Origin of the sequence: Pseudomonas sp. M47T1, from assembly GCF_000263855.1 — a bacterium.
Classification (GTDB): domain Bacteria; phylum Pseudomonadota; class Gammaproteobacteria; order Pseudomonadales; family Pseudomonadaceae; genus Aquipseudomonas.
Map to the genome: position 1 here is coordinate 57209 of NZ_AJWX01000021.1, position 56485 is coordinate 113693.

Consider the following 56485-nt stretch of genomic DNA (forward strand, 5'->3'; position numbering starts at 1 on the left):
CGCTGAACGCAACCGGCTTGACGACAGCGATTCCAGCCTCGCCAAAATCGCCATCAAGCCCACCCTCCATATTGAACGCCAGAACCGCAGATGCCTTGAAGTTCTCGCTGCCCCATGGCACTGAACCATTGACGATGACGTACAGCCTTTTTAAGCGCGTGTCGTAGCCCCCTGCTACATTGCCCGCCTGATAGACAAACCTGCTATCGACTTCCGCTTTGCAGACCTTATGGCCGCCGTCAGCGAATGTTCGGTCGAGCGCGCCAGCCAACGTGAAACGAGCCATTGCGGGGTAGTAGTAGGCTTCGGTGATACTGAAGGAGTAATAAAGTTCACCTACCACCATCACGTAGCCATCCTGGACAATGATTCCAAAGACGGTTGAGCTCTGGGAATTGGGAGGTTCCTTATCGATGTAAAAGCTGTCATCGATGTAGCCATTTTCCCCGAAGGTGGGATCGAGCTGCCCATCGGCAGTCAGACGCGCCAGGCGATATCGCCCTGCGCAGTGATAGCCCACGTACAGCCCTCCCCCCGCAATCAAGGCGATGCACGTCGCATAGTCACTGCCACCTGCGCTAGGAAGCCGAGCGACCCCCTGGCTGCCAAATTCAGGGTCTAGATCACCGCTTGCCCGTTCGATGTTCATTTCAACCTCCAGTCATGGATGGTGCCGCGAGCGCCCATTAAGAGCGCGCTGAAGTACCTGCACAACTGTAAGAACTGACAGTGGCAACACTCAAAATCCGGGCCCGCGCGCCCTCTCACCCCCGACGGTTCATGGCTCACCAAGCCTGGCACACCCAAAAAAAACCCCGCACTAGGCGGGGCAAGAGAGCTTTAACGGATGAGGAAAAAGCGGTGTCACATCAACAGGATTACAGCAGGGGCAAGGTGTAGCTCAGGATCACGCGGTTTTCGTCCTGGTCACGCTGGCCAGCAATGTCGTTGCGCCACATGGCGTTTTTCCAAGTGAAGCCCAGGCCCTTGAAGGTGCCTTCCGGTACCACGTAGGCCAGGGTCAGGTCGCGCTCCCATTCCGACTGGTTGTCACCGCTGCTACGGCCGTTGCTGCCCACGGTGTCGATGTTGTCGCCACGCAGGTAGACCAGGCCGGCGGTGGCGCCTGGGAAGCCCAGCGCCGCGAAGTCGTAGGAGTAGCGAGCTTGCCAGGTACGTTCGCCAGCACGGCCGAATTTCTGGATTTGCATGTCGGTGATGGTGCCGTTGGAGGAGCCATCACCCTGGTTCAGCCACGGGAAGTCCGAGCTGCCGTTGCTGACCTGGTAACCACCACCAAAGGTGTGACCAGCCACGGTGTACAGGAACAGGCCGCTGTACAGGTTGTTGTCCACGGCGCCCTTGCCACTGGCCACACCGCTGTAGTTACCGGTGGTGTAGAAGGCCGAATCGTTGCCGTTGGCACCGTCGTCGGTGCTGTGAAACGCGCGCAGGTCAGACTTCAGCACGCCCGGGCCAATGGCCCAGTTGTGGGTCAGCCCCACGAAGTGTTGTTTGTAGAAATCGTTCAGTTCGCCATAGTAGTACTGCAGCAGCAGGTCCTTGGTGACCTTGTAGTCGACGCCGCCGTAGTAAAACTTGTTGCTGCGCTCGCCGATGTCGCTGTTGCCGCTGCCGTTGGCGCCGCTGATCGACAGGTTTTCGTAGTTGCTGGAGTTACGGCCCTTGGCCTGGTCAATCTGACCGGCGATCAAGGTCACGTCCTTGATGTCGTTGGAGGTGATCTGGCCACCTTCGAAGGTCTGCGGCAGCAGGCGACCGTCGTTGTACTGGATGACCGGCAGTTTCGGCATCAGGGTACCGATTTTCAGTTCGGTCTTGGAGATCTTGGCCTTGGCAGTCAGGCCTACGTTGCCGAAGCTGTCAGCCGGCTGGCCGTCATGAGTCGGGAACACGGTACCGCCGTCCAGCGAACCAGTCGGGTTACCCGACTTGGCCTGGGTGGAGTCCAGTTTCACGCCCAGCATGGCCAGGGCGTCGACGCCAAAGCCCACGGTGCCAGCGGTGTAGCCCGACTGGAAGTCCACGACGAAAGCCTGGCCCCATTCGGCCTGGTAGTTGTTGTTCTTTGGCGTAGCCGAGTCACGGTTATCGGTGTTGATGTAGTAGTTGCGCAGCTTGAGCGTCGCCTTGCTGTCGTCGATGAAGCCTTCGGCTGCAGCCTGCTGCGCCAAGACGCCCAGGGCCAGGGTCAAGGCCACGGTGGACTTGTTCATTGATTTACTCCTTTGAGTACTGCTTTTTTAAGTTTTTTCAGCGGCGCCGCCTGGTATGCAAACGCAAGTCCGGCAAGCTTTATGGGAGGGCATCTTGAACAGCAGATATTTCAGCGAGGTGGCTCGTTTATTAAGATTTGATGACAGCGGAACTTTTTGAAATGAAGATTAGTTAATCTTCCTGCGGCAAACAGGCCGCTCTGGCGCGCCGTTGCGGGGCCAAAGATGAAGATGGGTTCATGTGATTTCATCGCAAACAAAAACGCCACCCAGAGGTGGCGTTTTGATAGCTGTGTGTTTTACAGCTTGCGCAGGATGACACTGCCGATGGAGTAACCGGCGCCAAACGAGCTCAGCACCGCCAGCGAGCCCTTGCCCAGGTCGTCCTGGTAGGTGTGGAAGGCAATCACCGAACCTGCCGAGCTGGTGTTCGCGTAGGTGTCCAGGATAACTGGCGCTTCTTCCACCGACGCCTCGCGCCCCAGCAGTTTCTTGACGATCAGGTGGTTCATGCTCAGGTTGGCCTGGTGCAGCCAGAAGCGTTTGATGTCATTCACCTCGATACGGTTTTCACCCAGGTGCTGGCTGATCAGCTCGGCCACCATCGGGCACACCTCGCGGAACACCTTGCGGCCTTCCTGTACGAACAGCTTGTCGGGCGCGTCCACGCCCTCCTCCGCCGCACGGTTGAGAAAGCCAAAGTTATTGCGGATGTTATTGGAGAATTGGGTCAGCAGCTTGGTGCTGACAATCTCGAACTGATAGGGCGACGTTGCCAGGTCGGCACGCTCCACCACCACCGCAGTGGCCGCGTCACCAAAGATGAAGTGGCTGTCACGGTCACGGAAATTCAAGTGCCCGGTGCAGATCTCCGGGCTGACCACCAGCACGGCACGGGCCTGGCCCAGGGCAACACTGTTGTAGGCGGTCTGAATGCCGAACGTGGCGGACGAGCAGGCCACGTTCATGTCGAAGCCAAAGCCCTGGATGCCCAGTGCCTGCTGCACCTCGATAGCCACCGCCGGGTACGGCCGCTGCAGGTTGGAACAGGCGACGATCACGGCATCGATGTCGGCAGCAGTCTTGCCGGCACGCTGCAAAGCTTGCTCGGCAGCGGCCACGGCCATCTGGCAGAGGATTGACTGTTCGTCGTTGGTGCGTTCCGGCAGGCGTGGCTTCATGCGCTGCGGGTCGAGGATGCCGGCCTTGTCCATGACAAAGCGGCTCTTGATGCCCGAAGCCTTCTCGATGAAGGCCGCGCTGGACTCGGTCTGGGCCGCCACTTCGCCGCGTTCGATGGCCGCGGCGTTGTCGGCATTGAACTGCTGGGCCCAGGCATTGAAGGACTGCACCAGCTCTTCGTTGGAGATGCTGTCGGCCGGGGTGTACAGGCCGGTGCCGCTGATGACGACGTTATGCACGCTCGTTCCTCTATTATTGGTGGCCGTTGCCAGGCAGCGGCAGAGTGAGTCGCAGCAAGGTGGCACGACCGTACCAACTTGCAAAAAGCACTGTCACGCCCGCGAAGGGCCAGGCAACCAAGGCTTCGCGAGTGAATAGGTGGCCAATTGTGCCAGATTTGCTGGAAAAGTGCCCTTTTCACGATAAAGGGCACCTCGGGGCGCATGAACAACAAGGGTGTGGGAGCGGGCTTGCCCGCGAGTCTTTCGGGCCTCAAACGCTTCCTGGCAAGCCAGCCCCCACTGTTGCAGATTTCGCGCTGTCAGGCCTCCACCTGGCTCCATTGCTTGCTCAGGCGCTTGTCGGAGATCGGCACTTTGGTGCCCAGTTGCTGGGCGAACAGCGACACGCGGTATTCCTCGATCAGCCAGCGGTACAGCTCGAGCTCCGCATCGTGCTTGCCTTCCTGGGCGTGCTTGGCCTGACGCGCCTGGAATTGCGCCCAGACATTGCCCAGCTCGATGCTCCATACCCGGTCTTTCTGCACCTGGCTGCCCAGCTTCTCCAGGCGCATCTCGATAGCCTTGAAGTAGCGCGGCAGTTCCTTGAGCCAGACTGCGGGAGTCTGGCGCACGAAACCGGGGTACACCAGTTGGCTCATTTGCGCCTTGATGTCGTTGAGCGCCACCGCCTGGGCCAGGTCGATCTTGCCCTTGAAGCGCTTCTGCAGGCCGTGCCACAGCTTGAGGATGTCCAGCGTCTGGCGCGCCAGCCGATCGGCATGCTCGCCCCAGGCACCGCGCTTGCGCTCGGCCAAGGCCGCCAGGCCGACGCCATCGCGGGGCAGGCTGGCTTCACCGTCGAGGATGCAGGTGTCCAGGCTGGCCAGCAGAATGTCTTCCACCAGCGCCTCGACACGCCCCAGGTCGCGGTACAACAGACCCAACTCGGTCTGCCCAGGCAGCTTGCCGCGCAGGAACTTGGCCGGCTCTGCCAGCTGTTGCAACAACAGGCGCTGCAAGGCACGACGGTGCTGGAACTCGGCCTCGGCGGCAGTGGAGAAGCGGCCTTCCTTGACGGCGCCGTTTTCTTCCACCAGCGCCGGGTAGACCGTCATCGACAGCCCGGCGATCTTCTGCTGGGTGGTTTGCGCCACGGCGGCGAAGGCCTTGGCCTCCACCGGCTGCTGGCTCTTGGCCGACTGCGGGGCGGCCAGGGCCGCCTGGCTAGCCTGCACGAAGCGCGCGGTCAGCTCGGCCAGATCGCGGCCTTCACCGAGGAACTTGCCCTCGCCGTCCAACACTTCGATGTTCATGCGCAGGTGGCTGTCCACCTGCTGTTCGGACTCGGCCCAGGCCTCGTCGCTGACCCGTGCGCCGGTCATGCGCAACAACTCACGGCCCAGGGCCAGGGGCAACGAGCCGTCGGCAAAGGTGATGCGCGCAAGCGCCGCACGAACAAAATCCGGCACCGGCACGAAGTTCTTGCGCAGGGCCTTGGGCAGGTTGCGCACCAGGGCAATGCACTTGGCCTCCAGCAGCCCCGGCACCAGCCACTCCAGGCGCTCGTTGGGCAAGGCCGGCAGCAATGGCGCCGGCACGCTGACGGTGACGCCGTCACGGGGGTGGTTGGGCTCGAAATGGTAGCTCAGGGCCAGGGTCAGGTCGCCCAGGCGCAAGGTGTCCGGGTACTGGCCGGCGGTAACTTCACTGGCCTCGCGGGCCAGCACATCTTCTTCGCGCATGATCAGCAGCGCAGGGTTCTTCTGGCTTTGGGTCTTGTACCACTGGTCAAAGGTGGCGGTCTGGTGGATCTCGGCTGGCACCCGGGCATCGTAGAACGCGTATAGGGTTTCCTCGTCGGCCAGGATATCCCGGCGCCGCGCCTTGGCTTCCAGCGCGTCGAGTTGCTCCAACAGTTCGCGGTTGGCCACCAGGCACTTGGCCCGCGACTGGATCTCGCCCCGCACCAGGCCTTCGCGGATGAATAGTTCGCGTGATACCAACGGGTCCACCGGGCCGTAGTGCACGGGCCGGCGGCCGACTACGATCAGGCCGAACAAGGTGATCTGCTCATAAGCCACCACCTGGCCACGCTTCTTCTCCCAATGGGGTTCGAAATGGTTTTTCTTGATCAGGTGGCCAGCCAGCGGCTCGATCCAGTCGGCGTCGATCTTGGCCACCATGCGCGCGTACAACTTGGTGGTTTCCATCAGCTCGGCGGTCATCAGCCACTGCGGGCGCTTTTTGCCGATACCGGACGAGGGGTGAATCCAGAAGCGTCGCTGACGCGCGCCCAGGTAGTCGCCTTCCTCGGTTTTCTGGCCAACCTGGCTCAGCAGGCCGGAAAGAATGGCCTTGTGGAATTTCGGGAAGTCGGCCGGCTCTTTATTGACTGTCAACTGCAGGTCACGGCAGATCAGGCTCAACTGCCGGTGGGCATCACGCCACTCGCGCAGGCGCAGGTAGTTGAGGAAGTTCTTGCGGCACCAGTTGCGCAGCGGGCTGGCGGTGAGCGCCTGGCGCTGTTCCTCGAAGCCGCGCCACAGGTTGACCAGGGCGGCGAAGTCGGAGTCGGCGTCTTTCCACTGGGCGTGGGCCTGGTCGGCCGCTTGCTGGCGCTCGGGCGGGCGTTCGCGCACGTCCTGCACCGACAACGCACTGGCAACGATCAGCACTTCCTGCAGGCTGCCCTGCTTCGCCGCTTCCAGCAGCATGCGGCCCATGCGCGGGTCCACCGGCAGGCGCGCCAATTGGCGGCCGATGGGCGTGAGCTGGTTTTCGCGGTCGACCGCCGACAGCTCTTGCAACAGGTTGAAACCGTCGGTGATGGCCTTGCCATCCGGCGGTTCAATGAACGGAAACTGGTCTATCTCGCCCAGGCGCAGGTGCAGCATCTGCAGGATAACGGCGGCCAGGTTGGTGCGCAGGATCTCGGGGTCGGTAAATTCCGGCCGGCCCAGGAAATCCTCTTCACTGTACAAGCGAATGCAGATACCCGGCTCTACCCGCCCGCAGCGGCCCTTGCGCTGGTTGGCGCTGGCCTGGGACACCGCCTCGATGGGCAGGCGCTGCACCTTGGCACGGTAGCTGTAGCGGCTGATGCGCGCGGTGCCGCTGTCGATCACGTAGCGGATGCCTGGCACGGTCAGCGAGGTTTCGGCGACGTTGGTGGCCAGTACCACGCGACGGCCCGGGTGGCTCTGGAAAATCTTCTGCTGCTCGGCCGGCGACAGGCGCGCGTACAGCGGCAGAATCTCAGTGTGCCTGAGTTGGGCCTTACGCAGCATTTCTGCCGCGTCGCGGATCTCTCGCTCGCCGGGCAGGAACACCAGCACGTCGCCCGGGCGCTTGCCTTCGCTGCGCTCGAACGAGGCGATTTCATCCAGGGTGGCGATGATGGCCTGGTCGACGGTGAGGTCGTCCTCAACGCTGTTGCCCTCCTCGTCCTGCTCGCTGGTGAGCGGCCGGTACCAGGTGTCCACCGGGTAGGTACGGCCCGAGACTTCGATGATGGGCGCGTCGTCGAAGTGCTTGGAGAAGCGCTCCAGGTCGATGGTGGCCGAGGTGATGATCACCTTCAGGTCCGGGCGGCGCGGCAGCAGGGTCTTCAGGTAGCCCAGCAGGAAGTCGATGTTGAGACTGCGTTCGTGGGCCTCGTCGACGATGATGGTGTCGTAGCGCTCCAGGAAGCGATCGTGCTGGGTTTCGGCCAGCAGGATGCCGTCGGTCATCAGCTTGACCAGGGTGTTGGCCTCGCTCTGGTCTTCAAAGCGCACCTGGTAACCCACAAGGGCGCCCAATGGCGTGGCCAGTTCTTCGGCCACCCGCGTGGCGACGCTGCGCGCAGCGATGCGGCGCGGCTGGGTGTGGGCGATCAGGCCGTGCTGGCCGCGGCCCAGTTCCAGGCAGATCTTCGGCAACTGGGTGGTTTTACCCGAGCCGGTCTCACCGGCAATGATCAGCACCTGGTGCTCGGCGAGGATCTTCTTGATCTCGTCGCGCTTGGCGGCGATGGGCAGACTGTCGTCGTAGCGAATGGTGGGCACGCTGTTTTTGCGCGCCACGACTTGGGCCATGGACGCCTGCGCCCGCTCGACCCACTGCCCCAGCTTGGCCTCGTCGGGCTTCTTGCGCAGCTCGTGCAATTGCCGCCGCAGGCGATGGCGGTCGCTGATCATGGCCTGGTCGAGGTTCTTGAACAGTGTGTCGATAACGAGGTTGTGGTCAGTCATCAGGTACGCAAATGGCTACGCGGCAAAAAGAATGGTCGCGATTGTCGCAGATTTGGGCTGCCAAGGGATATTGCATGGATGTGGTAGCTGGCTTGCCAGCGAGCTTCTCGCCCTCCCCAAACACTGGCTGGCAAGCCAGCTCTCACAATCGATGAATGTTTAGCGTAGCGCTTACCAAAGGTACGACAATCCTGATTTAACCGCCCCACGGCGCCATGCAACTATCCATGGCCATGATCCCTGTGACGCAACGTCCCGCCAGCATCGAACCCCGAGCCCCACGCCGGGCCGTGTGCCAGCGTCCGGGGGAAAACCCGCTGTTCAACATCATCCTGGCCTTCTGGGCCCTGTGGCACTGCCGCCACGCGCGCCCGCCAGACACCGCCCTCGCTGCCTGACCCAACCTTGTTCGCCGTCGTGAAGACGGACCGACCCCGTGTGCGCAAGCGAGAGCCCCCATGCATTTTGCCCCCCTGCAACAGGCCCAGGCCTTCCTGGACCAACACCCTCACATCGACATGTTCGAGCTGTTCATCCTCGACGCCAATGGCGTACCGCGCGGCAAACTGCTGCACCGCGATGAGCTGCTGGCCGTGTACCAAAGCGGCCGGCCGCTGCCCAGCACCATCCTGGGCCTGACCCTGAATGGCGATGACGTGGAAAACTCCGGCCTGGTGTGGGACGTGGGCGACATTGATTGCCGCGCCTACCCCCTGGAAGGCAGCCTGGTGCCCCTGCCCTGGCGCAAGATTCCCACTGCGGCGGTGCAGGTCAGCATGCACCCCAGCGAAGGTCTGCCCGCTACCGTCGCCGACCCGCGCCATGTGCTGGCACAGGTGATCGACGGGCTCAAGGCCGACGGTTTTCACCCGGTGATGGCCTGCGAACTGGAGTTCTACCTGCTGGACGCCAGGCTTGATGCCAACGGCCACCCGCAACCGGCGCTGGACGCCGATGGCCGCCGCCCCCGCGCCACCCAGGTGTACGGTTTGCGCGAATTGGAGCAGATCGAGCCGTTTCTTGCCGACCTGTATGCCGCCTGCAAAGCACAACGCATCCCGGCGCGCACGGCGATTTCCGAATACGCCCCCGGCCAGGTGGAAATCACCCTGGAACACGGTGAGGCCCTGCTGGCCATGGACCAGGCGGTGCGCTACAAACGCATCGTCAAGGGTGTGGCGCACCAGCACGGCATGCAGGCCTGCTTCATGGCCAAGCCCTTCGACCACCTGGCCGGCACTGGCATGCACATGCACGTCAGCCTGGCCGATGACCAGGGCCGCAACCTCTATGCCAGCGAGGACAAGGCTGGCACCGCGCTGCTGCGCCACTCGGTGGGCGGCATGCTGGAGCACTTGCTGGACAGCCTGTTGCTGTTCTGCCCCAACGCCAACTCTTATCGACGCTTCCAGGCCAACAGTTATGCGCCACTGGCACCGACTTGGGGGGTCGACAACCGTACGGTCAGCCTGCGGGTACCGGGCGGCCCGGCCAATACCCGGCATATCGAGCATCGCATCTGTGGCGCCGACGCCAACCCTTACCTGGCGGCCGCGGCCATCCTTGCGGCAATTCATGACGGCATTCGCCAGCAGCGCGACCCGGGAGAGCCGGTGCAAGGCAACGGCTACGCCCAGGCCACAACCTTGCTGCCCACCGATTGGCTGACCTCGCTCACCGCGCTGGAGCGCTCCGACTGGGCCCGGGAAGCGCTGGGCCAGGGCTTCCTCAACGTGTACCTGGCCGTCAAGCGCGCCGAGTACCGGCAGTTCATGGCCCACGTGGGAGAGCAGGATTGGCGCTGGTACCTCACCAACGCCTGAATTCCACACACCGACCTGTAGGAGCGGGCTGCGCACGCGAAGGCAACACCGCGCTGGCCGGTTCGCGGACACAGTCGCGCCTACAAGGACACTGCAGCGCTCAAAGGTTTTATCCCATGAATCAACGCATCAATTCGTACTACACCGCCACCCTCAATCAGGACACTGACTTCCCGGTGCTGCAAGGCACCCACAGCGTCGACGTGGCCATCATCGGCGGCGGTTTCACCGGCGTCGCCACGGCCGTGGAACTGGCCGAGAAAGGCCTGAAAGTGGCGATACTGGATGCCCACAAGATCGGCTGGGGCGCCAGCGGGCGCAACGGCGGCCAGGTCACCGGCAGCCTGTCGGGCGATGCCGCCATGCGCAAGCAGATGCGCCGCACCCTGGGCGACGAGGTGGACGATTTCATCTGGCACCTGCGCTGGCGCGGCCACGACATCATCAAGCAGCGCGTGGAGAAATACGCCATCGACTGCGACCTCAAGCACGGCCACCTGCACGCGGCCATGAAGCCGGTGCACATGAACGAACTGCGCGCCTCGCTGGAGCAAGCCCAGGCCCGCGGCATGGGCGAACACGTGACCCTGCTGGACCGGGCCGGCGTGCACCAGCACCTGGACAGCCCGCTGTACCTCGGCGCCCTGAAAAACACCCGCAACCTGCACCTGCACCCGCTCAACCTGTGCCTGGGCGAAGCCCGCGCGGCGCAATCACTGGGGGCTTTGATGTTCGAGAACAGCGAGGTGCGGGAGATTATCCATGGCCCGCGTCCTGCCGTAATCACGGCTCAGGGGCGAATCGAGGCCAAGCAGGTGCTGCTGGCCGGCGACGTTTACCACACGCTGGAACCCGGCCAGCTCAAGGGCAAGATTTTCCCGGCCATGGGCGGCATCGTCACCACCCGGCCGCTGGGCGAACTGGCGCACCAACTCAACCCTCAAGACCTGGCCGTGTACGACTGCCGTTTCGTGCTGGACTACTACCGCATGACCGCCGACGGCCGCCTGCTGTTTGGCGGCGGCGCCAATTACTCCGGCAAGGATTCACGGGACATTGCCGCCGAGCTGCGGCCGTGCATCGAGCGCACCTTTCCGCGCCTGAAGGGCGTGGACATCGAGTTCCAGTGGAGCTGCGCCATGGGCATCGTGGTCAACCGCATTCCGCAACTGGGCAAGCTGTCGGACAACGTCTGGTACTGCCAGGGCTATTCGGGGCATGGCATCGCCACCAGCCACATCATGGGGGAAATCATGGCCAATGCCATGACCGGCAGCCTGGGGCACTACGATACCTTTGCCGGCTGCAGCCACATCAAGGTGCCCATGGGCGATGTGCTGGGCAACCCGCTGTTGGCAGTGGGGATGTGGTACTACGGGATGCTGGAGAAGCTGCGCTAGCTGCAAGCTGCAAGCTGCAAGCTGCAAGCTGCAAGCTGCAAGCTGCAAGCTGCAAGGGGAGTATGGCTCTTGCAGCTTATAGCTTGAAACTTGCAGCTGCCGTCAGGCGATCTTCTTGAGGCCGAGCTTTTTCAGTTCTTCGTCGCGCAGCTCGCGGCGCAGGATCTTGCCGACGTTGGTGGTCGGCAGGCCATCGCGGAACTCCACCGAGCGCGGCACCTTGTAGCCGGTGACGTTGGCGCGCATGTGTTCCATCACCTGGTCCTTGGTCAGGGTCACGCCTGGCCGGGCCACGATGAACACCTTGATGGCCTCACCGGATTTTTCATCCGGTACGCCGATGGCCGCGCATTGCAGCACGCCCGGCAAAGTCACCAACACGTCTTCCAGTTCGTTGGGGTACACGTTGAAACCCGACACCAGGATCATGTCCTTCTTGCGATCGACGATGCGCATGTAGCCGTCATCCTGGATCACGGCGATGTCACCGGTCTTCAGCCAGCCTTCGGCATCAAGTATCTCGTCGGTGGCTTCCTGGCGCTGCCAGTACCCCTTCATCACCTGCGGGCCCTTGACGCACAGCTCGCCCACTTCGCCCAGGCCCAGTTCGCGGCCTTCGTCATCGGTGACCTTGCAACGGGTGGACGGTACCGGAATACCAATGGTGCCCACCTGGATGTTCTGGATCGGGTTGACCGTGGCCACCGGGCTGGTCTCGGTCATGCCGTAACCTTCGCAGATGGCGCAACCGGTCACGCTCTTCCAGCGATCGGCAGCAGCCAATTGCAGCGCCATGCCGCCGGACAGCGTGACCTTGAGCGCCGAGAAGTCCAGGTTGCGGAAGTCGGCGCTGTTGCACAGGGCCACGAACAGGGTATTCAGACCCACGAAGGCACTGAACTTCCACTTCGACAGTTCCTTGACCATGGCCGGCAGGTCGCGCGGGTTGCTGATCAGGATGTTGTGGTTACCGATCAGCATCATCGCCATGCAATGAAAGGTGAAGGCGTAGATGTGGTACAGCGGCAACGGGGTGATGAGGATCTCGCAGCCTTCGTTGAGGTTGGAGCCCATCAGCGCCTTGCATTGCAGCATGTTGGCAATCAGGTTGCGGTGGGTGAGCATGGCGCCCTTGGCCACGCCGGTGGTACCGCCGGTGTATTGCAGCACGGCCACATCGTTGGCGTCGGGGTTGGCCTCGCGTACCGGCTGGCCATGGCCCTTGCTCAACACGTCGTTGAACTTCACCGCGCTGGGCAGGTGGTATGGCGGCACCATTTTCTTCACGTACTTGATCACGCTGTTGACCAGCACGCGCTTGAGCGGTGGCAACAGGTCGGCGACCTGGGTGACGATGACGTGCTTGACAGCAGTCTTGGGCACCACGTGCTGCGCCAGATGGGCCATGTTGGCCAGGCACACTAAGGCCTTGGCACCGGAGTCATTGAACTGGTGCTCCATTTCCCGGGCGGTGTAGAGCGGGTTGGTATTGACCACGATCAGGCCGGCGCGAATCGCGCCGAACACCACCACCGGGTACTGCAAAACGTTTGGCAGTTGCACGGCGATTCGATCACCGGGCTGCAAATCGGTATGCTGTTGCAGGTACGCCGCGAAGGCGCCCGACAATTCGTACAGCTGGCCGTAGGTGAGCGTCTTGCCCAGGTTGCTGAACGCCGGCTTGTCGGCGAAACGCTGGCAGGACTGCTTCAACACAGCCTGGATATTCCGATACTCGTCAGGATTGATATCCGCGGAAATTCCCGCTGGGTACTTATCCTTCCAGAAATTTTCGACCATGGAAGCCCACTCCTCCAGCACAGCGAATTCGTCACCGCTTCGTATGCGATTATTATTGATAGGTGATCAAGGTGCGACAAGCACGATCGATCGAAAGCGCGCCGAGAGTAGCAGCTTTGGAATAGGTCGCATAGAGGCCGAATTGGCCTGATCGGTCACGTAAATGACTCTATGAATAGTGGCAGTCATTTTTAGAGTAAAAATACTATAAACCGACAACACTCATTGTGGGAGCGGGCTCTGCCCGCGAAAAGAACAGCGCGATGTGTCAGATATTTCGCGTTGTTGCTTTCGCGGGCAGAGCCCGCTTCCTCAGCGATCAGGCGGTGTCGCGCAACTCGCGGCGCAGGATCTTGCCCACGGCGGTCATTGGCAGCGACTCGCGCAGCACAATGTGCTTGGGCACCTTGTAGCCGGTGAAGTTTTCCTTGCAGTAGGCCTTGAGCTCTTCAAGGCTTACGCCGTTTTCACGCGGTACCACGAACAACTTCACCGCCTCGCCCGAGCGCTCGTCGGGAATGCCGATGCAGGCGCAGTTAGCCACCTTGGGATGGGCCATCATCACGTCCTCGATCTCGTTGGGGTACACGTTGAAACCCGAGACGATGATCATGTCCTTCTTGCGGTCCACGATGCGCACGAAACCGTCGGGGTCGATCACCCCAATGTCGCCGGTGCGCAGCCAGCCCTCGGCGTCCAACGCCTCGGCCGTGGCGTCGGGCCGCTGCCAGTAGCCCTTCATCACCTGCGGACCTTTCACGCACAACTCGCCGCGCTCGCCCAAGGGCCTCTCGTTGCCCTGGTCATCGACTATCTTGAGCTGCGTGCCCACCACCGGCAGGCCCACGGTGCCCAGGCGCGAGGCATCGCCATACGGGTTGGCGCTGACCACCGGCGAGGTTTCCGTCAGGCCGTAACCTTCGACAATGCAGCAGCCGGTGACTTTTTCCCAACGCTCGGCCGTGGCTTTCACCAGGGCGGTACCGCCCGAGTTGGTGACCTTGAGGTGCGAGAAGTCCAGGTCCTTGAACTCGGGGTGCTCCATTAGCGCCACGAATAGCGTGTTGAGCCCCAACAGCCCGGTGAACTGCCACTGCTTGAGTTCCTTGATGAACGCCGGAATGTCGCGGGGGTTGCTGATCAGCACGTTGTGGTTGCCAGTGACCATCATGCCCATGCAGTTCGCCGTGAACGCATAAATGTGGTAAAGCGGCAATGGCGCAATCATCACCTCCTGGCCCTCGCGCAGGATCTTCACGCCGTGCGCGTCGGTCTGCTCGAAGCAGCACAGCACCTGCAGCATGTTGGCCACCAGGTTGCCATGGGTGAGCATCGCGCCCTTGGACAAGCCGGTGGTGCCGCCGGTGTACTGCAGCACGGCGATGTGTTCCTGGGTCAGCGGCACCGGCGTCAGCGTCTGGCCACGGCCAAGGCCCAGCGCGCGCTTGAAGGGGATGGCCTGGGGCAGGTCGAAGGCTGGCACCTTCTTCTTCACCTTGTCCACCAGGGTGTTGACCAGCCAGCCCTTGGCCGCCGGCATCAGGTCGCCCATGCGCGCCTCGATCAGGTAGCTGATCTGGGTGTCGAGCAGCACTTCCTGCACCAGCTTGCCGAACATGTTCAGGTACACCAGCGCGCGGGCGCCGGAATCCTTGAACTGATGACGCATTTCCCGCGCGGTGTACAGGGGGTTGGTGTTGACCACGATGAGCCCTGCGCGCAAGGCGCCAAACACCACGATGGGGTATTGCAGCACGTTGGGCAACTGCACGGCGATACGGTCGCCGGGCGCAAGGTCGGTCTCGTTCTGCAGGTAGGCCGCGAAATCGGCGCTGTAGCGGTCCAGTTCCGCGTAGGTCAGGGTCACGCCCAGGTTGCTGAAGGCGGGGCGGTCGGCGAACTTCTTGCAGGAACGCTCGAACACCTCGACCACCGACCGGTAAGCCCCCAGATCCAGCGTGGTGGGCACCCCGGCCGGGCGTTTATCGTTCCAGAATTCAGCATGCATTATTATTGTCCTCTTGCCTGAGCCGTTTCGAGCCGCCAGCTCCATGGGTAATGGCGGTGCCTTGCCGACGTTAGCAGTTAAGCAAGGCCTGGCAAACACGCCAGGTGCCGTCATTAACATCATGAATCTAAATGCTGCGCCGCGCTGGATACGGCCATGGGCTATACAATGAGGCGTCCCCTCCCCCGCGCAAGGAATCGCCATGCTCGCCCAGGCATTCTGGCTTGAGGCCAGTGATCATTGTCAGCTGTATGTGCACGCCTGGCTGCCGGAGGGGCCGCCACGCGCCGCGCTGCTGCTGGCCCACGGCATGGCCGAGCACGGCGGCCGCTATGCACGCCTGGGCCAGGCGCTGACGGCCGCGGGCCTGGCCTTGTACGTGCCGGACCTGCGCGGCCATGGGCGCACCGCCGAAAGTGGCATGCTGGGCCACTATGCCGACCGCAACGGCTGGAACCAGGTACTGGATGACTTGGCGCTGCTCAGCCGGCATGTCCACCTGGCCCATCCGGCCACGCCACTGTTCCTGATGGGCCACAGCATGGGCAGTTACCTGGCGCAAGGTTACCTGCTGCACCATAGCGCCAGCCTGCAGGGCGCGGTTTTGTGTGGTTCCAACTACCAGCCCGCCGCGCTGTACCGCGCAGCACGGCTCATTGCCCGCCTGGAAAGCTGGCGCCAGGGCCCGCGTGGCCGCAGTGCGCTCATCGAGATGCTATCGTTCGGCTCGTTCAACAACGCCTTCAAGCCCAACCGCACGGCGTTTGACTGGCTGAACCGCGACCCGGCCGAGGTTGACGGCTATATCAATGACCCGTTGTGCGGCTTTCGCTGCACAAACCAATTGTGGCTCGACCTGCTGGCTGGCCTGGCGCAGATCAGCCAACCGGGGCACCTGGCACAGATCGATCGCAGCTTGCCGATGCTGGTAATGGGAGGTTCATGTGATCCGGTGAGCCAGGGCAAGCGTCTCACTGATCTGGCCCAGGCATTGGGGCGCAACGGCAATCAGCGGATTGCCCTGACAATCTACCCCCAGGCCCGCCACGAGGTACTCAACGAAATCAACCGCGAGCAGGTGACCACCGACCTGCTCGCCTGGCTGCAGCAGGCCCTGGCGATCCAGCGCCCGGCGCGCAGCGAATAGCGTTTTCACTGATGAATACAAGGAACCGTCACCCATGACCCAGGTTACCAACACGCCCTACGAAGCCCTTGAAGTCGGCCAGAAAGCCACGTTCAGCAAGACCGTGGAAGAGCGCGACATCCAGCTGTTCGCCGCCATGTCGGGCGACCACAACCCGGTGCACCTGGACGCCGAATTCGCCGCCTCCACCATGTTCAAGGAGCGTATCGCCCACGGCATGTTCAGCGGCGCACTGATCAGCGCCGCCGTGGCCTGCGAGCTGCCTGGGCCGGGCACCATTTACCTGGGGCAGAAAATGAGCTTCCAGAAGCCGGTGAAAATCGGCGACACGCTGACCGTGCGCCTGGAAATCCTGGAAAAGCTGCCAAAATTCCGCGTGCGCATCGCCACCCAGGTGTTCAACCAGCGTGACGAGATGGTGGTGGATGGCGAAGCCGAGATCCTGGCGCCGCGCAAAGAGCAGACCGTGAACCTGGTCAGCCCGCCGCCCATCACCATCGGCTGATATCCCATTTCTGGGGCAGCAGTCTGTGGGGGAGTGGGCTCTGCCCACGAAAAGGGCACCGCGTACCGTCAGAAAAAATCGCCGTGTTCTCTTCGCGGGCAGACCCCGCTCCCCTCGCGGGCGAAAAAAGGTTCTGAACCGATTGACGGGAATACCCTGCGATATTCATAAAAAAATGGGCGACCGAAGTCGCCCTAAATGCCTTGCGTGCTCTGTTGAAGCGCAAGCCTTGCTTGCGTTCGATGGAGCAAAGATAACGAAGGGCGCCCAAGGGAAAACTGACTCAGGTCAAGGTTTCAACGCTTCTTGGGTTTCTTCTTCGGTTTTTTCTTCACCGCAGCCAGCGGCATGGCCTGCTCGAACTGCTGGCGCATGTCGTTCAGGCGCTTGTCGTTGAGGTCATGGACGCGCTTGGCGCGTTCAGCGGAGAAATCGATCAGCTTATCGTCCTGGCTCATGGTCACTACGTCAGGTGGGGCAAGGGTCAGCCTGCATAATGGCGGCAGACGCGCGCCGGATCAAACCTCAATGTCTACCCACAGGCCCTGACGCGGCTCGTCGTCGATCAACGGCGCCACCGGCACGGTGTTGTCGGCGTTCAACTCATGGCCCGGCACCGGCAGGTGCGCCTCGGGGTCGTTCTCGGCCTCTTCACGCTGGCGCTGTCGACGCCGCTGGCGCTCCTCCTCCTCGCGCAACAGCAAGGCCGCGGTTTCCCGGTCGCGCTGGCGCAGGTCGATCTCGCTCTCGTCCGAGGTCGGCTGGGTCGGGGTAACCGGCGCAATCACCGTGGGCGCGGGTCGGACCGGGTCCAGCTGCGACGTCACGGGGACTACGCTGAGGGGAAGGATGGGTGGCAACATGGTGGTAGGCTCTCCTGTTGCCGGGGTAACGGCGGCAGGTGGGGCGGCTTGAAGTTTTTCTCCTTGAAGTATCGACTCCGTCACACTAAGTATAGTTGCGAGCACGCGCTGCAAGCTGCAAGAAAGCCGGGCGGTGCTGTTGCTCGCAGCTTTCTGCTTGAAGCTTGCAGGTGCATTTACCCGACGAGACTCTTTGGCCCTCAAGCCCATCATCCGGTACCATAGTCGGCTTTTTCATGGCGGGAGTCAGGCAGCATGGCGCAGCAGTATCAACCGGGGCAACGCTGGATTAGCGACAGCGAAGCAGAGCTGGGTCTTGGCACCGTTCTGGCACAGGACGGTCGCTTGTTGACCGTGCTCTACCCGGCCACTGGCGACACTCGCCAATATGCCCTGCGCAACGCGCCGCTGACCCGGGTGCGGTTCTCTCCAGGTGACCAGATCACCCATTTCGAAGGCTGGAAGCTGACGGTGCAGGAAGTCGAGGACGTCGACGGCCTGCTGGTCTACCACGGTCTCGACGCACAGAACCAACCGTGCAGCCTGCCGGAAACGCAACTGTCGAACTTCATCCAGTTCCGCCTGGCCAGTGACCGCCTGTTCGCCGGCCAGATCGACCCGCTGGCCTGGTTCTCGCTGCGCTACAACACCCTGGAGCACACCAGCAAGCAATTGCAGTCCTCGCTGTGGGGCCTGGGTGGCGTACGTGCGCAACCCATCGCGCACCAACTGCACATTGCCCGCGAAGTGGCCGACCGCATTGCGCCGCGGGTTCTGCTGGCAGACGAAGTGGGCCTGGGCAAAACCATCGAAGCCGGCCTGGTCATCCACCGCCAACTGCTGTCGGGCCGCGCCAGCCGCGTGCTGATCCTGGTGCCGGAGAACCTGCAGCACCAGTGGCTGGTGGAAATGCGTCGCCGCTTCAACCTGCAGGTCGCCCTGTTCGACGCCGAACGCTTCATTGAAAGCGACGCCGGCAACCCCTTCGAGGACGCGCAACTGGCGCTGGTCTCGCTGGAGTGGCTGACCGAAGACGAAAAGGCCCAGGACGCACTGTTCGCCGCCGGTTGGGACCTGCTGGTGGTCGACGAGGCTCACCACCTGGTATGGCACGAAACCAAGCCAAGCCCGCAGTATTCGCTGGTGGAGCAACTGGCCGAGGTCATCCCCGGCGTACTGCTGCTCACCGCCACCCCGGAACAGCTGGGCCAGGACAGCCACTTCGCGCGCCTGCGTCTGCTGGACCCCAACCGTTTCCACGACCTGGCCGCTTTCCGTGCCGAGAGCGAACATTATCGCCCGGTGGCCGAAGCCGTTCAGGAACTGCTGGACCAGGGCCGTTTGTCGCCCAAGGCCCACGCCACCATTCATGACTTCCTTGGCGCCGAGGGCGAAGCCCTGCTGACCGCGGTCAACGATGGCGACACCGAAGCCGCTGCCCGCCTGATCCGCGAACTGCTGGACCGCCACGGCACCGGCCGCGTGCTGTTCCGCAATACCCGCGCCGCCGTGCAGGGTTTCCCTGAGCGCAAGCTGCACCCCTACCCGCTGGCCAACCCGGACGAGTACATGGAGTTGCCGCTGGGCGAACACGCCGAGCTGTACCCGGAAGTGGCGTTCCAGGCCCAGGCCGAGACCGACGAGGAAAACCGCTGGTGGCGTTTCGACCCGCGCGTGGAATGGCTGATCGACCAGCTGAAGATGCTCAAGCGCACCAAGGTGTTGGTCATCTGCGCCCACGCCGAAACCGCCATGGACCTGGAAGACGCTCTGCGCGTGCGTTCCGGCATTCCGGCCACGGTGTTCCACGAGGGCATGAACATCCTCGAGCGTGACCGCGCCGCCGCCTACTTTGCTGATGAAGAGTTCGGCGCCCAAGTGCTGATCTGCTCGGAAATCGGCAGCGAAGGCCGCAACTTCCAGTTCGCCCATCACCTGGTGATGTTCGACCTGCCGGCCCACCCGGACCTGCTGGAGCAGCGTATCGGCCGTCTGGACCGTATCGGCCAGAAGCACATCATCGAACTGCACGTGCCGTACCTGCAGGACAGCCCGCAAGAGCGCCTGTTCCAGTGGTACCACGAAGCGCTGAACGCCTTCCTCAACACCTGCCCGACCGGCAACGCCCTGCAGCATCAGTTCGGCCCGCGCCTGCTGCCACTGCTGGAAGGTGGCGATGACGATAACTGGGAAGCCCTGGTGACCGAGGCCCGCACCGAACGCGAGCGCCTGGAAACCGAGCTGCACACCGGTCGCGACCGCCTGCTGGAACTCAACTCTGGCGGTGGCGGCGAAGGCAAGGCGCTGGTGGAAGCCATCGAGGAGCAGGATGACCAGTTCGCCCTGCCGATCTACATGGAAACCTTGTTCGACGCCTTCGGCATCGACAGCGAAGACCACTCCGACAACGCGCTGATTCTCAAGCCAAGCGAAAAAATGCTCGACGCCAGCTTCCCGCTGGGCGACGACGAAGGCGTGACCATCACCTACGACCGCCACCAGGCGCTGTCACGCGAAGACATGCAGTTCATCACTTGGGAACACCCCATGGTGCAGGGCGGCATGGACCTGGTGCTGTCCGGCTCCATGGGCAATACCGCCGTGGCGCTGATCAAGAACAAGGCGCTCAAGCCAGGTACCGTGCTGCTGGAACTGCTGTACGTGAGTGAAGTGGTTGCCCCGCGCGCCCTGCAGCTGGGTCGCTACCTGCCTCCGCAAGCGCTGCGCTGCCTGCTGGACACCAACGGCAATGACCTGTCTTCGCGCGTCTCGTTCGAGACCCTCAACGACCAGCTGGAAAGCGTGCCCAAGGCCAGCGCCAACAAGTTCATACAGGCCCAACGCGACGTACTCACCCCGCGTATCAACGCCGGCGAGACCAAAGTGTTGCCGCGCCACGAAGAACGCGTGGCCGAAGCCAAGCGCCGCCTGGCCGCCGAGACCGAAGAAGAGTTGGCTCGCCTGACCGCCCTGCAGGCCGTCAACCCTACCGTACGCGACAGCGAACTGGACGCCCTGCGCAAGCAGCGTGAACAAGGGCTGGCGATGTTCGAAAAGGCGGCGTTGCGCCTGGAAGCGATTCGGGTGCTGGTGGCGGGTTAACCCCGTCGCTTGAGTTGAAAAGAGGGCCCGCGCATTGCGGGCCTTTTTTTATTGGCAAACGCCAATAATTATCTGGCCCCACCCCGGTCCCCGCAGCCTTACCTTGCAAGCCTGCCACCCACTTTGGCCACGGGGCAGGAAAGCATGAAGGTCTGTCATAGCGTGTGCAAACTGCCGGCGCAGTGAGTGCCTGACGATGATGACGAGGGTCAACTGCCCTGCGCCAGCCCCCAGCTGACCACCCAAAGGATAGCCAAGCCAGACTTGCGCCGGGAGATGGTAAAGCTCAGCAGTCAAACCCTTCATGACGCCCGAGAGGTTATCGCCAAGGTTCCCGCCAGCGCCTATCGCGAGCTGTGCCTGTACATCCTGAAATACAAAAAACCCATGATGTGAACGGCTAAGCGCCGACCGCCAGCCCGGCGGTCGGTTGGGCGGCTACTGTCATCCCCTCGCGCATCCGCGCCGCATCACGCTTGAAGCTGCGCGCCGCCAGCGCCAGAAACACCAGGGTCAGCACCAACGCCACCGGAATCGAAAACATCGCGTCGTGCAGGCCCACGGCCTTGAACGGTTCACTCATTTGCGTGGCCCCGGCCGCTGCCATGGCCTGATGGGCGAAGCGATCGCTCAGCAACCCCGCCACTACTGGCCCCAGCGACCCACCCAGCAAGTACAGCCCGGCAAAAAACAACGCCATGGCCGTGGCGCGCATGCGCGGGTGCACCACTTCCAGAATGGCCGTGTAGGCACAGGTATAGAACGCGTAACTGAAGAACCAGCCAAAGCCGAACACCGCCACGAACAGGCCGATCTCAATTTGCCCCGCCGCCAGCGCCCACGTAGTGGCACAGGCCGCCACCATCATGCAGCTGGCTGCCAGCACCAGGCGGCCATTAGCTATGCGTTGTTGCACCTTGTCCGCCACCCAGCCTCCCAGTGTCAGGCCCACAAGGCCGGTGACGCCAACGATAAGCCCGGTGGCCACCGCAGCCTGATGCAGCGGCAAGTGAAAGTAGCGTTGCAGCAACGGCACCATAAAGCTGTTGCAGGCATAGGTGGCGAAGTTGAACGCCAGGCCCGCCAGCACCAACCAGCAAAACGTGGGGATGGCCAGCAAACGCCGCAACGGCTTGTCCAACGGCAACTGCGACACCGGCTCGGCTTCTGCAGCACCGCGGGCCGGCTCGCGAATGGTGAACATGAACAACGCCAGCAACAATCCTGGCACCGCCGCCACAAAGAACGGCGCACGCCAGTTGCCAAAGAATTCGACCATGGCACCAATGGTGAAGAACGCCAGCAGCAAGCCCAGGGGCAGGCCCAGCATGAAGACACCCATGGCGCGACCACGCCGCTGGGGCGGGAACAGGTCGCCGATCAGCGAGTTGGCCGCCGGGGCGTAGCTGGCCTCGCCAATGCCGATGCCCATGCGCACCAGCAGAAAGGTCCAAAACCCTGCGACAAAGCCGTTTACCGCGGTCAGCGCACTCCACACTGCCAGGCCCCAGCCCATCATCTTGCGCCGCGAACCGCGGTCGGCCATGCGCCCCAGCGGAATGCCCGCTACTGCATAGATCAAGGTAAACGCCGTACCGGCGATACCCAGTTCAAAATCGCTCAGATGCCACTCCATGCGCAGCGGCTCGATGATGATGGCCGGAATGGTGCGATCGAAGAAATTAAACAAGTTGGCCAGGAACAGCAGGAACAAAATACGCCACGCATGGGGCGCCTGGGCGGATAAGGGCATGGAAGGCACTCGCTGTTATTGTTGTAGAGGCCAGATGAAATCTAGAAGGTGAATGGGCAAATGTCCGCTGGATCAGCTAGCGTGATGGTAGGCCATAGGCAGTAGCAGCCGATGACACTGTGAGCGCTAGCTTGCCAGTGCCCAACAAGAGACCGTTGTGGCGACGCGGTGATCGATTCGACCGCGCGCTCAAGTGGATGTCGACGGCTTAGTGCATTTTGCTATTGTATTGATTACGAAATGATTGGCATCACTTTGCCAGCAGCAAAACGTCACCTTCTACACTGATGGTAACTCGCCGCCTCCGGGTGGCATGGGAGCGTTCGTTCAGAGGCACGCTATGGATTGGCTAGGTTTACACTTCATCGGCGACCTGCCGGACAGCGGGCAGATCCTGCTCAACTGCAGCCACAATCCGTTTCTGGTTCTGCTGGCCTACCTGGTGGCCTGTTCGGGCAGCTTTGCCACCCTGGACATGGCCGAGCGTATCAGCCACGTGGAGCGGCCCGGCGCCCGCCATCAATGGCGCTGGATTGGCGCGCTGTGCCTGGCCGGCGGCATCTGGGCCATGCACTTCATCAGCATGCTGGCGTTCGAAACGCCCATCGAGATGCACTTCGACTTGCCCATCACCGTGGTGTCGCTGCTGATTGCCCTGATAGCCGGCCTATTGGCCATGACTACCCTGAGCCGGGAAACCATTACCCTGCTCGACTACGTCAAGAGTTCAATCGGCATCGGCCTGAGCATTGCCGGCATGCACTACGTCGGCATGATCGCCATGCGCTCCAACGCCACCCAGTATTTCAAACCCGGGCTGTTCAGCCTGTCCATTGTAGTCGCCATTGTCGCCAGTTTCGCCGCCTTGATGCTGGCTCGGCACTTCCGCACCGGCAGCGGTACGTTCCACCAACTGCTCAAGTACAGCGCCAGCCTGTTGATGGGTGCCGGCATCGTGGCCACCCATTTCCTGGGCATGTGGTCGCTGGTGATGGCCGTACCGCAAGGCAGCGCACTCCACGCGCCCATGGTGGATAACAGCCTGGAACTGGGCCTGACCGTGGCGTTCATCACCTTGCTGATCATTGCCAGCAGCCTCAGCGCAGCCCTGGCCGACAAGAAACTGCAAAGCAAGGAGCACGACCTGCGCCGGGTCAATGCGCTGCTCAGCCAGCTGGACCAGGCCCGGGTGTCGTTGCAGCAGGTGGCGCATTACGACGCCCTGACCAACCTCATCAACCGGCGCGGCTTCAACCAGCTGTTTGGCGAGAAACTCATCGAACAAAAGCTCAACGGCGGCATGCTGGCGGTGATGTTCCTGGACATCGACCACTTCAAACGCATCAATGACAGCCTGGGCCATGATGCTGGCGACGACCTGCTGAAAGTCATCGCCGGGCACATCAAGAGCGCCACCCGCAGCCATGCCGATGTGGTGGCGCGCTTTGGCGGCGACGAATTCTGCATCCTGATTGGCATGAACAACCGTGACGAGGCGCGGCACATGGCCCAGCGCATCATGCAGAAAATGAAGGAGCCCATCGACCTGGCCGGTCGCCGCATGGTGATGACCACGAGCATCGGCATCAGCGTATTCCCCGACGATGGCGACACCTGCGAAGAACTGCTGAAGCACGCCGACCTGGCGCTGTATCAATCCAAGGGCGCCGGGCGCAATGCCCTGCATTTCTTCAGCGCCAACCTGCGCACCAAGGCCACCCTGGAGTTGCAGCTAGAAGAAGAACTGCGCAACGCCCTGCGCTCGGGCAGCGAGCTGGAGTTGTTCTACCAGCCTATCTTCGACCTGCACAGCGGCCAGGTAGCCAAGCTCGAAGCACTGATTCGCTGGCGCCACCCTCAACACGGCCTGCTCACCCCCGACCGGTTCATCCCCATCGCCGAAGCGAACGGACTGATCGCCGAGCTGGACCACTGGGTGCTCAAGCGCGCCTGCTGCGACCTGGCCCACCTGGGCCACAATGGCTGCGAGCAATTGAAGATCACCGTCAACTGCTCAGCCTTGAACCTGGCCCGCGAGGAACTGGTGGACGAAATTCGTGACGCCTTGGCCAGCGCCGGCGTGGCACCGCAACGCCTGGAACTGGAAGTGACCGAAAACGCGCTGATGGGCAATATTGCCGCCACCATCAGCCTGCTCTCGCAAATCCGCGCCCTGGGCGTGTCGTTGTCAATCGATGACTTCGGCACCGGCTATTCCTCGCTGGCCTACCTCAAGCGCCTGCCGCTGGACACCTTGAAGATCGATCGTTCGTTCATCCAGGACATTCCGCGCTCGGCCGCAGACATGGAAATTGTCCAGGCGATCATCGTCATGGCCCACACCCTGCACCTGCAGGTGGTAACCGAAGGCGTCGAGACCGTGCAGCAGTACGAATTTCTCAACAGCTATGGCTGCGACTACGTGCAGGGTTACCTGCTCAGCAGGCCGGTGGCCCTGGCCGAACTGCGACCGATACTCGACCAATTGAACGAACACCTCAGCGCAACAGGCAGCGAATTCACCTACCCGGTGCCTGCACGCGCCAGCGATGAACGCGTGGTACGCGACCTGTTCGCCGACGCCCCCACGCTTCACCCCCTGGCCCGGCCCGCAAGGTAACCCCTTAGCGTGGGTAGGGAGAACCCCTATCGCTGAGACAGATGACGCACTGTACAGTCGCCGCTCCTCATTCCGTGATGGCGCGTTGATATTGATTGTACGCGCCTCCTGTCCAGGCCAGACACGCACCATGAATTCCAAGAATAACGCTGCCACAGCGACCGCCGAGCCGATGATTGCCGCCCCTGTCGATACACCCCAGGGCAGTTACCTGCCGCGGCCCAGCACCCCGCAGCAGTACCTGTACTACACCGAGACCGACACCCAGCGCATCCTCGACAACCTCGATGGCCTGCGCGAAATGGTGTTCCCCCATGCGGTGCTGCAGGAAGACGACGGCCAGCCACGCCGCGACCAGGAATTTCCGTCGGTGTGCCTCATAGGCCTGGGCCGCTGCGGTTCGAACATTGCCCTGGACGTGGCGGAACTGGTGTACAACGCGCGCAAGTTCTACCTCAACGAGTTCAACAACCAGGACCGCGACGTGGAAAAGACCTACAGCCCCGCGCGGTGGCTTCAGAACAACCTGCGCCTGGGTGGCGGCAAGGCCACCAAGCCGGTGTTCCTGGTAGAACCCCTGGTGATGCTGGGCGACCTGGACAAGGACATTGCCGGGCGCATCCGCTTCTCGCGCAAGGGCGAGAAAAGCGGCTTCATCCGTGACTACAGCAAGATGAAGATCATGGACCTGTCGGAAGTGCATGCCGGCGGCGCTGGCAACGCACCGATCCTGGGCCAGTACCTGGCCAAGATCATCCTCAACAAGGAAACCCAGCGTTTTTCCAGCGCCGACTGGAAGCTTATTCATTCCTACTTGATCGATTCCTGCGGCATCAAGGCCAACCAGTCACGCCTGTATTTCTATATTTTCAGCGCCGGCGGCGGCACCGGCTCGGGCATGGCCTCAGAATTCGGCCTGGCCCAGCAATACTCGTACATGAACAAGACGTTCGACACCAAGCCGGCCGACGAGCACGACAGCAAGAGTGGCCACTCCTTCGTGTTCGAGCCGATCTTCACCAGCGGCATCTGCGTGCTGCCCAACATTTCCGATCACCGCAGCGAAATGTCCGAAGCCCTGCACATCAATGCCGGGCGGCTGTTGTGTAAATACCTGTCAGAGGAATGGGACTTCTCCTACAACTTCGACAATGAAGACAGCAGCGAAGCCAGCGTGATGGGCCGCATTCGCCCCTGGAACGCGATGATGCTGATTTCCAACGACATCATGCGCTACGCCGAAGAAAGCGATGACGGCAACATTCAGAACATCGACGTCAACGCCATGGAGAAGCACGCCAACCAGTACATCTCCCAGCAGATCTTCAACATCCTCACCGCCCAGGCGGTGACCACCGATTATGACCAGAACTACTTCCGACGCGCCGGTATCGACATTGGCGAGACCATCCGCCTGGACGCCAACGACTTGTTCATGAGCCTGGCCGGCCCGGTGGCCATTGCCTACGCAGAATCGGTAGTACCGGAAACACCGGCACCCACCGGCGACAAGTTCAAGGTGTTCGAGAAGGAACAGCCGCGCCTGGACATCGATGACCTGTTTTTCCGCTCCATCGACCTGCCGCACTTCAACAAGGTCACCCAGGCCATCGAAGGCATCAGCCTGCTGCCCATCGAGTCACGCCGCTACCGCGCCGCGCTGGAGCAATACCAGGCCTCGGGCTACGACGCCGCGGCGCTGCATGACCTGCACTTTTTCAAGAACTGCTCGTCGGTAGTGTCGATCGTGTCGTTGCCCAAGGACTACAAGCTGTCCTATATGGACCTGAACCGGCTCAAGACCCACCTCAACAGCCTGTTTCCCAACACCACGCTCAAGCGCTACGCGCTGGTGATCGGCGCTTCGGCCAACCTGTCGCTGACCACCCTGATAGCCAAGAGCCCGTGCCTGTCCGACGATTTCCTGACCCTGATCGTGGCGTTCATCAAGCGTTGCTTCGCGCGCAATTCCTATCGCTTCGACGACACCCTGGACAACGCCATTCTCGACTACATCGTCAGCGACGAGTTTGACGAGGCGCTTATCGACGAGTTGCTCAACGAGTTCGAAAACCCGGCCAAGATTCTTGATACCAACTGGTACGCGATCAAACCGATGTACGAAAAAAAGTACCGGGAGTTGATCAACGACAAGAGCAAGTTCGTGTCGATCAATGACATTCGACTGTCGCGCGAATGTGTGAAGAAAGCGGTGAAATACTTGCGGGAAATATACCGCCACCGTATTGGCAAGACCCGTGTCATTTCCCTGAACAACCACACCGGCAAGACCGACTACGTGGATTGACCTGATCATCTGTGGGCGCTGGCTCGCCAGCGCCCACAACGCACCATCATGGTGCCATTATTTTTCCGCTGCCCTTTCCTGGATCAGCACCCACGGCGACACCACCACCGCCCACAACGTCGGGTCGCGCTCGATACAGTCCAGCGCCTGCGACTCAGAGACCTTGCCGAGTAATCCCTGGTCCATCCAATGCTTCACATTGGCACCATTATCCGTGGCCACGGCCTCGGCGGCAGCGACCAAATCCAGCGCAGGCTCGACCCACAACAGGGCACCGCGGGCAAAAAACGGTTGCAGCTCCTGCCATCCGATAACGGCGGTCTCGCCGAGCAGCTTGGCATAGAGGGTGCTAGGTTGTTGAGTCATGGGTTTCACCAAAAAAGAAAATCGGGGCAATGATAACGCTCGGATTGCCTTGGAAAAACCCGGTTTCAATTATGTGATTGATTGGCGAGTTCGGAAAAGCCAAGGATGACGACCTGCTGCACAGGTTTCGCCGCCGTTATTCTGTAACTTCCTGTCGATAAAGCGACATCCTGGCCATTTGCCCCCAGGCGCCAGCTTTTCAATGGAACAAGCGGCGCTCTACACTGTACCGGTACAGTTACCGGGGGCTGATCGGGGTGTTTGCCGTTCGCTCGGGCAGTCGTGGAAACACACGACACCCGCATCGACACGACCCGGTCCTGCAGCTTTCGCCGCAAGACTATAAAAAATACAACAGTTAGAGTGGAGCATTATGACTAAGCAGATTTCCAAGCTGTTCGCCGCACTGGTTCTGGCGGGGGTTGCCAGCCATTCGTTTGCTGCCGACACCATCAAGATCGGCATCGCCGGCCCTAAAACCGGCCCTGTTACCCAGTATGGCGACATGCAGTTCATGGGCGCGAAAATGGCCATCGAGCAAATCAACGCCAAAGGCGGCGTGGATGGCAAGAAACTCGAAGCGGTCGAATACGACGACGCCTGTGACCCAAAACAAGCGGTAGCGGTCGCCAACAAAGTGGTCAACGACGGCGTCAAGTTCGTGGTCGGCCACCTGTGCTCCAGCTCCACGCAGCCGGCGTCGGACATTTACGAAGACGAAGGCATCATCATGATCACCCCGGCTGCCACCAGCCCGGAGATCACCGCGCGTGGCTACAAGATGGTGTTCCGCACCATTGGCCTGGACAGCGCCCAGGGCCCGGCTGCCGGCAACTACATTGCCAAGTTCGTGAAGCCTAAACTGGTTGCCGTGATCCACGACAAGCAGCAATACGGCGAAGGCATCGCCACTGCGGTGAAAGCCACCCTGGAAAAAGACGGCATCAAGGTACCGGTGTTCGAAGGTATCAATGCCGGCGACAAGGACTTCTCGTCGCTGATCGCCAAGCTGAAACAGGCCAACGTCGATTTCGTCTACTACGGTGGCTACCACCCAGAGCTGGGCCTGATCCTGCGCCAGGCCAAGGAAAAAGGCCTGAACGCCAAGTTCATGGGCCCTGAAGGCGTTGGCAACGACTCCATCTCGCAGATCGCCCAGGACGCCTCCGAAGGCCTACTGGTAACCCTGCCGAAATCCTTCGACCAGGACCCGGCCAACGTCGCCCTGGCTGATGCCTTCAAGGCCAAGAAGCAGGACCCGAGCGGCCCGTTCGTATTCCCGGCTTACTCGGCCGTTGAAGTGATTGCCGACGCCATCAAGACCGCCGGCAGCGAAGACACCACCAAGGTGGCTGCGGCCATCCACGCCGGTACCTTCAAGACCCCTACCGGTGACCTGAGCTTCGACGCCAAGGGCGACCTCAAGGACTTCAAGTTCGTGGTCTACCAGTGGCACTTCGGCAAACCGAAGACCGAAGTCAGCCCTCAGTAATCGCTGTCTGACCCCCACAAAGCCCACTGCGCGAGCAGTGGGCTTTGTTTTACGAGGTAATGGGCCGGTTTTCCGCGATCCGGAAGGCGGCCCACCTGAAAATCTTAAAACCGTCACCAGCGGTTCGCTGGCAACAAGCTTTGCACCCGTGGCCATGGCCAGGCGTGCAGGCAGGAAAATGACTCCACCAGTGAAATGCGTATCAGGTTTTTAGGAGCGCGCTGTAATGCCTGACATTTATCACTTCTTCCAACAGCTGGTTAACGGCCTGACCGTTGGCAGCACGTATGCCCTGATCGCCATTGGCTACACAATGGTTTACGGCATCATTGGAATGATCAACTTCGCCCACGGCGAGGTCTACATGATCGGTTCGTACGTGGCGTTCATTGCCATCGCCGGCCTGGCCATGCTGGGCCTGGACAACGTGCCATTGCTGATGACCGCGGCGTTCTGCGCCAGCATCGTCGTCACCAGTGCCTATGGCTACAGCATCGAACGCATTGCCTACCGCCCCCTGCGCGGCAGCAACCGTCTGATCCCGCTGATCTCGGCCATCGGCATGTCGATCTTCCTGCAGAACACGGTTCTGCTTGCGCAAGACTCCAAGGACAAATCAATACCCAACCTGATCCCGGGCAACATCAGCTTCGGGCCAGGGGGGGCACAGGAAGTGCTGATCTCTTACATGCAGATCGTGGTGTTCGTGGTGACGCTTATCGCCATGCTCGGCCTGACCATGTTCATCTCCCGTTCCCGCCTGGGCCGCGCTTGCCGCGCCTGCGCCGAGGACATGAAGATGGCCAACCTGCTGGGCATCAACACCAACAACATTATCGCCCTGACCTTCGTCATCGGCGCGGCCCTGGCTGCGATCGCCGCGGTGCTGTTGAGCATGCAATACGGCGTCATCAACCCCAACGCCGGTTTCCTGGTGGGCTTGAAGGCCTTCACCGCAGCGGTGCTGGGTGGTATCGGCAGCATTCCGGGCGCCATGCTCGGCGGCCTGGTACTGGGCGTGGCCGAAGCGTTTGGCGCCGACGTGTTTGGCGACCAGTACAAGGATGTGGTGGCGTTCGGTCTTTTGGTATTGGTCCTTCTGTTCCGGCCGACTGGCATCCTGGGCCGTCCGGAGGTTGAAAAAGTATGACTCGGAATCTCAAATCGGCGCTGTTCAGCGCCCTGCTGGTATGGGCCGTGGCCTACCCGGTGATCGGCCTGAAGCTGACCATCGACGGCATTCACCTGATTGTCCAGGGGGCCACGCCCACGACCATGCTGATCATTGCCCTGTGCTCGGTGCTGATGTTCCTGCGCGTGCTGTTCAACACGCAAATCAGCTCGGCCTGGAAAGCGGCGCCCAAGCTGCCGGGCATGCCAGCCAATACCGGGGACTTCCTCACCCGGCCCAAGACCCAGCGCTGGATCATGCTGGGCCTGATCGTGGTCGCGTTCATCTGGCCGTTCTACGGCTCTCGGGGCGCGGTCGACCTGGCGACGCTGGTGCTGATCTACGTGATGCTGGGCCTGGGCCTGAATATCGTCGTGGGCCTGGCCGGGCTGCTGGACCTGGGTTACGTGGGCTTCTACGCGGTGGGCGCCTACACCTATGCCCTGCTGTCGCATTACTACGGCTTCAGCTTCTGGGTATGCCTGCCGCTGGCGGGCCTGGCGGCTGCCACGTTCGGCTTCCTGCTGGGCTTCCCGGTACTGCGTTTGCGCGGCGACTACCTGGCCATCGTGACCCTGGGTTTCGGTGAAATCATCCGCCTGTTCCTGCGCAACCTCACCGACATCACCGGTGGCCCCAACGGCATCAGCAACATCCCCAAGCCCACCCTGTTCGGCCTGTCTTTCGACCGCTCCGCCGCTGATGGCGCGCAGACGTTCTACGAGTACTTCGGCCTGCCCTACAACCCGGTGGGCAAGGTAATCTTCCTTTACCTGGTGGCGTTGCTGCTGGCCCTGCTGGCGCTGTTCATCATCAACCGCCTGCTGCGCATGCCCATCGGCCGTGCCTGGGAAGCGTTGCGTGAAGATGAGATCGCCTGCCGCGCGCTGGGCCTGAACCCTACCCTCATCAAGCTTTCGGCGTTTACCCTGGGTGCCTGTTTCGCCGGTTTTGCCGGCAGCTTCTTCGCTGCTCGCCAAGGCCTGGTAACCCCCGAATCGTTCACCTTCATCGAGTCGGCCATGATCTTGGCCATCGTAGTGCTGGGTGGCATGGGTTCGCAGCTGGGCGTGATCCTGGCAGCGATCGTGGTCATTCTGCTACCGGAAATGACCCGTGAATTCGCTGATTACCGCATGTTGATGTTCGGCGCCATGATGGTGCTGATGATGATCTGGCGTCCTCAAGGATTGTTGCCGATGCAGCGCCCCCACATGGAGCTGCGAAAATGACGCAGAACATTCTTGAAGTATCCGGCCTGAGCATGCGTTTTGGCGGCCTGCTGGCCGTCAATGGCGTGGGCATCAGCGTCAAGGAAAAGCAGGTAGTGGCGCTGATCGGCCCCAACGGTGCCGGCAAGACCACGGTGTTCAACTGCCTGACCGGCTTCTACAAGCCCACCGGCGGCACCATCCTGCTGGACGGTCAGCCCATCCAGGGCATGCCCGGCCATCAAATCGCCCGCAAGGGCGTGGTGCGCACCTTCCAGAACGTACGGCTGTTCAAGGACATGACTGCCGTGGAAAACCTGCTGATTGCCCAGCATCGCCACCTGAATACCAACTTCCTCTCGGGCCTGTTCAAGACCCCCGCGTTCCGCCGCAGCGAGCGCGAGGCCATGGAATATGCCGAATTCTGGCTGGACAAGGTCAACCTCAAGGAATTCGCCAACCGCCCGGCCGGTACCCTGGCCTACGGTCAGCAGCGCCGCCTGGAGATCGCCCGGTGCATGATGACGCGCCCGCGCATCCTCATGCTCGACGAGCCGGCGGCCGGCCTCAACCCGCGCGAGACCGACGACCTCAAGGCGCTGATCGCCACCCTGCGCGAAGAGCACAACGCCACGGTGCTGCTCATTGAGCATGACATGAAACTGGTGATGAGCATTTCCGACCACATCGTGGTCATCAACCAGGGCACGCCGCTGGCCGATGGCACGCCGGAACAGATCCGCGACAATCCTGAAGTGATCAAAGCCTACCTGGGGGAAGCGTAAATGCTGCAGTTCGAAAACGTTTCCACCTTCTACGGCAAGATCCAGGCGCTGCACAGCGTCAACGTGGAAGTGAAACAGGGCGAAATCGTGACCCTGATCGGCGCCAACGGCGCCGGCAAGTCGACCCTGCTGATGACCCTGTGCGGCTCGCCGCGCGCTCACTGCGGCAGCATCCGCTACCTGGGTGAGGAACTGGTGGGCCAGGACTCTTCGCAGATCATGCGCAAGAGCATCGCCGTGGTGCCCGAAGGTCGCCGGGTATTTGCCCGCTTGACCGTTGAGGAGAACCTGGCCATGGGCGGATTCTTCACTGACAAGGACGATTACCAGGCGCAAATGGACAAGGTGCTGGGACTGTTCCCACGCCTCAAGGAGCGTTTCAACCAGCGCGGCGGCACCATGTCGGGCGGTGAACAGCAGATGCTTGCCATTGGCCGAGCGCTGATGAGCAAGCCCAAGCTGTTGCTTTTGGACGAGCCGTCTCTGGGCCTGGCGCCGATCATCATTCAGCAGATCTTCGAGATCATCGAACAGCTGCGCAAGGATGGCGTGACGGTCTTCCTGGTAGAACAGAACGCCAACCAGGCGCTGAAAATCGCCGACCGCGCCTACGTGCTGGAAAACGGCCGGGTGGTGATGCAAGGCACCGGTGAAGCCCTGCTGACCGACCCGAAGGTGCGCGAAGCCTACCTGGGCGGGTGACCCAAGCCTCTGGAGCTGCCGCCAGGCTGCGAAGGCTCGCACAGCGGGCCTGCGATCAGCATGACTGCGCCGAAGGTCCTGCGGGCCTTTTCGCAGCCTGGCGGCCGCTACCGGTTTGCCCAGCCGATCAAATACTGCGCCAGCACCTCTACCCGCCGGGGCAACCCGCGCTGGTAGGGATGCACCAGGAACAACGGTGCGGTGGCCGTCTGGTAACCCTTCAGCAGCGCCACCAACCGCCCCGCCCCCAACTCCGCATGCAACATGTACGAAGGCAGCCTCGCCACCCCCGCCCCCGCCAACGCCGCCTTTTTCAGCAAGCTGTAGTGATTGCTGGCGAACCGTCCGGCCACGGCCACCCGAATCAGCTCGTGATGCTGGTGATACCGCCACTCCTCCCGCCCCCGATAGTGGCTGTTGAGCAGGCACGCATGCTCGCGTAAATCCTGAGGCGTCACTGGCGCCGGGTGTGCCGCCAGGTACGCCGGGCTGGCACAGGTGATTTCCTGCATCGTCAGCAGCGGCCGCGCCACCAGGCGTTCATCGTTGGCCACGGTTTCGCGGATGGCCAGGTCAAAACCCTCGCGCGCCAGGTCGCGATAGCTGTTGCTCAGGTCCAGCTCCAGGCTGATCTGAGGGTAGTCACGGGCGAACTCCAGCAGCAGCCCTTCAAAAAAGGTCTCCCCCAATGACACGGGAACGGTCAGCCGCACCGGCCCGGCCAGTTCGTCCTTGAGCAGCGCCAGCGCCTGATGCGCCCGCTCCATTTGTGCCACCAGCGCCCGAGCTTCGGGCAGCAACGCTGAACCGGCGGCCGTCAGGCTCAGGCGTCGAGTGCTGCGGTGCAGCAGTTGCACACCGTGGCTGCTTTCCAGGCCACTGATGCGCTTGGACAACTGCCCCTTGCTCCAGCCCAACTGCTGCGCCGCCCGGGTAAAACTGCCCGCCTCGATCAGCACGGCAAAGGCCGCCAGGTCATCGAGCTCGCTCATGGATTGTTTCCATATGAAAACCAAAGGTTGCCTATTAGAGGGATTATCAGAAAAAAGCAAATCCCTACACTGGTGGCCTACCCCCTTAGCAGGAAACCACCATGAAAATCCTCTTGATCGGCGCCAGCGGCACGGTCGGTTCCGCCGTCGCCAGCGAACTCGCCCAACGCCACGAAGTGGTTCACATCGGCCGCCACAGCGGTGAGTATCAGGTGGACATTGCCGACACGGCGTCCATCCGCGATCTGTTCGCCAAGACCGGCCGCTTCGATGCGCTGGTCAGCGCCGTGGGCAGCGTGACCTTCAAGGCGCTGGGTGAAATGAGCGACGATGATTTCAGCCTTGGCCTGCAGAACAAATTAATGGGCCAGGTGAACCTGCTGCTGATCGGTCGCGAGTTCGCCAACGACGGTGCCTCGTTCACGCTGACGTCGGGCATCCTCAACCGCGACCCGATCCGCACCGGTGCATCGGCGGCCATGGTCAACGGCGCGCTGGACGCCTTCGTACGCGCTGCCGCCATCGAGCTGCCGCGCGGCCTGCGGGTGAACGCGGTCAGCCCCACGGTGCTGGTGGAAGCCATGGGCAGCTACGCACCCTATTTCCGAGGCTACAAGCCGGTGCCGGCAGCAGACGTGGCGCTGGCCTACGCCAAAAGCGTGGAAGGCCTGCAGACCGGCCAGGTGTTCATCGTCGGCTAGCGCGCACAATTTTCACGTCTGCTGTGCTACGGTGCCGCCCACTTACCAGGAGGCCCTCGATGCGCGTTGCCCGTACCTTGATGTGTTTTGCCCTGCTGCCACTGTTCGCCGGCTGCCAACTGTTTTCCTCGGCCCCGAGCCAGCCGTCCACCGCCGGGCTCACCCGCATGCAAGGCGTGTTGATGGGCCATGACGGCCAGTTGCTGTTCCAGCCTTGCGGCGAGCAGCGTCACTACACGGTTACCGACATCGGCCATACCGGCGTGCTGCAGGAAGCCGCCGGCATCGTCGGCAAGTCCGGGCAAGTCTATGGCGACGTTCGCGGGCGCTTCGAAGCCAGCAAGACCGGCGGCATGGATGGCACCATCGACCTGCAGCAGTTCTACCGCCTGGAACGCTCCGCCGCAGCCTGCAATGACCCCAACTTCAAGCTGCTGACCCTGCGTGCGGGTGGCAGCGACCCGGCCAAATGGGAGCTGCGCGCCAGCGGCAAGGGCCTGGAACTGAGCCGCGCCGACCAGCCGCCCCTGGCGGTGCCCTTTGTCGAAGAACAGATGCCTGACGGCCGCCTGAGCCTGAGCACCGAAGCCAACGGCCTTAAGGTGGAATTGTGGGTAGCGCCCCAGCGGTGCGTGGACCCGACCACCGGCAGCGTGCAGCAGATGACCGCCGAATTGCGCGTCAATGACCAGCCGTACCGGGGCTGCGCCTACTTTGGCGGCGCTCGCAACGACTGATGTTGCGCCGTCAGGCGGTTAAAACCTGACGGCAATCCCTTGCAAACGCTTATAATGGCCGGTTAGTGCAAAGCTGCCGGGTCAACCCTGTGGCCCGGATATTGGACCCTGTCATGTTACGAATCACCGAACTCAAACTGCCCCTGGACCACACCGACGAGGCCCTGCGCCCCGCTATAGTACAGCGCCTGGGGATCGCCGACGCCGACCTGCTGGACTTCACCCTGTTCAAGCGCAGCTATGACGCGCGCAAGAAGAACAGCGAGTTGCAGTTCATCTACACCATCGACCTTGACGTGCACGATGAAGCCAGCGTGTTGGCCAAATTCGCCGACGACCGCAACGTCGGCCCGGCGCCGGACGTCAGCTACAAGGTCGTGGGCCACGCCCCGGAGGGCCTGACCGAGCGCCCCCTGGTGGTCGGCTTCGGCCCATGCGGCATCTTCGCCGCCCTGCTGCTGGCGCAGATGGGCTTCAAGCCCATCGTTCTGGAACGCGGCAAGGAAGTGCGCCAGCGCACCAAGGACACCTGGGGCCTGTGGCGCAAAAGCGTGCTCAACCCCGAGTCCAACGTGCAGTTCGGCGAAGGCGGCGCAGGCACCTTTTCCGACGGCAAGCTCTACAGCCAGATCAAGGACCCGCTGCACCACGGTCGCAAGGTGCTGCACGAGTTCGTCAAATCCGGCGCGCCGGAAGAAATCCTTTACGTCAGCAAGCCGCACATCGGTACCTTCCGCCTGACAGGCATGGTTGAAACCATGCGCAAGGAAATCGAAGCCCTGGGCGGCGAGATCCGTTTCGAGCACAAGGTCACCGACCTGCTGATCGACAGTGACCAGCTGCAAGGCGTGGTCCTGGAAAACGGCGAGCAGATCATGTCCCGCCACGTGGTCATGGCCCTGGGCCACAGCGCCCGTGACACCTTCCGCATGCTGCACGCCCGTGGCGTGTTCATGGAAGCCAAGCCGTTCTCCATCGGCTTCCGTATCGAGCACCCGCAAGGCCTGATCGACCAGGCGCGCCTGGGCAAGTACGCCGGCCACCCGAAACTGGGTGCTGCCGACTACAAGTTGGTGCACCACGCCAAGAACGGCCGTTCGGTGTACAGCTTCTGCATGTGCCCGGGCGGTACCGTGGTAGCCGCCACTTCCGAGCCAGGACGCGTGGTCACCAACGGCATGAGTCAGTATTCGCGCAACGAACGCAACGCCAACTCGGGCATCGTGGTGGGCATCACCCCGGAAGTGGACTACCCGGGCGGCCCGCTGGCGGGTATCGAACTGCAGGAAAAGCTGGAATCCACGGCTTACCTGCTGGGCGGCAGCAACTACCAGGCACCGGCACAGCTGGTGGGCGACTTCATTGCCAACACGCCGTCCACCGCGCTGGGCGACGTAGAGCCTTCCTACAAGCCGGGCGTGTCCCTGGGTGACCTGGCCCTGTCGCTGCCGGACTTTGCCATCGAGGCCATCCGCGAAGCATTGCCGGCCTTCGACAAGCAGATCCGTGGTTTCGCCCGCCCCGACGCCATTCTCACTGGCATCGAGACCCGCACCTCGTCGCCGCTGCGCATCACCCGCGGCGCCGACTACCAGAGCCTGAACATCAAGGGCCTGTTCCCGGCCGGTGAAGGCGCCGGTTACGCGGGTGGCATCCTGTCGGCCGGTGTCGATGGTATTCGCATCGCCGAAGGCGTGGCACGCAGCATGCTGGGCCTCGACGCCTAGAGTGCCCATGACGTGGCCTCCCGGCCGCTGCTACACACCCTGTAGCGGCCGAAGGCTGCGTCTGGCGACACGGCATGGTCAGGCAATATGCTGCGCCCTGTCGGAAACGCCCTACACTCAAATCAGACACGTCCTATCCACGTATCCCATTCGTCCTGCTAGTGTCCTCGCCCCTGCCAAGCCTGCCCGATCACTTATAACAAAAACGAATATAACTTTTGTTTTAACAACCGGCAGTACAGGTTAGGGTGTGCCCCTCGAACACCAGGATGGAGAGCGACCGTGCCCCTGCGTAGTACTCTGACACGATTTTTTCAGCTCGAAGCGGCCAGCGGCCTGCTGCTGATCGCGGCCGCCGTGCTGGCGCTGATCATCAACAATTCACCCCTGTCCGGGCTGTACAACAGCTTCCTTGACACCCCCGTGGTTGCCCAGGTGGGTGCGCTGAGCATCGCCAAGCCGCTGTTGCTGTGGATCAACGACGGCCTGATGGCCCTGTTTTTCCTGATCATTGGCCTGGAGGTCAAGCGCGAAGTACTTGAGGGCCAACTGTCTAGCGTGTCGCAGATCGCCCTGCCCGGGGCGGCGGCGATTGGTGGCATGGTAGTGCCGGCGCTGATCTTCTGGGCCTTGAACAAGGACAACCCGGCAGCGCTGAGCGGCTGGGCAATCCCCATGGCCACCGACATCGCCTTCGCCCTCGGCGTGCTGGCATTGCTGGGCAAACGTGTACCGGTGTCACTGAAACTGTTCCTGATGACCCTGGCCATCATCGACGACCTGGGCGCCATCGTCGTCATTGCGCTGTTCTATTCGGGCACCATTTCCACCCTGGCCCTGGCGCTGGCGGCGGCCTGCCTGGTAACGCTGATAGCCATGAACCGGCTGGGCGTGATCAAGCTGGCGCCCTATCTGATCGTGGGCGCCATCCTGTGGGTGTGCGTGCTCAAAAGCGGCGTGCATGCCACCCTGGCGGGGGTTACCCTGGCCTTCTGCATTCCCTTGCGCACCCGCCACGCTGAAGCGTCGCCGTCGCGCACCTTGGAACATGCCCTGCACCCGTGGGTGGCCTACGCCATCCTGCCGCTGTTCGCCTTCGCCAATGCCGGCGTGCCGCTGGCCGGCGTAACCCTGGACAGCTTCACCCACCACGTGCCATTGGGCATTGCCAGCGGCCTGCTGATAGGCAAGACCGTGGGGGTGTTCGGCCTGACCTGGCTGGCTATCAAGGTCGGCCTGGCAAGCCTGCCAAGCGGCGCCAACTGGAAGCAATTGATGGGGGTGTCGATACTGTGCGGCATCGGTTTCACCATGAGCCTGTTCGTGGGGTCACTGGCCTATGTGCCGGGTGAAAGCCCCTTTGCCGGAGAGGACCGCATGGGCATCCTGACCGGGTCGATACTGGCGGCGTTCATTGGCTATGCGGTGACCGCCATGGCAAGCCGCAAGGCGCAGCCGTAGCGGATGTAGCGCCCATGAAAAAACCCGGCCTCGGCCGGGTTTTTTCATGCAGTGGCTATCAGTGCGAAACGCGGCTGGTGCCATCCACTGTCATGATGCGAACACGTTCGCCGACGCGGAAAATCTCGTTTTCCTGCACCTGCTGCACGTAGGCGCGCATGCTGCCGTCGTCTTCACGCACGGTGATTTCCACGCCCTGGGCACGGGTCAGGCCTTCTTCGGCGGCCGAACCCACCAGGCCACCGGCCACCGCACCGATCACAGCGGTGATGATGCTGCCACGGCCACCACCAATGGCACTACCGGCGACGCCGCCGACCACTGCACCGGCGCCAGCGCCGATTGGGGTCTTGGTACCCTCGATCTTGACTGGGCGCAGGGACTCGATGGTGCCCATGCGCACGGTCTGCACACGGCGTGCTTCATCACGCGAATAGGTATCACCGGACAGATTGGAGACACAGCCGCCCAGGAACAGGGTCGAGGTCGTGAAGCAGGCAAGGAGCAGTGCAGATTTACGCATGAAAATTCTCCGTGGGGCGTATTTGCCCATTAGACGCTGGCTATCGACGGCTGTCACGACACCAGCTGTAATAAATTGCGTCCATTCAGCTCTAGTACAGTCGCTTGAACAGGCCGAGTGCGACTGACGACATGGCACGCTTACGAAAGTAATGATGCCACATCGTCTGGACAACAGAGCAGAGCAAAAGGTCGAATGCGCTGATCAGGGGGCCAGGCGTTCGCATTGCCAGGCCTGATCTACCTGGCGGAAATTGAGGCGGTCGTGCAGGCGGCTGGAGCGTCCCTGCCAGAACTCGATGCGCTCGGGCACCAACCGGTAGCCGCCCCAGTGCTCGGGGCAGTCGGGCTGGGTATCGCTGAAACGCTGCTCGGTGGCCTTGAGCAGGCCCTCCAGTTCAGCGCGATCAGCGATCACCCGGCTTTGCGGCGAAGCCCAGGCACCCAGGCGGCTGCCCAGCGGGCGCACCTGGAAATAGGCGTCCGACTCGGCATGGCTGACCTTGCTGACCCGCCCCTCGATACGCACCTGGCGCTCCAGGGTCGGCCAAAAGAACGTCATGGCTGCGAACGGGTTGGCGTCCAGCTGCCGCCCCTTGTCGCTTTCGTAGTTGGTGAAAAAGGTAAAGCCCTGGGCATCCAGGGCCTTGAGCAGCAGCACCCGGCAATGGGGGCGGCCCTCGCCGTCGACGGTGGCCAGCATCATCGCGTTGGCCTCCACCGGCGGCTGCTCGGTCTTGATCGCTTCCTCGAACCAGCGAGTGAACAACTCGAACGGCTCAACCGGGGCATTCGCCTCGGTCAGGCCGTCACGGGTGTAGTCGCGGCGCATATCGGCCAGGGCCTGGGTCATTGCGCGTTTCCTTGACGATCAGTTCTGTACTTGCGCGACGGCGTCAGGCTTTTTCTTGGCCGGCGCTGCTGCCTTGGCTGGGGTGACCTTCTTCTTCGCGGCGGGCTTGGCCGGGGCTTTTTTCGCGGCGGTTTTCTTGCCCGCCGCTTTCTTGGCCGGGGTGGCCGCCGGAACGGGCTTGACGTCCTGCACCGCAACCATTTCGGCAACCGGTGGGGTTGGCGAACTGTACTTGGCAACCAGGGCCACCATGGTTTCCTGCGGGGTCAGCACGATTTCGATGCGGCGGTTCAGGGCGCGGCCCTGCACGCTGTCGTTGGCAGCACGTGGCATCAGCGAGCCCATGCCGCGAGCGGCCAAGTGCTGACGGTCAAGGCCGCTGAGGTGGAAAATGGCGCTGATAGACTGGGCGCGCTGCAGGCTGATTTTCTGCACGTCAGGCGCACCGCTGGCATCGGCGTGGCCGACGATCAACACGGCGGTCTTGGGGTCGGTTTCAACCGCCTTGGCAATGTTGGTGATCGGGCTCAGGGTAATGGGCAGCAGCAGTTCCGGACGCTTGGGGTTGAAGCTGCTGTCCACAGGGGCAATCACCACGAGCACGTCTGCACGACGCTCGACCTGGAAGCTGGAACCCTTGACGGCTTCGCGTACTTTTGGCTCGTAGCTGTCGAGCCAGGCCTGGGTCATCTTGGCATCAATTTTTGGCACCACGGCCACTGCCGGCTTGGCGGCAGCTGGAGTAGCGGCGGACGGCGGGAACGGCCACCACCAGTGCGTACCGCTGTCTGCCGGGGCAGTGGCCGGGACGGCGGCGGCTGCAACCGACGGCGGCGCTCCAACCGGTGCCGGCTTGACTTCATCCTTGGCCACCTTGTCGGTGATCGCGCCTGCCACATCCTTGTCTACCGCATGATCGGTAGCGCCGAACGGCCACCAGTGGAAGCCACCGTTGTCAGCCGTATTGTTTTGTGGAGTCTGGGCGCAGCCGGTCACAGCCAGGCACAGGGCAAACGCGATGGATTTATTGGAGTACATAAGCTTTCCACAGGATGAGGTTGATACAAATCGGGTTAGAAAACCCGTTTAAACCGTTGATTGGATAGTAGTTGAATCGTCAAGTTCCAGCACGCCGCCGGTCGATTCGATCATTTTATAGACAAGTGGCAAGCACCCGCACGAGCTTTTGTGCGCGGGGGTCCATCAATACGTACGGCCCCAGGGTATTGGTGACAAAACCGAACGCCACGTCGTGTTCCGGGTCGGCGAAACCGACCGAACCGCCTGCGCCAGGATGCCCGAACGCCTTGGCACCAAGGCCGAACGTGGCGTTGGCCAGGGCCGGTTGATCGAGCATGCAGCCCAGGCCGAAACGCGTAGGCGTCAGCAAGGTCTTGTCCGGCCCGACACTGTGTTCGCGCGTCAGTTCGTCCAGCAGTTGCGACTCCAGCAGGCTGCCATCCAGCAGGCCGGCGTAGAAACCCGCCAGGCTGCGCGCATTGCCATGACCATTGGCGGCCGGCTGCTGCATGCGGCGCCATTGCGGCTTATTGGTGCTGGTAAGCACCGAAGGCGGGTTGGTGAAGGCGCGGGTGCTCATGGCCGTCGGTTCGCGCAGGGTCACTTGCAGCAGGCGCTGAGCGGCCTCGTCACCCATGTTACCCTTGCCACGGGCAATGTGCGCCACGCGATAAAACTCTTCATCGGCCAGGCCGACGTGGAAATCCAACCCTAGTGGCTTGGCCACCCGAGCGACGATGGATTCACCCGGGCCACGGCCGTCGGCGCGGCGCAGCAGTTCGCCCACAAGCCAGCCGTAGGTAATGGCCGCGTAGCCGTGGCCAGTGCCCGGCGTCCACCAGGGTGCCTCGGCGGCCAGGGCATCGACCATCACCTGCCAGTCGTACAACGCTTCGGCGGGCAGTACGTCGCGCAGCGCCGGCAAGCCGGCCTGGTGACAGAGCAGTTGGCGCAGGGTAATGCGCTCCTTCCCGGCCGCGGCGAATTCGGGCCAGTAGCGGGCCACAGGGGCATCGAGGTCCAGCTTGCCCTCGCCCACCAGTTGCAGGGCGGTGACCGCCGTGAAGGTCTTGGTGCAGGAAAACAGGTTGGCAATGGTGTCGCTGTGCCAGGCCTGCTGGCTGTCCTTGTCGGCAGTGCCGGCCCACAGGTCGATGACCGTGTTGCCACCCACCTGGATGCACAACGCGGCGCCGCGTTCCTGGGGATCGTCGAACAGGGCCGCGAAGGCCTCGCGCACCGCTTCGAATTGAAGCTCGTAATGACCCTGAATCTGCACCCAGCGACTCCCTGCACAGCATTGAACAAAGTGGGGGGCATTGTTCCAGTAGTTGCACCATTTGTGAACAGATGCATGCCGGGCGGTAGGTATCTTTCTGCTTACAGCGTGTGACAGCTGCACCGTCGATCACGGGCGCGCTGCTACACGATCGCATGCGGCGGATGTCGCGGGAGCTGCCGCCAGGCTGCTGCAATATGCGCCTTACTTATGCGCCCCACCCTTGCCATGATTCGCGCCCTTGTCGCCCGACTCGGCCGGCGCTACTGCCGGCAGGGTCTTGGCCAACTGGTCAAGGCTGTCCTGGTTGCTCTTGCGCACGGCCGCCACGAAGCCCTGATAGGGCACGTCGGTGATGCCCACCAGGCCGAAGTGGCCGTTTTCGCCGTCCAGCAGGCGCCCGGTGACGGGCTGGTCCAGGTATTGGAACCAGTGCACGCCGACAATCGTCGGTTCCTGCATCGCCGCCTTGAGGAAGGTGGCGTAGGCGGTGCCGCGGTCTTCTTCCTTCGCCACTTCCATCGGCCCCGGCCAGAACGGCCCGCGGTCACGTGAGCCGAAGGTGAACTCGGACACCAGCACCGGCTTGTCCAATTGCCGCAGGCGCGCAAAGTCATAGCCGTCCTGGGGCTTGGGCGTATAGAAGTTGAAACTCAGCACGTCGCAATACTGCGCACAGGAATCCACCGCTTCCGGGCTGGAGACGGCATAGCGCCCGCCCAGCAGCAAGTGGTTGGGGGCGTGCCACTTGAGGGCGTCGGCGATGGTCTTGAAATACGTGTCGGCGAACGTGCGCTGGAAGAACTTGAGGTCGGCCTCGATTTCCGGGTGCTCAGGGTTGGGCGGCGGCGCCTCGAAGCCCGGGTCTTCCATCAGCTCCCAGGCGGGCAGGTTGATGCCCCAGGCCTTGGACAGGCCTTCCTGGTTACGGTACTTGTCCCGCAACTGCTTGAGGAACGCGCGCTTGGCCGGCACGTCGGTGGTTTGCCGAAGGGTGCCATAGGCCAGCGCGTAACGTGCCTTGGGGTCGTTGCCGGGGCCGGCCCAGGCCAGCTCGTTGTCGGCAAAGTAACCGATCAGGTAAGGGTCGTCGCGGTGGTCGCGGGCGGCAATGGCCACGGCACGTTCGGTGGCCATGGCGAAGCGCGGGTCAAACGGGTCGGGCATGCGCCCCCACCAGTCCATGCCGGTGCTGATGCTGGCGTAATCACCGACGATGGACAGCGGCAGCACATAAGGCACCCGTTGATTGCCTTCCAGCGAGGTCGCGCTCCAGTTGCCAAGGGTGTTGAAACCCCAGGCCTGCAGGCGGTCCAGGGTGTGTTTCTGCCAGCGAATGGCATCGAACGGTTTAGCCGCACAAGGCGCCTGCGGCGTTGGTGAGCAAGGCGTGGCGTAGGTGCGCTGCAGGTTGGCGCCATAGAAATCGAACCAGCGTCCACTGCCAAAACCACGCCCTACCGAGGAACCGTTGCCGTCCTGGTTGTTGCTCTGGCCATAGTAATGCGCTGCCGGCTCATCGGCCTTGGGCAGCTTGGCGAACATCCATTCACGGCCCTGCACGTAGGTGCGGTCGTTGTCGGCGGCCACGGCGTTCACGCCCAGGGAGTAGAACGGATGGCCCTCGGGCGTCACCAGGTACCAGCGCCCGTCACGCTTTTCGGTATGGAAGAAGCCGCTGGCATTGAATGCCGCACCTTGAATCAGGCCACCGAACTTGTCCATGGGGGCCTTGGCTCGCTCGGCCAGCCAGCCCTTGAGCTGTTGCTGTTCGCGGGCCGCGGCAGCCTTGAGCTGATCATCACTGCTGATTTTCTCCGGCCAGCGGCCCCGGCTGAACTGCCCGTATTCATCGACGATGTCGGCATACGCAGACTTCTGCAGGGCATCGCCATCGACCACGCCAAAGCGTTCCAGCAGGATGTTCTGGGCCACTGCGGGCTTGTCCATGGACAGGGTCACCGACACCACCTGGCTGGCGGTGACCTCACCCTCGCTACTGGCCAGCAACGTACGTTGGCCGTCGGCCATCCACGGCATCGGCGGGCCGGCACGCATGCCCTGGCTGAGCGGCGAACTGGCCTTGAGCGGGATCACCAATGTCTGCGCCGGCCCAGCGGGCAAATCGATGCGGCTGGTGAGGGTCTTGCCATCGTTGCTCTGGACTTTCACATACAGGGTCACGGCCCAGTCCATGGCGCTTTGCGCGCGCAAGGTAATGGCGCTGTCGGTGGACCAGTCCCAGGCCCCGGTCTGGGGTTTGAGCGTCAGGCTGGGGGCCGCCACCGGGTTGAACGTCACCCGGCGCAGCACCTCCCCTTCTGCCGTCTGTTCGGCGTTGTACTGCGGCAGGCTGGCATCGACGGTCGTCACCTGCACCACGTCGGCGGGACGAACGAAGTTGAACAGCGTCTGCTGGGTGCCAGCCGCCAACAGCGGGGTGGCGAACAGCAGTGCGAATACAGCGGGCAGCGAACGGCGAATCATGGGGTTCCAGCTCTCCTTGATGGCCGATGTCGGCCTCGATCAGGTGTATAGACAGCGAAAACAGGGCAAAAAGCCCTGCCCTTGTCAGGAAATTTCGCGACGAAACGGTGGCAAGGCGTTGAGGATTGCCTTGCCGTAGCGCTGGGTCACCACACGGCGATCCAGCAGGGTGATGGTGCCGCGGTCCTGCTCGGTGCGCAGCAGGCGGCCGCAGGCCTGGATCAGTTTCAGCGACGCGTCGGGCACGGCGATTTCCATGAACGGATTGCCACCGCGCGCTTCGATCCATTCCGCCAGTGCCGCTTCCACCGGGTCATCCGGCACCGCGAAGGGAATTTTGGCGATAACCACGTGTTCACAGTAGGCGCCTGGCAAGTCGACGCCCTCGGCGAAGCTGGCCAGGCCGAACAGCACGCTGGAGTCGCCGCCGTCGACGCGCGCCTTGTGCTTGTTCAGGGTTTCCTGCTTGGACAGGTTGCCCTGGATAAACACCTGCTTGCGCCAGTCGCGGTCCAGGCCGTCGAACACGTCCTGCATCTGCCTGCGCGAGGAGAACAGCACCAACGTGCCGCGCGAGCCTTCAACCAGGCCGGGCAGGTCACGAATGATGGCCGCGGTGTGCGCCACCGCATCACGCGGGTCGGCGCGCAGGTCTGGCACCCGCAACACACCGGCATCGGCGTGGTGGAACGGGCTGGGCACCACCGCGGTCACGGCAGCCTTGGGCAGGCCGGCACGCATGCGGAAACGGTCGAACTTGCCCAGCGCGGTCAGCGTGGCCGAGGTCACCAGTGCGCCGTAGGCCACGTTCCACAAGGTACGGCGCAGCATCTCGGCGGCCAGGATAGGGCTGGCGTTGACCTCGATGTCGAACATGGCGCCGCTTTCAGCCAGGGTCAGCCAGCGCGCCATGGGCGGGCTGTCTTCCGGGTCTTCAGCGGTGAAGGCGGTCCACAGTTCCCAGTTGCCCTGGGCACGGGACAGCAGGCTGCCGAACAGCGGGTACCACTCCTCGGCCTGGTGGCTGGCGATACCGATGCTGGTCTCGCCGTCCATGCCTTCCTTGAGCAGTTCGGTCAGGCGCGTGAACAGGTCGTTGAGGCGGGCAAAGCCCTTTTTCAGCTCGATGCCCATCTCGCGCATGTGCTCGGGCACCACACCGGCTTCGAAGCGGTGGCGAGGCCGTTCGCGGCCTTCCATGTCCTCACCGGCGCGGAAGTCTGCCAGTTGCTCGCAGGCGGTGAACATGAACTGCTGTTGGGTCTTGATCTCGCGGGCCAGTTCCGGCACCTGCTCGATCAGCTTGCCCAAGTCACCTGGCAGCGGGTGCTGGGCCAGCAGCTTGGTAAGGTTCTTGGCGGTGCTTTCCAGCCAGTCGGCGGTGGATCGCAGACGCGTGTAATGGGCGAAGTGGCCGATGGCCTTGTCCGGCAGGTGGTGACCTTCGTCGAACACGTACAGGGTGTCACGTGGGTCGGGCAGCACCGCACCGCCGCCCAGGGCCAGGTCGGCCAGGACCATGTCGTGGTTGGTGACAATCACGTCGACCTTGCCCATGCCCTCGCGGGCCTTGTAGAAGGCGCACTGCTGAAAGTTGGGGCAATGGCGGTTGGTGCACTGGCTGTGGTCGGTGGTCACCCGCGCCCAGTCCTTGTCTTCCAGGGCGGTGGCCCAGCTGTCACGGTCACCGTCCCATTTGTTGCCGGCCAGCTTCTCGATCATGCTGGTGAACAGCTTTTGGCTGGCTTCGTCCACCTCAATGCGAAAGCCCTCCTCCTCGAACAACTGGGCAGTGGCCGTTTGCGCGTGGCCCTCCTGCAATAGCACGTCGAGCTTGGACAGGCACAGGTAGCGCCCGCGCCCCTTGGCCAAGGAGAACGTGAAGCTCAGACCACTGTTCTTCATCAGGTCAGGCAGGTCTTTGTAGACGATCTGCTCCTGCAGCGCGACGGTAGCGGTGGCAATCACCAGGCGCTTGCCCGCAGCCTTGGCGGCCGGGATCGCGGCCAGGCTGTAGGCCACGGTCTTGCCGGTACCGGTGCCGGCCTCGACAGCCACCACCGCACAGTCACCCGAGCGGCGCCCTTCGTCGTCACACGCGATGTCGCCCAATACCTTGGCGACTTCGGCGATCATCAAGCGCTGGCCGTAGCGAGGCTTGAGGCTCTTGGCCTCGAGGAAACGCGAATAGGCGCCCTGGATCTGGGATTTGAGTTCGTTACTGATCATGGTTCTGGGGCATGGAAGCCTGGATAAATTTTCAGTGTTTCGTTTAGGGCCGCTATCATACCCCGCTAAACCCTCTCGCGCTGAACGGAGATCCACATGGCTGCATTCGCCCCCCTCTACACCTTGCATGTCTGGGCCGCATTCGTCTGGGTAGGCGGCATGTTCTTCGCCTGGCTGGTGCTGCGGCCGGCGGCGGCTACAGCCCTGGACGCGCCTGCCCGGCTGAAGTTGTGGGCGGAAGTTTTCCGACGCTTTTTCATCTGGGTCTGGGTGGCGGTGCTGATTCTTCCGATAAGTGGCGTCGGCATGATCCAGATCAGCTTCAGCGGGTTCGAGACCGCGCCGCGTTATGTGCAGGTGATGATGGGGCTCTACGTGGTGATGGTGGCGCTGTTCCTGCGCATTACCACGCTGCAGTTGCCCGCCTTCACCCAGGCCGTTAAAGCAGAAGACTGGGCAGCCGCCGCCCCCAGCCTGGCGCAGATACGCCGGCTGGTGGGCATCAACCTGATCATCGGTTTTCTGCTGGTGGCGGTGGCTGCGGCGCGACCACCTTTGTGACGCGCGCTACAGGCGCTGAACGGTCAGCGCCCCTGGGCGCCCCGCCACACCAGGCTCGCCTGGCTGGCCTGGATGCCCGGCCTTGGCGCCCGCAGTGCTATAGATGAAGCACCCCTTGGCCTTGCCGCCGGCACCGGCCTTGCCCGCAGTGCCCGCCAGGCCACCGGCGCCACCGTCCAATTGCACCTGAATGGCGGCCTGCGGGTAGTCGCGCGGCACTTGCAGGTGCACCTGGGCGCCGGCCGCGCCATCGTGACCGTTGCCACCGTTCAAGCCATCGGCACCACGCCCGGCGTCGCCCCACAGGCAACCCGGGGCCTGGCCACTGCCGCCATCCAGGCCGAAATAGCCGGGTGCACCCGCGCCGCCGCGGGCATCCACCGACAATAGCGGCCCGGTCAGCGACTGCATTTGCAGCACCAGGTCGCGACCTGGCAATGCCTCTTTCTCATAGGTACCCGGGGCACCGCGTGCAAGAATCTGGCTGCCCTGGCCCAGGTCCGCGTGGCGGGCCTCGATGCGCAGCTGCTGGCCGCCGGGCACAATGGCGATGCGCGCCTCGTGACCCAGGCGCAGCTCGCCCACGTTCAATTCCACCAGGTTGTCCGGCACCAGCAAGGTGGCGTAGTCCTGCACTACCAGGCGGTCCAGCGTCAGCACGCCGTCCCTGCCGGGCAGACGCATCAACGAATGGGGTTCGACACTCAGGCTTTCGGCCATTGCCAAAGGCGTGAACAACGCCGCTACCAGACACAGCCTACGCATTGTTGCTCTCCTGCACCGACCGGGTCGGAATTGAACGCACATGAAAAATACCCACCAGCAGGATCTGCAAGCGGTCAAACCAGGGATGGGTGCGGCCACGCAAGCTTACGTGGAACAGCAGGAGTTCGAGCACGTGCAACACCATCAGTGCTGCACCGGCCCCATTGATCAGCACACGAAACGGATGCGTCATGGGCATGAAAAGATTCATCAGCACCACCCACCAGAACACCACCGTCAAGGCTTTGCCCAGGCTCCACAACCACGTCATGCCCGCCCCCATACATTATTCTTTGCCAGCACAGTAACGCTGGGCTGGTGTTTGTGCCATATCTGCATGAACAAAAAATGACAGTTCTTGTCATCGCCGCAAAAACGTAGCCGCTGCCACCAGGCTGCGCCGGCCCTCATCCACACTGGAGAACTCCAGCGAGGTACAGGGCCAGCGCACCCTGGCGGTAGCGGCTACGCGGTCGGGCTGGGGTGGGCTCAAGTCCCCTGGTGATTGATGTGCAGTTCCACGCGACGGTTCTTGGCGCGGCCTTCGTCGGTGCTGTTGTCAGCCACCGGCTTGCGCTCGCCGTCACCTTCGCTGGTTACCTTGCTGGCTGCCAGGCCCTGGCTGATCAGGAACTTGGCGACGCTGTCGGCCCGGCGCTCGGACAACTTCTGGTTGTAGGCATCACTGCCCTTGCTGTCGGTGTTGCCCACCACCTTGACGCTGACCACGTCAGCGGCCTTGAGCTTGCCCATCAACGCCATCAACTGGTTGCGTGCCTCTTGGGTCAGCGCCGACGAGTCGAAGGCAAACAGCACATTGCCCGCATCGCTCAGGGTAATGACTTCTTCAGGCGGCGCCGGTGCGGGCTCGGGGGCTTTTGCCGGGTATTGCGGCAACGGGCAACCCATGTGGTCCACGGGGGTATTGGGGGGCGTGCCGGGGCAATGGTCACGACGGTCGAATACGCCATCACCGTCCTCGTCGCCATCTTGCGCGTAGCAGATCAAGCCACCGGTGATAGCGCCCAATAAGCCCAGGCCACCGGCCCAGGACGAGCTCTTGATGGCGCCGAGGCCGCCACCTACTACACCACCGATGAGGCTGCAGATAGGCCAGTTCCTTTGATTGAGCGGGGCACTTCCATCGCTGGTAGTGGCGCAACCGGAGAGAACACTGCTGACCAGAAGAACGGGGAGTACCGCCCGCCAGATTAATCTCATATGGAATGCTCCTGTGTCACCGGCCAGTGCCGGTAACACAGGAGTAAAGACCGGCCTGTGGAACTTCACAAGCCGCGCATTGCAAGGTTTTCAGCGGTCGATGCGGATTTCCACGCGACGGTTCTGGGCACGCCCGTCAGCCGTCTTGTTGTCGGCAACCGGCTGGCTCTCGCCTGCACCACTGACCGACACGAAGCTGGCGCGAGGAATACCGACGCTGATGAGGTAGTCCACCACCGAGTGCGCACGGCGCTCGGACAGCTTCTTGTTGTAGCCCGGCTTGCCGACGCTGTCGGTGTGCCCGGTCACGGTCAACTGAGTCGTGGAGGCTTCAGGCTTGAGCTTGGTGGCCACCTTGTCCAGTTGCGCCTTGTCGGCCGTGGTCAGCTTGGCGGAGTCAAACTCGAAATGCACATCGCGAATCACGATGACTTCCTGCTTGGGCAGCGGCGCCTGCTCCACCATCGGCGCTGGTGGCGGTGGCAATGGGCAACCGGTGGCATCGACCGGGGTGCCATGCGGTGTGTGCGGGCACTTGTCGACGCTGTCCATCACGCCATCGCCATCTTCGTCGCCGTCGCCATGCACCCAGCAATAGGCCGCCGCGACCCCGCCACCTACCAGCACGCCCCAACCGGCCCAGGTCGAGTTCTTGATCGAACCCAGCGCCGCACCCGTGACACCCCCGACCGCCGCGCACTTGGGCCAGTCGGTTTTCTGCAACCCTGCGCAACCAGTCAACACACTGGTTAGCAGTACCAAAGGTAATGCCTTACTCACTATGCTCATCAGGTCTCTCTCCTTAGGGGGGAATCGGCGGACAACCGATGCATTGGGAGTAAAGACGGCACTTTGCAGATGCGCCAGCAATAAGCCATGCAGGCTAGGTTTCGACCTCGAACAAGGCTAGTCTTGGCAGTTCTGATGAGGACGTTCAATGACTGCAAGCTTTTCTTCGCGCACGCCACAACAGGCCCTAGCGGCCCTGCTGGATCGCTATGCGCCACAACAATTGCTGGTGGTGGGCGCTGACGATTTCCCCGCCCTGACCGCTTTCAAACAAGCGCACCCGGACAGCACTGTGGCCCAGGCCGCGCCCGGCACCCTGCCGCCAGCGCTGGCCAGCCAGCGGTTTGACCTGGCCGTGGTGGTGGACTGCCTGGAGCACCTGCCCAAGCGCACCGCACTGGAACTGCTGGGCGGCATCCGCAACCTCAATGCCAGCCGCATCGCCGTCCTGGTAGACCTGGCGGCCAGCGGCTGGAGCGAAACCGACTTCTATGCCCTGGCGCTGCAGGCCAGCGAGCGCTTCCAGCGCGACGAGCAGGTATTGACCCTGTTCACCTACGATCTGCGTGAATACAAGCAGGTGCCCGACTGGCTGAATGCGCGGTTCTGGGCCAACCCGGAAAACTTCGGCAAGTACTGGTGGTGATCCGATGAGTACAAGCATATGCCCATGCGGCAGCGGCAACCTGCTGGACGCCTGCTGCGGCCATTACCACGCAGGCCACCCGGCGCCCGACGCCCAGGCACTGATGCGCTCGCGCTACAGCGCGTATGTACTGGGCCTGATCGACTACCTGCTGGCCACCACCCTGCCCGCCCAGCAAGCCGGGCTGGACCGCCAGGCCATCAGTGACTGGAGCTCGCAAAGCACCTGGCTGGGCCTGACGGTGGAAAGCGCCGAGGTATTTGGCGGCCAGCCAGAACACGCCTTTGTGACCTTCGTGGCTCGCTGGCACGATGCGAGCGGCGAACACGGCCACCGCGAGCGTTCCTCGTTCGTGCAGAACCAGGGGCGCTGGTACTTCATAGACCCTACCGTGGCGCTCAAGGCCGGTCGCAATGACGCCTGCCCTTGCGCCAGTGGCCAGAAGTTCAAGAAGTGCTGCGCCAACTACATCACGGCGTGATTTTCAAATGGCTGGTGTCTGGTGCGGCGGGGCCGGCAGCCCGTGGCGCCTGGCCCATGTCACTGCCCGCCGGCGCCAGGCTGAATTGCCCCAGGTCAAGGCGCGGGGCCTGGGCAACAGGTTTCTGCGGTTGCAGGTCACTGCCTGCCTCGGCCACCTCAAAGGCCGGAGCCTGCACCTCCACAAACGCCGCCATATAGCAGTCGCGCGGCACCCAGGGCTCTGCCATCTTGTTGGGCCGCCGCACAAAGCCGGGCGCATCGGGCGGCGGCGCCATCTCGATTTCCTCCACATGCACCGGCACCGGCTCGATGCTGACGACAATGCCAGCGCGTTCCAGGGTGGCGCGATACTTTTCCGCCGCCTGGGGATCCAGGTCGCTTTTGAGCACCAGCCTGCGCCCGCTGAACAGCGCGTCGATACGCGCGCCGTCGGCCTGGAACAGTTTTGCCAGGTTGGCCTTCACCAGCGCCGGCTGCGCCCCGGCCACCAGTTCACCCCGGAAGACAATTTCGAAAAGCCCCATAGTGTGCCTCCTGCCTATCGGGCACTGGCCCATCGAGAGTAATGGCCATCAGTATGGCTCATGTATGTTTTTGCCAACAAGCCAGGCGTGGGGTTGGTAGACTCAGGCTATAGCGAGGGACCAGCCATGCACTCACGGATACTGCGCCTGTTCACCGTCTGCCTGTTCCTGGGGCTGAGCGGCTGCGCCAGCTGGTTCGCCGACGACCTCAAAGACCCTGAAGTCCACCTGCTCGACGTACAAGTAGTCAAGGCCAAGCTGCTGCAGCAGAAATTCGTGCTGCACTTTCGCATCGACAACCCCAACGACACCAGCCTCACCGTCAGCGGCCTGCATTATCGGGTGCACCTGGCCGATATCCTGCTGGCAGAAGGCGAATATGATGAATGGTTAAGCGTAGACGCCCATTCAAGCGCGCGCTTCAACGTGCCGATCCGCACCAACCTGTGGGAACACCTGCGCGACGTGGTCAAACTGCTGCGCCACCCCGACCGCCCCATCCCCTACCGCCTGGAAGGCGAGCTGAAGACCGGGCTGGTGTTTGGGCACGACGTGGTGCTGCGGCGCAGTGGCGAGGTGATGCCAGCGGCGTTGATGCGCAGATGAGGCCAATCAACGACGCAAAGCCGCCAGTACGCGTTCGGGATCATTGAGAATGGCGCGTAACAACGCGCGTGCAGGGCCTTCTGAAATCCTTTGACGTCAAGCTGCTATCGACCATCAGAGCATTCGGATCTTCATGCGGGAGATTTCTTTGAATCTCGCCAGCCATTACTCCATCAGCAATGAGATAATTCCCGCCGATCTATTTCGGAGACACCCAAATGACCCAGCAACCCCATGTCCATGGCCCTGACTGCAACCACGATCACGACCATGATCACCACCACGACCACGACCACGGCCATGTTCACGGCCCGCATTGCAACCACGAACCCCAGGAGCCGGTGCGCAACGCCCTCAAGGACGTAGGCCGCAACGATCCGTGCCCGTGCGGCAACGGCAAGAAATTCAAGAAGTGCCACGGCGCCTGATTGAATGACCCACCGCCGGGCCCAAGGGTGCCGGCGGCGGGAATTTGAAATGCTTTGAAACAAAACCCCAGGGGAGTACAACAGTCGATCCGGGCAGCGCCTTGATAGCCGCCCCTGATACCTGGAGCGTTTCATGATCGACCTGTATTACTGGACTACCCCAAACGGCCACAAGATCACCCTGTTTCTGGAGGAAGCCGGGCTTGAGTACAAGGTCCACCCGGTCAACATCGGCAAGCACGAACAGTTCGCCCCGGCCTTCTTGAGCCTATCCCCCAACAACCGCATCCCGGCGATTGTCGACAGCCAGCCTGCCGACGGCGGCGAAGCCATTTCGCTGTTCGAATCCGGCGCCATCCTGCTGTACCTGGCGCAAAAGACCGGCCAGTTCCTGCCCACCGACTTGCGCGGTCGCGAACAGGTACTGCAATGGCTGTTCTGGCAAATGGGCGGCCTGGGCCCCATGGCAGGGCAGAACCATCACTTCAATGCGTTTGCCCCGGAAAAGATCCCCTACGCCATGAAGCGCTACATTGACGAGACCGCCCGCCTCTACGGCGTGCTGGACAAGCGCCTGGCCGACCGCGCTTTCGTGGCCGGCGACGACTACAGCATCGCCGACATGGCCATCTACCCCTGGATCGTGCCCTACGAGCGGCAAAGCCAGAACCTCGACGATTTCCCGCACCTCAAGCGCTGGTTCAACGCCATCAAGACGCGCCCGGCCACGGAACGGGCCTACGCCTGGGTGGACCGCATCAACCCGCCGCAGGCCTGATTTTCCAGACGCCGCAGGCACTTGCACGCAAGGCCTGCGACGCCGGCCGACCTGCGGTGTAAATAAAGGTCGTGGCCCGCTTGCGTGGCGTGTGCGCGCTCACTAACGTAGCGCCTTTTATACGCCAGCCCCGCAGGAGCCTCAGCCATGGCCTCGCCAGCCTTTACTCAATTTCTTCCACGGTTCGGCGCCGCCGCAACCATGGCCGGGCTGCTCAGCCTGACCGGTTGCCAGTCCTGGCTTGACAGCCGTTACGCCGACAGTTTGCCACCGGATGCCGGCGTGCAGCCGCTCAAGGGGCTGGCCCAGAACGTGTCGGTGCGTCGCAACGCCAATGGCATGCCGCTGATCGAGAGCAGCAGCTTCCACGACGCGCTGTTTGCCCAGGGTTATATCGCCGCCAGCGATCGCATCAGCCAGATGGTCGGCATGCGCCTGCTGGCCCAGGGCCGCCTGGCCGAAATGGACGGCCCGGCGATGCTGGACGTCGATCGTTTCATGCGCGCCGTCAACCTGAAGAAAAACGCCGATCAGCTGTACGCAGCTGCGTCGCCGCGCCTCAAGCGCTTCTTCGAGGTATACGCCCGCGGCGTCAACGCCTACCTGTTCCGCTATCGCGACAAGCTGCCGATGGACCTGGCCGAATCGGGTTACAAGCCTGAGTACTGGAAGCCGGAAGACTCGGCGCTGATCTTCGCCTTGTTCAACTTCAGCCAGTCGGTGAACCTGAAGGAAGAGCTGGCCTCGCTGACCCTGGCGCAGAAAGTGGGCGTGGACAAGCTGGCCTGGCTGATTCCCACCTACCCGGACGAACCGCTGCCGTTCGATGAAACCGACAAGCTCAAGGGCGTCAGCCTGGGGCAGATCCCCGGCCTGGGCGACGTGGACAAGGCCGTCAGCGACCTGGCCGGCCTGAACCTGCCGGGCATTGCCAGCGCCGACAACTGGGCCATCAGCCCGGCCCGCGCGCGCAGTGGCCGCAGCCTGCTCGCCAATGACACGCACCAGCCACTGGCCAGCCCATCGCTGTGGAACTACGTGCAAATCCGTGCCCCCAAGTACCAGGCCGCAGGCGTGTCCCTGGCCGGTATCCCCGGGGTAATGGCCGGCTTCAACGGCAAAGTGGCCTGGGGCATGGCCCCGGCCATGGGCGACAACCAGGACCTGTATCTGGAAAAACTGCAGCGTCAGGGCAATCAGTTGCAATACCTGGCCGACGGCAAGTGGCGCCCGGTGGGCGTGCGCCAGGAAACCTTCTTCATCAAGGGCCGCAGCCCGCTGCGCGAAGCCGTGTATGACACCCGCCACGGCGCCTTGCTCAACAGCACGCTGGGCGGCGGCGCTGCCAACGGCGGCCTGGGCCTGGCCCTGCAAGCCCCGGACTTCAAGGACGACAAGAGCCTGGACGCGCTGTTCGACCTGTCGCGGGCACAATCGCTGGAGGCCGCATCCGATGCCAGCCGCGAAATCCGCGCCATTGCTGTCAATATGATCTTCGCCGACGCCCAGCACATCGGCTGGCAAGTGACCGGCCGCCTGCCCAACCGCCGTGAAGGCCGAGGGCTGGTGCCGTCGCCGGGCTGGGACGGCCGTTATGACTGGGACGGCTTTGCCGACGCCATGCTGCACCCCTATGACCAGGACCCACCGCAAGGCTGGCTGGGCACCGCCAACCAGCGCACCGTGCCCCACGGCTACGGCATGCAACTGTCCAATTCCTGGTACTACCCGGAGCGCAGCGAACGCCTGGCCGAGCTGGCCGGTGCGGGCAAGCAAGACACGCGCAGCATGATCGCCATGCAATATGACCAGACCACCACCTTCGCCACCAAGCTGAAGGCCATGTTTCAGGCCCCAGGCATGGCGATGCCGCTCAAGCAGGCCATCGACGCCCTGCCCGCCGCCGACCGCGCCAAGGCCCAGCAAGCCCTGACCCGCCTGCTGGCGTTCAATGGCAACCTGGCCGCACAGTCGGCCGATGCCGCACTGTACGAACTGTTCCTGCAGGAAAGCAGCAAGCAGATCTTCCTCGATGAACTGGGCCCGCAAGACAGCCCGGCCTGGAAGGCCTTCGTGGCAGCGGGCAACCTGTCGTACTCGGCTCAGGCCGACCACCTGCTGGCCCGCGAGGACAGCCCGTTCTGGGACGACGTGCACACCGCGCAGAAAGAAGACAAACCAACCATCCTGGCCCGCAGCCTGGCAGCGGCGGTCAACGAAGGCGAGCGGCAACTGGGCCCCGACCACACGGCCTGGCAATGGGGCAACCTGCACCGTTACCAGTGGGCCACTCAAGGCACGCAACTGCCTGCGCGCCAGGCCGGGGGCGATCACACCACGCTCAATGCCGCCGCTTATGCCTGGGGCCAGAGCTTTGACGTGACCCAGGCTTCGTCCATGCGCTTTATAGTCGACTTTGCGCAAAACGAACCGATGATCGCGCAGAACAGCCCAGGCCAGTCCGGTAACCCGGCCAGCCCGCACTATGCCGATGGCATTGACGGCTGGACGAAGGGGCAATACGTGAGCATCCCGCTGCAGCCACAGAACTTCGACAGGGCATACGGCACCAAGCGCCTGACGCTGACGCCCGGGAAATAACGCCCCTACCACCGCCATCGTAGCCGCTGTCGCAGGCTGCGGCGGCGGCTACATCGTTTGGTGGTGCTGATAAAAACAGCAGACGAAAAAAAGCCTGCACTAGGCAGGCTTCTTTTTGGTACCAGGCGTTCAGTATTCCTGATTCCG

Annotated in this window: 47 protein-coding genes and 1 pseudogene (1 of these 48 only partly in view); 25 read left to right on the top strand and 23 right to left on the bottom strand. The window is 62.6% G+C overall.

Features of this window, described 5'->3' with window-relative positions:
- The 4 genes from PMM47T1_RS20370 to hrpA all read right to left on the bottom strand — a co-directional run.
- On the bottom strand, positions 1-649 hold the 5' portion of the coding sequence (locus PMM47T1_RS20370) for a hypothetical protein (protein WP_008372467.1). It extends 593 nt beyond the left edge of the window; the window shows 649 of its 1242 coding nt (coding positions 1-649); the start codon lies at positions 647-649; its stop codon lies off the left edge, out of view.
- 229 nt (positions 650-878) lie between these two features.
- Positions 879-2237, bottom strand: a complete 1359-nt coding sequence (locus PMM47T1_RS20375; RefSeq protein WP_008372469.1) for an OprD family porin — start codon at positions 2235-2237, stop codon at positions 879-881.
- Positions 2238-2536: 299 nt separating this feature from the next.
- Positions 2537-3658 carry a beta-ketoacyl-ACP synthase III gene (locus tag PMM47T1_RS20380; RefSeq protein ID WP_008372471.1) on the bottom strand — a complete coding sequence of 374 codons (1122 nt, stop codon included), beginning with the start codon at positions 3656-3658 and terminating at the stop codon, positions 2537-2539.
- A gap of 302 nt (positions 3659-3960) precedes the next feature.
- Positions 3961-7872, bottom strand: coding sequence for an ATP-dependent RNA helicase HrpA (hrpA, locus tag PMM47T1_RS20385; protein ID WP_008372473.1), 3912 nt, complete (start codon positions 7870-7872; stop codon positions 3961-3963).
- A 227-nt stretch (positions 7873-8099) separates the two neighbouring features.
- Here hrpA and PMM47T1_RS29915 point away from each other — a divergent pair, with 227 nt between their 5' ends.
- The 3 genes from PMM47T1_RS29915 (at position 8100) to PMM47T1_RS20395 (ending at position 11095) form a co-directional block, all read left to right on the top strand.
- A complete protein-coding gene (locus PMM47T1_RS29915; protein WP_008372476.1) occupies positions 8100-8270 on the top strand; it encodes a hypothetical protein in 171 nt (56 codons plus the stop codon).
- A gap of 60 nt (positions 8271-8330) precedes the next feature.
- On the top strand, positions 8331-9695 hold the full coding sequence (locus tag PMM47T1_RS20390; protein WP_008372478.1) for a glutamine synthetase family protein: 1365 nt from the start codon (positions 8331-8333) through the stop codon (positions 9693-9695).
- Between the two features lie 116 nt (positions 9696-9811).
- Positions 9812-11095 carry an NAD(P)/FAD-dependent oxidoreductase gene (locus PMM47T1_RS20395; protein ID WP_008372481.1) on the top strand — a complete coding sequence of 428 codons (1284 nt, stop codon included), beginning with the start codon at positions 9812-9814 and terminating at the stop codon, positions 11093-11095.
- Positions 11096-11197: 102 nt separating this feature from the next.
- On the opposite strand, the gene fadD1 is transcribed toward PMM47T1_RS20395, so the two are convergent.
- Positions 11198-12895 (bottom strand): long-chain-fatty-acid--CoA ligase FadD1, encoded by a 1698-nt coding sequence (fadD1, locus tag PMM47T1_RS20400; protein WP_008372483.1) that lies wholly within the window; start codon positions 12893-12895, stop codon positions 11198-11200.
- A gap of 319 nt (positions 12896-13214) precedes the next feature.
- On the bottom strand, positions 13215-14903 hold the full coding sequence (fadD2, locus tag PMM47T1_RS20405; protein ID WP_008372485.1) for a long-chain-fatty-acid--CoA ligase FadD2: 1689 nt from the start codon (positions 14901-14903) through the stop codon (positions 13215-13217).
- Between the two features lie 202 nt (positions 14904-15105).
- On the opposite strand from fadD2, the gene PMM47T1_RS20410 reads away from it, so the two are divergent.
- Both PMM47T1_RS20410 and PMM47T1_RS20415 read left to right on the top strand, forming a co-directional pair.
- Positions 15106-16050, top strand: a complete 945-nt coding sequence (locus PMM47T1_RS20410; RefSeq protein ID WP_008372487.1) for an alpha/beta hydrolase — start codon at positions 15106-15108, stop codon at positions 16048-16050.
- A gap of 34 nt (positions 16051-16084) precedes the next feature.
- A complete protein-coding gene (locus PMM47T1_RS20415) occupies positions 16085-16555 on the top strand; it encodes a MaoC family dehydratase (protein WP_008372490.1) in 471 nt (156 codons plus the stop codon).
- 296 nt (positions 16556-16851) lie between these two features.
- Here the strand turns inward: PMM47T1_RS20415 and PMM47T1_RS30130 are convergent, their stop codons facing one another.
- Entirely contained in the window at positions 16852-17013 is a 162-nt protein-coding gene (locus tag PMM47T1_RS30130; protein WP_008372491.1) for a hypothetical protein, read from the bottom strand.
- A 60-nt stretch (positions 17014-17073) separates the two neighbouring features.
- Positions 17074-17418, bottom strand: coding sequence for a hypothetical protein (locus PMM47T1_RS20420; protein ID WP_008372493.1), 345 nt, complete (start codon positions 17416-17418; stop codon positions 17074-17076).
- Positions 17419-17673: 255 nt separating this feature from the next.
- Here PMM47T1_RS20420 and rapA point away from each other — a divergent pair, with 255 nt between their 5' ends.
- Both rapA and PMM47T1_RS29920 read left to right on the top strand, forming a co-directional pair.
- Entirely contained in the window at positions 17674-20520 is a 2847-nt protein-coding gene (gene rapA, locus PMM47T1_RS20425; protein WP_008372496.1) for an RNA polymerase-associated protein RapA, read from the top strand.
- A gap of 186 nt (positions 20521-20706) precedes the next feature.
- On the top strand, positions 20707-20916 hold the full coding sequence (locus tag PMM47T1_RS29920) for a hypothetical protein (protein WP_008372498.1): 210 nt from the start codon (positions 20707-20709) through the stop codon (positions 20914-20916).
- Between the two features lie 4 nt (positions 20917-20920).
- Here PMM47T1_RS29920 and PMM47T1_RS20430 read toward each other — a convergent pair whose 3' ends face one another.
- Positions 20921-22273 (bottom strand): spinster family MFS transporter, encoded by a 1353-nt coding sequence (locus tag PMM47T1_RS20430; RefSeq protein ID WP_008372500.1) that lies wholly within the window; start codon positions 22271-22273, stop codon positions 20921-20923.
- Between the two features lie 340 nt (positions 22274-22613).
- On the opposite strand from PMM47T1_RS20430, the gene PMM47T1_RS20435 reads away from it, so the two are divergent.
- Positions 22614-24893: a putative bifunctional diguanylate cyclase/phosphodiesterase gene (locus PMM47T1_RS20435; protein ID WP_008372501.1), complete on the top strand. Its 2280-nt coding sequence runs from the start codon at positions 22614-22616 to the stop codon at positions 24891-24893.
- A 130-nt stretch (positions 24894-25023) separates the two neighbouring features.
- Positions 25024-27201, top strand: a complete 2178-nt coding sequence (locus PMM47T1_RS20440; RefSeq protein WP_043301314.1) for a hypothetical protein — start codon at positions 25024-25026, stop codon at positions 27199-27201.
- Between the two features lie 57 nt (positions 27202-27258).
- Here PMM47T1_RS20440 and PMM47T1_RS20445 read toward each other — a convergent pair whose 3' ends face one another.
- Complete coding sequence (locus tag PMM47T1_RS20445) at positions 27259-27567, bottom strand: DUF2288 domain-containing protein (RefSeq protein WP_008372505.1); 309 nt, start codon at positions 27565-27567, stop codon at positions 27259-27261.
- A 373-nt stretch (positions 27568-27940) separates the two neighbouring features.
- Here PMM47T1_RS20445 and PMM47T1_RS20450 point away from each other — a divergent pair, with 373 nt between their 5' ends.
- The 5 genes from PMM47T1_RS20450 to PMM47T1_RS20470 all read left to right on the top strand — a co-directional run bounded on the left by PMM47T1_RS20450 (position 27941) and on the right by PMM47T1_RS20470 (position 32928).
- A complete protein-coding gene (locus PMM47T1_RS20450; protein ID WP_008372508.1) occupies positions 27941-29059 on the top strand; it encodes a branched-chain amino acid ABC transporter substrate-binding protein in 1119 nt (372 codons plus the stop codon).
- 226 nt (positions 29060-29285) lie between these two features.
- On the top strand, positions 29286-30209 hold the full coding sequence (gene livH, locus PMM47T1_RS20455) for a high-affinity branched-chain amino acid ABC transporter permease LivH (RefSeq protein ID WP_008372511.1): 924 nt from the start codon (positions 29286-29288) through the stop codon (positions 30207-30209).
- The gene (locus tag PMM47T1_RS20460) at positions 30206-31462 is read left to right on the top strand and encodes a high-affinity branched-chain amino acid ABC transporter permease LivM (protein WP_008372513.1); all 1257 of its coding nucleotides are present in this window, start codon (positions 30206-30208) and stop codon (positions 31460-31462) included. Before livH ends, PMM47T1_RS20460 begins: the two co-directional genes overlap by 4 nt.
- Positions 31459-32226 carry a high-affinity branched-chain amino acid ABC transporter ATP-binding protein LivG gene (gene livG / locus PMM47T1_RS20465; RefSeq protein WP_008372515.1) on the top strand — a complete coding sequence of 256 codons (768 nt, stop codon included), beginning with the start codon at positions 31459-31461 and terminating at the stop codon, positions 32224-32226. Before PMM47T1_RS20460 ends, livG begins: the two co-directional genes overlap by 4 nt.
- Entirely contained in the window at positions 32227-32928 is a 702-nt protein-coding gene (locus PMM47T1_RS20470; protein WP_008372516.1) for an ABC transporter ATP-binding protein, read from the top strand.
- Positions 32929-33035: 107 nt separating this feature from the next.
- Here PMM47T1_RS20470 and PMM47T1_RS20475 read toward each other — a convergent pair whose 3' ends face one another.
- Positions 33036-33920 (bottom strand): LysR family transcriptional regulator, encoded by an 885-nt coding sequence (locus PMM47T1_RS20475; RefSeq protein ID WP_008372518.1) that lies wholly within the window; start codon positions 33918-33920, stop codon positions 33036-33038.
- Between the two features lie 101 nt (positions 33921-34021).
- On the opposite strand from PMM47T1_RS20475, the gene PMM47T1_RS20480 reads away from it, so the two are divergent.
- The 4 genes from PMM47T1_RS20480 to nhaA all read left to right on the top strand — a co-directional run bounded on the left by PMM47T1_RS20480 (position 34022) and on the right by nhaA (position 38546).
- A complete protein-coding gene (locus PMM47T1_RS20480; protein WP_008372520.1) occupies positions 34022-34621 on the top strand; it encodes a short chain dehydrogenase in 600 nt (199 codons plus the stop codon).
- A 59-nt stretch (positions 34622-34680) separates the two neighbouring features.
- Positions 34681-35358, top strand: coding sequence for a membrane protein (locus PMM47T1_RS20485; protein ID WP_008372523.1), 678 nt, complete (start codon positions 34681-34683; stop codon positions 35356-35358).
- A gap of 113 nt (positions 35359-35471) precedes the next feature.
- Positions 35472-37085 (top strand): NAD(P)/FAD-dependent oxidoreductase, encoded by a 1614-nt coding sequence (locus PMM47T1_RS20490; RefSeq protein ID WP_008372526.1) that lies wholly within the window; start codon positions 35472-35474, stop codon positions 37083-37085.
- Between the two features lie 282 nt (positions 37086-37367).
- Positions 37368-38546, top strand: coding sequence for a Na+/H+ antiporter NhaA (gene nhaA / locus PMM47T1_RS20495; RefSeq protein ID WP_008372529.1), 1179 nt, complete (start codon positions 37368-37370; stop codon positions 38544-38546).
- Between the two features lie 58 nt (positions 38547-38604).
- Here the strand turns inward: nhaA and PMM47T1_RS20500 are convergent, their stop codons facing one another.
- The 6 genes from PMM47T1_RS20500 to dinG all read right to left on the bottom strand — a co-directional run bounded on the left by PMM47T1_RS20500 (position 38605) and on the right by dinG (position 46936).
- Positions 38605-39069 (bottom strand): glycine zipper 2TM domain-containing protein, encoded by a 465-nt coding sequence (locus tag PMM47T1_RS20500; RefSeq protein ID WP_008372531.1) that lies wholly within the window; start codon positions 39067-39069, stop codon positions 38605-38607.
- 204 nt (positions 39070-39273) lie between these two features.
- Positions 39274-39921, bottom strand: coding sequence for a pyridoxamine 5'-phosphate oxidase (pdxH, locus tag PMM47T1_RS20505; protein ID WP_008372533.1), 648 nt, complete (start codon positions 39919-39921; stop codon positions 39274-39276).
- Between the two features lie 18 nt (positions 39922-39939).
- Entirely contained in the window at positions 39940-40959 is a 1020-nt protein-coding gene (locus PMM47T1_RS20510; protein ID WP_008372534.1) for an OmpA family protein, read from the bottom strand.
- Between the two features lie 115 nt (positions 40960-41074).
- Entirely contained in the window at positions 41075-42220 is a 1146-nt protein-coding gene (locus PMM47T1_RS20515; protein ID WP_008372536.1) for an EstA family serine hydrolase, read from the bottom strand.
- 204 nt (positions 42221-42424) lie between these two features.
- Complete coding sequence (locus PMM47T1_RS20520; protein WP_008372538.1) at positions 42425-44707, bottom strand: beta-agarase; 2283 nt, start codon at positions 44705-44707, stop codon at positions 42425-42427.
- An 84-nt stretch (positions 44708-44791) separates the two neighbouring features.
- Positions 44792-46936, bottom strand: coding sequence for an ATP-dependent DNA helicase DinG (dinG, locus tag PMM47T1_RS20525; protein ID WP_008372540.1), 2145 nt, complete (start codon positions 46934-46936; stop codon positions 44792-44794).
- A gap of 96 nt (positions 46937-47032) precedes the next feature.
- Between dinG and PMM47T1_RS20530 the strand changes: the two genes are divergently transcribed.
- On the top strand, positions 47033-47497 hold the full coding sequence (locus PMM47T1_RS20530; protein WP_008372542.1) for a CopD family protein: 465 nt from the start codon (positions 47033-47035) through the stop codon (positions 47495-47497).
- A gap of 6 nt (positions 47498-47503) precedes the next feature.
- Here PMM47T1_RS20530 and PMM47T1_RS20535 read toward each other — a convergent pair whose 3' ends face one another.
- The 4 genes from PMM47T1_RS20535 to PMM47T1_RS20550 form a co-directional block, all read right to left on the bottom strand.
- Entirely contained in the window at positions 47504-48262 is a 759-nt protein-coding gene (locus tag PMM47T1_RS20535; protein WP_008372544.1) for a hypothetical protein, read from the bottom strand.
- Complete coding sequence (locus tag PMM47T1_RS20540; RefSeq protein WP_043301318.1) at positions 48255-48533, bottom strand: DUF1145 domain-containing protein; 279 nt, start codon at positions 48531-48533, stop codon at positions 48255-48257. Before PMM47T1_RS20540 ends, PMM47T1_RS20535 begins: the two co-directional genes overlap by 8 nt.
- Before the next feature lie 218 nt (positions 48534-48751).
- Positions 48752-49483, bottom strand: a complete 732-nt coding sequence (locus PMM47T1_RS20545; RefSeq protein WP_043301315.1) for an OmpA family protein — start codon at positions 49481-49483, stop codon at positions 48752-48754.
- 90 nt (positions 49484-49573) lie between these two features.
- Entirely contained in the window at positions 49574-50272 is a 699-nt protein-coding gene (locus tag PMM47T1_RS20550) for an OmpA family protein (RefSeq protein WP_008372551.1), read from the bottom strand.
- Positions 50273-50420: 148 nt separating this feature from the next.
- Between PMM47T1_RS20550 and PMM47T1_RS20555 the strand changes: the two genes are divergently transcribed.
- Both PMM47T1_RS20555 and PMM47T1_RS20560 read left to right on the top strand, forming a co-directional pair.
- Positions 50421-50918 carry a DUF6231 family protein gene (locus PMM47T1_RS20555; RefSeq protein WP_008372553.1) on the top strand — a complete coding sequence of 166 codons (498 nt, stop codon included), beginning with the start codon at positions 50421-50423 and terminating at the stop codon, positions 50916-50918.
- Between the two features lie 4 nt (positions 50919-50922).
- Positions 50923-51399: a YchJ family protein gene (locus PMM47T1_RS20560; RefSeq protein ID WP_008372555.1), complete on the top strand. Its 477-nt coding sequence runs from the start codon at positions 50923-50925 to the stop codon at positions 51397-51399.
- Here the strand turns inward: PMM47T1_RS20560 and PMM47T1_RS20565 are convergent.
- Positions 51389-51925 carry a hypothetical protein gene (locus PMM47T1_RS20565; RefSeq protein ID WP_008372556.1) on the bottom strand — a complete coding sequence of 179 codons (537 nt, stop codon included), beginning with the start codon at positions 51923-51925 and terminating at the stop codon, positions 51389-51391. The two genes, PMM47T1_RS20560 and PMM47T1_RS20565, sit on opposite strands and share 11 nt — an antisense overlap.
- 126 nt (positions 51926-52051) lie before the next feature.
- Here PMM47T1_RS20565 and PMM47T1_RS20570 point away from each other — a divergent pair, with 126 nt between their 5' ends.
- Positions 52052-52531: an LEA type 2 family protein gene (locus PMM47T1_RS20570; RefSeq protein ID WP_008372559.1), complete on the top strand. Its 480-nt coding sequence runs from the start codon at positions 52052-52054 to the stop codon at positions 52529-52531.
- 6 nt (positions 52532-52537) lie between these two features.
- On the opposite strand, the pseudogene PMM47T1_RS30705 reads toward PMM47T1_RS20570, so the two are convergent.
- Positions 52538-52624: pseudogene (locus PMM47T1_RS30705) on the bottom strand (transcriptional regulator); the annotation flags it as partial.
- 125 nt (positions 52625-52749) lie between these two features.
- Here PMM47T1_RS30705 and PMM47T1_RS20575 point away from each other — a divergent pair.
- The 3 genes from PMM47T1_RS20575 to PMM47T1_RS20585 all read left to right on the top strand — a co-directional run bounded on the left by PMM47T1_RS20575 (position 52750) and on the right by PMM47T1_RS20585 (position 56338).
- Positions 52750-52959: an SEC-C metal-binding domain-containing protein gene (locus tag PMM47T1_RS20575; RefSeq protein ID WP_008372560.1), complete on the top strand. Its 210-nt coding sequence runs from the start codon at positions 52750-52752 to the stop codon at positions 52957-52959.
- Between the two features lie 133 nt (positions 52960-53092).
- Positions 53093-53737 carry a glutathione binding-like protein gene (locus tag PMM47T1_RS20580; RefSeq protein ID WP_008372562.1) on the top strand — a complete coding sequence of 215 codons (645 nt, stop codon included), beginning with the start codon at positions 53093-53095 and terminating at the stop codon, positions 53735-53737.
- Positions 53738-53884: 147 nt separating this feature from the next.
- Positions 53885-56338: a penicillin acylase family protein gene (locus tag PMM47T1_RS20585; protein ID WP_008372564.1), complete on the top strand. Its 2454-nt coding sequence runs from the start codon at positions 53885-53887 to the stop codon at positions 56336-56338.
- The last annotated feature ends 147 nt before the right edge of the window (positions 56339-56485 follow it).

Coding starts and splice junctions, on each gene's coding strand:
- PMM47T1_RS20375 (WP_008372469.1), bottom strand. CDS start 2,237: ATGAACAAGTCCACCGTGGCCTTGACCCTGGCCCTGGGCGTCTTGGCG.
- hrpA (WP_008372473.1), bottom strand. CDS start 7,872: ATGACTGACCACAACCTCGTTATCGACACACTGTTCAAGAACCTCGAC.
- PMM47T1_RS29915 (WP_008372476.1), top strand. CDS start 8,100: ATGGCCATGATCCCTGTGACGCAACGTCCCGCCAGCATCGAACCCCGA.
- PMM47T1_RS20390 (WP_008372478.1), top strand. CDS start 8,331: ATGCATTTTGCCCCCCTGCAACAGGCCCAGGCCTTCCTGGACCAACAC.
- PMM47T1_RS20395 (WP_008372481.1), top strand. CDS start 9,812: ATGAATCAACGCATCAATTCGTACTACACCGCCACCCTCAATCAGGAC.
- fadD1 (WP_008372483.1), bottom strand. CDS start 12,895: ATGGTCGAAAATTTCTGGAAGGATAAGTACCCAGCGGGAATTTCCGCG.
- fadD2 (WP_008372485.1), bottom strand. CDS start 14,903: ATGCATGCTGAATTCTGGAACGATAAACGCCCGGCCGGGGTGCCCACC.
- PMM47T1_RS20410 (WP_008372487.1), top strand. CDS start 15,106: ATGCTCGCCCAGGCATTCTGGCTTGAGGCCAGTGATCATTGTCAGCTG.
- PMM47T1_RS20415 (WP_008372490.1), top strand. CDS start 16,085: ATGACCCAGGTTACCAACACGCCCTACGAAGCCCTTGAAGTCGGCCAG.
- PMM47T1_RS30130 (WP_008372491.1), bottom strand. CDS start 17,013: ATGAGCCAGGACGATAAGCTGATCGATTTCTCCGCTGAACGCGCCAAG.
- PMM47T1_RS20420 (WP_008372493.1), bottom strand. CDS start 17,418: ATGTTGCCACCCATCCTTCCCCTCAGCGTAGTCCCCGTGACGTCGCAG.
- rapA (WP_008372496.1), top strand. CDS start 17,674: ATGGCGCAGCAGTATCAACCGGGGCAACGCTGGATTAGCGACAGCGAA.
- PMM47T1_RS20430 (WP_008372500.1), bottom strand. CDS start 22,273: ATGCCCTTATCCGCCCAGGCGCCCCATGCGTGGCGTATTTTGTTCCTG.
- PMM47T1_RS20435 (WP_008372501.1), top strand. CDS start 22,614: ATGGATTGGCTAGGTTTACACTTCATCGGCGACCTGCCGGACAGCGGG.
- PMM47T1_RS20440 (WP_043301314.1), top strand. CDS start 25,024: ATGAATTCCAAGAATAACGCTGCCACAGCGACCGCCGAGCCGATGATT.
- PMM47T1_RS20445 (WP_008372505.1), bottom strand. CDS start 27,567: ATGACTCAACAACCTAGCACCCTCTATGCCAAGCTGCTCGGCGAGACC.
- PMM47T1_RS20450 (WP_008372508.1), top strand. CDS start 27,941: ATGACTAAGCAGATTTCCAAGCTGTTCGCCGCACTGGTTCTGGCGGGG.
- livH (WP_008372511.1), top strand. CDS start 29,286: ATGCCTGACATTTATCACTTCTTCCAACAGCTGGTTAACGGCCTGACC.
- PMM47T1_RS20460 (WP_008372513.1), top strand. CDS start 30,206: ATGACTCGGAATCTCAAATCGGCGCTGTTCAGCGCCCTGCTGGTATGG.
- livG (WP_008372515.1), top strand. CDS start 31,459: ATGACGCAGAACATTCTTGAAGTATCCGGCCTGAGCATGCGTTTTGGC.
- PMM47T1_RS20470 (WP_008372516.1), top strand. CDS start 32,227: ATGCTGCAGTTCGAAAACGTTTCCACCTTCTACGGCAAGATCCAGGCG.
- PMM47T1_RS20475 (WP_008372518.1), bottom strand. CDS start 33,920: ATGAGCGAGCTCGATGACCTGGCGGCCTTTGCCGTGCTGATCGAGGCG.
- PMM47T1_RS20480 (WP_008372520.1), top strand. CDS start 34,022: ATGAAAATCCTCTTGATCGGCGCCAGCGGCACGGTCGGTTCCGCCGTC.
- PMM47T1_RS20485 (WP_008372523.1), top strand. CDS start 34,681: ATGCGCGTTGCCCGTACCTTGATGTGTTTTGCCCTGCTGCCACTGTTC.
- PMM47T1_RS20490 (WP_008372526.1), top strand. CDS start 35,472: ATGTTACGAATCACCGAACTCAAACTGCCCCTGGACCACACCGACGAG.
- PMM47T1_RS20500 (WP_008372531.1), bottom strand. CDS start 39,069: ATGCGTAAATCTGCACTGCTCCTTGCCTGCTTCACGACCTCGACCCTG.
- pdxH (WP_008372533.1), bottom strand. CDS start 39,921: ATGACCCAGGCCCTGGCCGATATGCGCCGCGACTACACCCGTGACGGC.
- PMM47T1_RS20510 (WP_008372534.1), bottom strand. CDS start 40,959: ATGTACTCCAATAAATCCATCGCGTTTGCCCTGTGCCTGGCTGTGACC.
- PMM47T1_RS20520 (WP_008372538.1), bottom strand. CDS start 44,707: ATGATTCGCCGTTCGCTGCCCGCTGTATTCGCACTGCTGTTCGCCACC.
- dinG (WP_008372540.1), bottom strand. CDS start 46,936: ATGATCAGTAACGAACTCAAATCCCAGATCCAGGGCGCCTATTCGCGT.
- PMM47T1_RS20530 (WP_008372542.1), top strand. CDS start 47,033: ATGGCTGCATTCGCCCCCCTCTACACCTTGCATGTCTGGGCCGCATTC.
- PMM47T1_RS20535 (WP_008372544.1), bottom strand. CDS start 48,262: ATGCGTAGGCTGTGTCTGGTAGCGGCGTTGTTCACGCCTTTGGCAATG.
- PMM47T1_RS20540 (WP_043301318.1), bottom strand. CDS start 48,533: ATGACGTGGTTGTGGAGCCTGGGCAAAGCCTTGACGGTGGTGTTCTGG.
- PMM47T1_RS20545 (WP_043301315.1), bottom strand. CDS start 49,483: ATGAGATTAATCTGGCGGGCGGTACTCCCCGTTCTTCTGGTCAGCAGT.
- PMM47T1_RS20550 (WP_008372551.1), bottom strand. CDS start 50,272: ATGAGCATAGTGAGTAAGGCATTACCTTTGGTACTGCTAACCAGTGTG.
- PMM47T1_RS20555 (WP_008372553.1), top strand. CDS start 50,421: ATGACTGCAAGCTTTTCTTCGCGCACGCCACAACAGGCCCTAGCGGCC.
- PMM47T1_RS20560 (WP_008372555.1), top strand. CDS start 50,923: ATGAGTACAAGCATATGCCCATGCGGCAGCGGCAACCTGCTGGACGCC.
- PMM47T1_RS20565 (WP_008372556.1), bottom strand. CDS start 51,925: ATGGGGCTTTTCGAAATTGTCTTCCGGGGTGAACTGGTGGCCGGGGCG.
- PMM47T1_RS20570 (WP_008372559.1), top strand. CDS start 52,052: ATGCACTCACGGATACTGCGCCTGTTCACCGTCTGCCTGTTCCTGGGG.
- PMM47T1_RS20575 (WP_008372560.1), top strand. CDS start 52,750: ATGACCCAGCAACCCCATGTCCATGGCCCTGACTGCAACCACGATCAC.
- PMM47T1_RS20580 (WP_008372562.1), top strand. CDS start 53,093: ATGATCGACCTGTATTACTGGACTACCCCAAACGGCCACAAGATCACC.
- PMM47T1_RS20585 (WP_008372564.1), top strand. CDS start 53,885: ATGGCCTCGCCAGCCTTTACTCAATTTCTTCCACGGTTCGGCGCCGCC.